The organism is Leucobacter sp. NPDC077196, from assembly GCF_040687075.1.
Taxonomy (GTDB): Bacteria; Actinomycetota; Actinomycetes; order Actinomycetales; family Microbacteriaceae; genus Leucobacter.
Window position 1 is genome coordinate 129,607 of the sequence record NZ_JBFBML010000001.1, and the last position, 57,671, is coordinate 187,277.

The 57,671-nt window shown below is 66.3% G+C and carries 52 protein-coding genes and 1 tRNA gene (1 of these 53 running past the window's edge); 33 read left to right on the forward strand and 20 right to left on the reverse strand.

The window, feature by feature from the left end; translation table 11 throughout:
• From AB0O71_RS00535 to groL, 8 genes are all read left to right on the forward strand, one after another.
• Positions 1-2,004, forward strand: a 2,004-nt coding sequence (locus tag AB0O71_RS00535; RefSeq protein WP_363740688.1) for an Ig-like domain-containing protein, incomplete at its 5' end; no start/stop codon positions are given.
• 80 nt (positions 2,005-2,084) lie between these two features.
• A complete protein-coding gene (locus AB0O71_RS00540; RefSeq protein ID WP_363740690.1) occupies positions 2,085-4,826 on the forward strand; it encodes an HtaA domain-containing protein in 2,742 nt (913 codons plus the stop codon).
• Positions 4,827-4,873: 47 nt separating this feature from the next.
• Positions 4,874-5,815, forward strand: a complete 942-nt coding sequence (locus AB0O71_RS00545; RefSeq protein WP_363740692.1) for an HtaA domain-containing protein — start codon at positions 4,874-4,876, stop codon at positions 5,813-5,815.
• Complete coding sequence (locus tag AB0O71_RS00550; RefSeq protein ID WP_363740694.1) at positions 5,815-6,924, forward strand: ABC transporter substrate-binding protein; 1,110 nt, start codon at positions 5,815-5,817, stop codon at positions 6,922-6,924. Before AB0O71_RS00545 ends, AB0O71_RS00550 begins: the two co-directional genes overlap by 1 nt.
• Positions 6,925-7,023: 99 nt before the next feature.
• Positions 7,024-8,094: an iron ABC transporter permease gene (locus AB0O71_RS00555; RefSeq protein ID WP_363740696.1), complete on the forward strand. Its 1,071-nt coding sequence runs from the start codon at positions 7,024-7,026 to the stop codon at positions 8,092-8,094.
• Positions 8,091-8,927 (forward strand): heme ABC transporter ATP-binding protein, encoded by an 837-nt coding sequence (locus AB0O71_RS00560; protein ID WP_363740698.1) that lies wholly within the window; start codon positions 8,091-8,093, stop codon positions 8,925-8,927. Before AB0O71_RS00555 ends, AB0O71_RS00560 begins: the two co-directional genes overlap by 4 nt.
• Before the next feature lie 97 nt (positions 8,928-9,024).
• The gene (locus AB0O71_RS00565) at positions 9,025-9,876 is read left to right on the forward strand and encodes a LytR C-terminal domain-containing protein (protein WP_363740700.1); all 852 of its coding nucleotides are present in this window, start codon (positions 9,025-9,027) and stop codon (positions 9,874-9,876) included.
• Positions 9,877-10,148: 272 nt separating this feature from the next.
• The gene (groL, locus tag AB0O71_RS00570; RefSeq protein ID WP_363740702.1) at positions 10,149-11,771 is read left to right on the forward strand and encodes a chaperonin GroEL; all 1,623 of its coding nucleotides are present in this window, start codon (positions 10,149-10,151) and stop codon (positions 11,769-11,771) included.
• 264 nt (positions 11,772-12,035) lie between these two features.
• Here the strand turns inward: groL and AB0O71_RS00575 are convergent, their stop codons facing one another.
• The 5 genes from AB0O71_RS00575 to AB0O71_RS00595 are packed head-to-tail and all read right to left on the reverse strand — an operon-like array spanning position 12,036 to position 16,913.
• Positions 12,036-13,532 (reverse strand): HAMP domain-containing sensor histidine kinase, encoded by a 1,497-nt coding sequence (locus tag AB0O71_RS00575; protein WP_363740704.1) that lies wholly within the window; start codon positions 13,530-13,532, stop codon positions 12,036-12,038.
• A 1-nt stretch (position 13,533) separates the two neighbouring features.
• On the reverse strand, positions 13,534-14,235 hold the full coding sequence (locus tag AB0O71_RS00580) for a response regulator transcription factor (protein ID WP_010156155.1): 702 nt from the start codon (positions 14,233-14,235) through the stop codon (positions 13,534-13,536).
• A gap of 52 nt (positions 14,236-14,287) precedes the next feature.
• A complete protein-coding gene (locus tag AB0O71_RS00585; RefSeq protein ID WP_363740707.1) occupies positions 14,288-15,190 on the reverse strand; it encodes a carbohydrate kinase in 903 nt (300 codons plus the stop codon).
• Positions 15,187-15,957, reverse strand: coding sequence for an SDR family oxidoreductase (locus AB0O71_RS00590; protein ID WP_363740710.1), 771 nt, complete (start codon positions 15,955-15,957; stop codon positions 15,187-15,189). Before AB0O71_RS00590 ends, AB0O71_RS00585 begins: the two co-directional genes overlap by 4 nt.
• Entirely contained in the window at positions 15,954-16,913 is a 960-nt protein-coding gene (locus AB0O71_RS00595; RefSeq protein WP_363740712.1) for a sugar-binding domain-containing protein, read from the reverse strand. The genes AB0O71_RS00590 and AB0O71_RS00595 overlap by 4 nt, the downstream gene beginning before the upstream one ends.
• A 179-nt stretch (positions 16,914-17,092) precedes the next feature.
• On the opposite strand from AB0O71_RS00595, the gene AB0O71_RS00600 reads away from it, so the two are divergent.
• From AB0O71_RS00600 to AB0O71_RS00610, 3 genes are all read left to right on the forward strand, one after another.
• Entirely contained in the window at positions 17,093-18,697 is a 1,605-nt protein-coding gene (locus AB0O71_RS00600; RefSeq protein ID WP_363740714.1) for a sugar ABC transporter ATP-binding protein, read from the forward strand.
• A 1-nt stretch (position 18,698) separates the two neighbouring features.
• On the forward strand, positions 18,699-19,712 hold the full coding sequence (locus AB0O71_RS00605) for an ABC transporter permease (RefSeq protein WP_363740717.1): 1,014 nt from the start codon (positions 18,699-18,701) through the stop codon (positions 19,710-19,712).
• Positions 19,713-19,794: 82 nt separating this feature from the next.
• Positions 19,795-20,868, forward strand: coding sequence for a substrate-binding domain-containing protein (locus AB0O71_RS00610; RefSeq protein WP_363740719.1), 1,074 nt, complete (start codon positions 19,795-19,797; stop codon positions 20,866-20,868).
• 55 nt (positions 20,869-20,923) lie between these two features.
• On the opposite strand, the gene AB0O71_RS00615 is transcribed toward AB0O71_RS00610, so the two are convergent.
• Positions 20,924-21,871 (reverse strand): sugar-binding domain-containing protein, encoded by a 948-nt coding sequence (locus AB0O71_RS00615; RefSeq protein ID WP_363740721.1) that lies wholly within the window; start codon positions 21,869-21,871, stop codon positions 20,924-20,926.
• Between the two features lie 133 nt (positions 21,872-22,004).
• Between AB0O71_RS00615 and AB0O71_RS00620 the strand changes: the two genes are divergently transcribed.
• From AB0O71_RS00620 to AB0O71_RS00645, 6 genes are all read left to right on the forward strand, one after another.
• On the forward strand, positions 22,005-22,649 hold the full coding sequence (locus AB0O71_RS00620; protein WP_363740723.1) for an SIS domain-containing protein: 645 nt from the start codon (positions 22,005-22,007) through the stop codon (positions 22,647-22,649).
• Positions 22,646-24,103 carry a xylulokinase gene (gene xylB, locus AB0O71_RS00625; RefSeq protein ID WP_363740725.1) on the forward strand — a complete coding sequence of 486 codons (1,458 nt, stop codon included), beginning with the start codon at positions 22,646-22,648 and terminating at the stop codon, positions 24,101-24,103. The genes AB0O71_RS00620 and xylB overlap by 4 nt, the downstream gene beginning before the upstream one ends.
• The gene (locus AB0O71_RS00630) at positions 24,100-24,846 is read left to right on the forward strand and encodes a hypothetical protein (protein ID WP_363740727.1); all 747 of its coding nucleotides are present in this window, start codon (positions 24,100-24,102) and stop codon (positions 24,844-24,846) included. Before xylB ends, AB0O71_RS00630 begins: the two co-directional genes overlap by 4 nt.
• On the forward strand, positions 24,843-25,880 hold the full coding sequence (locus AB0O71_RS00635; protein WP_363740729.1) for an NAD(P)-dependent alcohol dehydrogenase: 1,038 nt from the start codon (positions 24,843-24,845) through the stop codon (positions 25,878-25,880). The genes AB0O71_RS00630 and AB0O71_RS00635 overlap by 4 nt, the downstream gene beginning before the upstream one ends.
• Positions 25,881-25,957: 77 nt before the next feature.
• Complete coding sequence (locus tag AB0O71_RS00640) at positions 25,958-26,716, forward strand: glucose 1-dehydrogenase (RefSeq protein WP_363740731.1); 759 nt, start codon at positions 25,958-25,960, stop codon at positions 26,714-26,716.
• Positions 26,716-27,747: an alcohol dehydrogenase catalytic domain-containing protein gene (locus tag AB0O71_RS00645; RefSeq protein WP_363740733.1), complete on the forward strand. Its 1,032-nt coding sequence runs from the start codon at positions 26,716-26,718 to the stop codon at positions 27,745-27,747. Before AB0O71_RS00640 ends, AB0O71_RS00645 begins: the two co-directional genes overlap by 1 nt.
• Positions 27,748-27,820: 73 nt before the next feature.
• On the opposite strand, the gene AB0O71_RS00650 is transcribed toward AB0O71_RS00645, so the two are convergent.
• The 8 genes from AB0O71_RS00650 to AB0O71_RS00685 form a co-directional block, all read right to left on the reverse strand.
• Entirely contained in the window at positions 27,821-29,068 is a 1,248-nt protein-coding gene (locus AB0O71_RS00650) for an AGE family epimerase/isomerase (protein ID WP_363740735.1), read from the reverse strand.
• Between the two features lie 89 nt (positions 29,069-29,157).
• Complete coding sequence (locus tag AB0O71_RS00655) at positions 29,158-30,288, reverse strand: sugar-binding protein (protein ID WP_363740737.1); 1,131 nt, start codon at positions 30,286-30,288, stop codon at positions 29,158-29,160.
• A 35-nt stretch (positions 30,289-30,323) separates the two neighbouring features.
• Complete coding sequence (gene mmsB / locus AB0O71_RS00660; protein WP_363740739.1) at positions 30,324-31,745, reverse strand: multiple monosaccharide ABC transporter permease; 1,422 nt, start codon at positions 31,743-31,745, stop codon at positions 30,324-30,326.
• Positions 31,742-33,331 (reverse strand): multiple monosaccharide ABC transporter ATP-binding protein, encoded by a 1,590-nt coding sequence (gene mmsA / locus AB0O71_RS00665; RefSeq protein WP_363742109.1) that lies wholly within the window; start codon positions 33,329-33,331, stop codon positions 31,742-31,744. Before mmsA ends, mmsB begins: the two co-directional genes overlap by 4 nt.
• A 79-nt stretch (positions 33,332-33,410) precedes the next feature.
• The gene (locus AB0O71_RS00670) at positions 33,411-34,439 is read right to left on the reverse strand and encodes a LacI family DNA-binding transcriptional regulator (protein ID WP_363740741.1); all 1,029 of its coding nucleotides are present in this window, start codon (positions 34,437-34,439) and stop codon (positions 33,411-33,413) included.
• A gap of 93 nt (positions 34,440-34,532) precedes the next feature.
• Complete coding sequence (locus AB0O71_RS00675; protein ID WP_363740743.1) at positions 34,533-36,233, reverse strand: DNA repair helicase XPB; 1,701 nt, start codon at positions 36,231-36,233, stop codon at positions 34,533-34,535.
• A 69-nt stretch (positions 36,234-36,302) separates the two neighbouring features.
• Positions 36,303-38,099 (reverse strand): helicase-associated domain-containing protein, encoded by a 1,797-nt coding sequence (locus tag AB0O71_RS00680; protein ID WP_363740745.1) that lies wholly within the window; start codon positions 38,097-38,099, stop codon positions 36,303-36,305.
• Positions 38,100-38,112: 13 nt separating this feature from the next.
• Positions 38,113-38,379 (reverse strand): hypothetical protein, encoded by a 267-nt coding sequence (locus tag AB0O71_RS00685; RefSeq protein ID WP_363740747.1) that lies wholly within the window; start codon positions 38,377-38,379, stop codon positions 38,113-38,115.
• Positions 38,380-38,519: 140 nt separating this feature from the next.
• On the opposite strand from AB0O71_RS00685, the gene AB0O71_RS00690 reads away from it, so the two are divergent.
• The 5 genes from AB0O71_RS00690 to AB0O71_RS00710 all read left to right on the forward strand — a co-directional run bounded on the left by AB0O71_RS00690 (position 38,520) and on the right by AB0O71_RS00710 (position 45,159).
• Positions 38,520-38,897, forward strand: a complete 378-nt coding sequence (locus AB0O71_RS00690; RefSeq protein WP_363740749.1) for a cold shock domain-containing protein — start codon at positions 38,520-38,522, stop codon at positions 38,895-38,897.
• The gene (locus AB0O71_RS00695) at positions 38,890-39,486 is read left to right on the forward strand and encodes a DUF3027 domain-containing protein (RefSeq protein ID WP_363740752.1); all 597 of its coding nucleotides are present in this window, start codon (positions 38,890-38,892) and stop codon (positions 39,484-39,486) included. Before AB0O71_RS00690 ends, AB0O71_RS00695 begins: the two co-directional genes overlap by 8 nt.
• Positions 39,487-39,723: 237 nt before the next feature.
• Positions 39,724-42,621 carry a SpaA isopeptide-forming pilin-related protein gene (locus tag AB0O71_RS00700; RefSeq protein WP_363740755.1) on the forward strand — a complete coding sequence of 966 codons (2,898 nt, stop codon included), beginning with the start codon at positions 39,724-39,726 and terminating at the stop codon, positions 42,619-42,621.
• Between the two features lie 41 nt (positions 42,622-42,662).
• Positions 42,663-44,144 carry a SpaH/EbpB family LPXTG-anchored major pilin gene (locus AB0O71_RS00705; RefSeq protein ID WP_363740758.1) on the forward strand — a complete coding sequence of 494 codons (1,482 nt, stop codon included), beginning with the start codon at positions 42,663-42,665 and terminating at the stop codon, positions 44,142-44,144.
• Positions 44,145-44,217: 73 nt separating this feature from the next.
• Positions 44,218-45,159 carry a class C sortase gene (locus AB0O71_RS00710; RefSeq protein WP_363740761.1) on the forward strand — a complete coding sequence of 314 codons (942 nt, stop codon included), beginning with the start codon at positions 44,218-44,220 and terminating at the stop codon, positions 45,157-45,159.
• A gap of 166 nt (positions 45,160-45,325) precedes the next feature.
• Here the strand turns inward: AB0O71_RS00710 and serC are convergent, their stop codons facing one another.
• Entirely contained in the window at positions 45,326-46,444 is a 1,119-nt protein-coding gene (gene serC, locus AB0O71_RS00715) for a phosphoserine transaminase (RefSeq protein ID WP_363740764.1), read from the reverse strand.
• An 88-nt stretch (positions 46,445-46,532) separates the two neighbouring features.
• Between serC and AB0O71_RS00720 the strand changes: the two genes are divergently transcribed.
• From AB0O71_RS00720 to AB0O71_RS00735, 4 genes are all read left to right on the forward strand, one after another.
• A complete protein-coding gene (locus AB0O71_RS00720; protein WP_363740767.1) occupies positions 46,533-47,225 on the forward strand; it encodes a metal-dependent transcriptional regulator in 693 nt (230 codons plus the stop codon).
• 112 nt (positions 47,226-47,337) lie between these two features.
• Positions 47,338-48,690, forward strand: a complete 1,353-nt coding sequence (gene gdhA, locus AB0O71_RS00725; RefSeq protein WP_363740770.1) for an NADP-specific glutamate dehydrogenase — start codon at positions 47,338-47,340, stop codon at positions 48,688-48,690.
• A 203-nt stretch (positions 48,691-48,893) separates the two neighbouring features.
• Positions 48,894-49,655, forward strand: a complete 762-nt coding sequence (locus AB0O71_RS00730; protein ID WP_363740772.1) for an NlpC/P60 family protein — start codon at positions 48,894-48,896, stop codon at positions 49,653-49,655.
• Between the two features lie 245 nt (positions 49,656-49,900).
• Positions 49,901-49,973, forward strand: a tRNA-Arg gene (locus AB0O71_RS00735).
• A gap of 24 nt (positions 49,974-49,997) precedes the next feature.
• Here the strand turns inward: AB0O71_RS00735 and AB0O71_RS00740 are convergent.
• From AB0O71_RS00740 to AB0O71_RS00755, 4 genes are all read right to left on the reverse strand, one after another.
• On the reverse strand, positions 49,998-50,339 hold the full coding sequence (locus tag AB0O71_RS00740) for a hypothetical protein (protein WP_363740776.1): 342 nt from the start codon (positions 50,337-50,339) through the stop codon (positions 49,998-50,000).
• 161 nt (positions 50,340-50,500) lie between these two features.
• Entirely contained in the window at positions 50,501-50,971 is a 471-nt protein-coding gene (locus AB0O71_RS00745; protein ID WP_363740779.1) for a BLUF domain-containing protein, read from the reverse strand.
• 10 nt (positions 50,972-50,981) lie between these two features.
• Positions 50,982-51,218, reverse strand: coding sequence for a hypothetical protein (locus AB0O71_RS00750; RefSeq protein ID WP_363740782.1), 237 nt, complete (start codon positions 51,216-51,218; stop codon positions 50,982-50,984).
• A 178-nt stretch (positions 51,219-51,396) separates the two neighbouring features.
• Entirely contained in the window at positions 51,397-51,972 is a 576-nt protein-coding gene (locus AB0O71_RS00755; protein WP_363740785.1) for a TetR/AcrR family transcriptional regulator, read from the reverse strand.
• Between the two features lie 91 nt (positions 51,973-52,063).
• Here AB0O71_RS00755 and AB0O71_RS00760 point away from each other — a divergent pair, with 91 nt between their 5' ends.
• Positions 52,064-52,906 carry an alpha/beta hydrolase gene (locus AB0O71_RS00760; RefSeq protein WP_363740788.1) on the forward strand — a complete coding sequence of 281 codons (843 nt, stop codon included), beginning with the start codon at positions 52,064-52,066 and terminating at the stop codon, positions 52,904-52,906.
• 34 nt (positions 52,907-52,940) lie between these two features.
• On the opposite strand, the gene AB0O71_RS00765 is transcribed toward AB0O71_RS00760, so the two are convergent.
• Positions 52,941-53,513 carry a hypothetical protein gene (locus AB0O71_RS00765; RefSeq protein ID WP_363740791.1) on the reverse strand — a complete coding sequence of 191 codons (573 nt, stop codon included), beginning with the start codon at positions 53,511-53,513 and terminating at the stop codon, positions 52,941-52,943.
• A gap of 40 nt (positions 53,514-53,553) precedes the next feature.
• Between AB0O71_RS00765 and AB0O71_RS00770 the strand changes: the two genes are divergently transcribed.
• From AB0O71_RS00770 to AB0O71_RS00795, 6 genes are all read left to right on the forward strand, one after another.
• On the forward strand, positions 53,554-54,462 hold the full coding sequence (locus AB0O71_RS00770) for an EamA family transporter (protein ID WP_363740794.1): 909 nt from the start codon (positions 53,554-53,556) through the stop codon (positions 54,460-54,462).
• A gap of 32 nt (positions 54,463-54,494) precedes the next feature.
• Entirely contained in the window at positions 54,495-55,229 is a 735-nt protein-coding gene (locus AB0O71_RS00775; protein ID WP_363740797.1) for a CYTH domain-containing protein, read from the forward strand.
• Positions 55,226-55,444 (forward strand): HPP family protein, encoded by a 219-nt coding sequence (locus AB0O71_RS00780; RefSeq protein WP_363740800.1) that lies wholly within the window; start codon positions 55,226-55,228, stop codon positions 55,442-55,444. Before AB0O71_RS00775 ends, AB0O71_RS00780 begins: the two co-directional genes overlap by 4 nt.
• 197 nt (positions 55,445-55,641) lie before the next feature.
• Complete coding sequence (locus tag AB0O71_RS00785; protein WP_363740802.1) at positions 55,642-57,066, forward strand: FAD-dependent oxidoreductase; 1,425 nt, start codon at positions 55,642-55,644, stop codon at positions 57,064-57,066.
• Positions 57,063-57,443: a cupin domain-containing protein gene (locus tag AB0O71_RS00790; RefSeq protein ID WP_363740804.1), complete on the forward strand. Its 381-nt coding sequence runs from the start codon at positions 57,063-57,065 to the stop codon at positions 57,441-57,443. Before AB0O71_RS00785 ends, AB0O71_RS00790 begins: the two co-directional genes overlap by 4 nt.
• A gap of 128 nt (positions 57,444-57,571) precedes the next feature.
• Positions 57,572-57,671, forward strand: the beginning of a protein-coding gene (locus AB0O71_RS00795; protein WP_363740806.1) for a solute carrier family 23 protein. 1,241 nt of this gene lie beyond the right edge of the window; only the first 100 of its 1,341 coding nucleotides appear in the window; its start codon is at positions 57,572-57,574; the stop codon falls past the right edge of the window.

Below are 57,671 nucleotides of genomic sequence, written 5' to 3' on the forward strand. Positions count from 1 at the left end.
GTTGCTGGCGTCGGCACGACTTCGTTGACGATTGACGCGAGCGACCTTGATCGTTCGAAGTCTTATGAGGCGGTGGCGTGGCAGCATATGTCGTTCCCATCGAGCGAGACGATTTATGCGGTCACGAAGTTGGAGGTGACTTCGGAGCAGTGGGACGTCGTATTCCCGATCGAGTACACGCCCGAGCTTTCGGTATCACCCTCAGCCGAGCTTGATCCCGCAGGGGCGTCGGTGACAGTAACCGGTAGCGGCTACAACCCGGCGCAGGCGATCTACGTGTTCCTTTGCTCGGACACTGAGCTGCCGACTGATCTGTTCGCGCATGCCATGGGCTGCCGCGATGGCGCGGTTGTCGTATACGAGCACGGCGCAGTGAAGCGGGACGGAACTCCCCAGCCCCTTCAGTTCGATGCAGATGGACACTTTTCCACCGCGTTCAGTGTGAAGGCATTGGATGCCTCGGCAACGGCGGTCTTCACGTCCGCTAATCACACGGCAATGGCCGACCGCGGTCAGGATGCAAAGGCCGTGCTGAGCTTTGCACCCGCGAAAGACACTTCGGTCGCGGTGAATGCGCCCTCCGAAAGCGTCTTTGGCGATGCAGTTCAGCTGTCAGCAACGGTCACTCCGGTGAACGCAGAAGGCACCGTGACCTTCTACGCCGATCAGGTTCAGGTGGGAGATCCTCAGACGCTACTGCTTGGCAGCGCGAGCCTGAGCACCAGTGAACTCCGCTCGGGCACGCACGAGATCACAGCGCGTTTCACGCCGAAGAACAGCAAGGTATTCAAAGTTTCCGGATCGGAGGCCCGCTCTCTGAACGTCGAGAAGGCGCTGACTTCGATCAAATTGAGCGATCCTGCCACGACGGTGTTTGGTGCTGAGGCGAAACTTCAAGCGTCAATCACGCCGGACGCAGAAGGAACGGTTGAGTTTTTTGTAGAGGAACATTCGGTCGGGACCGCCAAGGCTGTCAACGGCAGTGCGTCAATCGCAGTGGCTGAATTGAACGCCGACACGTACGATGTGACCGCAAAGTTCACGCCGGCTGCTGATTCAAACTATGAAGAGTCGGAATCTGACGGTGTCATTCTTATCGTCGAGAAGGCGAAAACTGTCACTGCACTGGTTGCTCCACTAACCCTGGAGCTTGGCACTTCCGCCTCGTTGAAGGCAGAGGTATCACCCAGCGCTTCGGGTTCGGTCGAGTTCTTCGTCGATGATAATCAAATTGGAACTACGGTTCCGGTCATTGATGGAGCAGCGACCTCCGAGAAGACCCCGGCGCTGAATAAAGACACTCATGTTGTTCGTGCGGTGTTCACTTCAAACGACTCCAACTATCTCGGTTCTGAGGGAACTGTTGAGATCCGGACAGTTGATCATGATTCGGCAACAGCCACGATTCTGAATGGCGAGCAGAAGATTGAACCGGGAGCGAACGTTCGCTTCGAGGTCGGCGAGTTCGCAGTGGGCACCGATGTAAACGGGGTAATCGACCCGGTGCGTGCTCCCGAGGAGCCAGGAGAGGGATCGGAGCCAGAAGGGGATGACGCCGACACAATCTCTCTGCAGGCCGCGATGAGCGGAACCTACCTCGGTACGAAGACCGTTGGAGCAAACGGATTTGCGGCGTTCGAGTTCGTGGTGCCTGATGGTTTCGAAGGTGAGCACACGGCAATCTTCACCACAGCCACGGGAACCGAGACCGCTGTGAACTTTGTCGTCGAAGTAGCTGCAGTTGGCACCGCTGGATCAGGAGCCGACGGATCTGGCACAGGAGCAGATGCACCGGTGGCTGATGCGTCGGGTGTAAACGCCAACGGATCCAGCGCAAGCTCACAGAACCCTCAGGGCGTCAGTTCTGCAGGAGCCGCAAACACAGCTGGTGATCAGCTCGCATCCACGGGCGGGGAAGATCTTGCAGGAGTCACCATTGCGGCACTGCTCGCGCTCATCGCGGGTGCTTGCGTTGTCACAATGCGGCGTCGAGTGAACCGCTAAGTGCGGTAAGAAGTGTGATGAGGGTCGGCGGGAGTGTTGCGAGCCCCGTCGACCCGCGTCGTTAATTGTCAGGAGTAGCTGTGCATTCGTCGTTTTACCGTCGACCGTTCGGTGGAGTGATCGCTCTCTTCAGCGCAATCGCGATCGCGGGCTCCTTGGTTTGGGGAGGGAGCCCTGCGTTCGCTGCAGACGCCGTTTCTCAGGGAGTGCTCGAGGCGCCCACGAACGGCGGCTCGGTTTCTCACCCGGTGAACTTGGAGGTCACCGCTGTATCGGCCGACAACCGACTGAACTTCTCGATTACGGGCAGTGGTGCCACAGGGCTGAATAACGAGATGTCTTCTCCGGAACGCATCTCAATTGCGCTTGTTGACCACGGTCAACAGACGATTGATGTGCCGCATCTCGAGGGCTCCGTCACATCGTCGTCAGTTTCAGAAAACGGCGAGTTTGTTGTGCCTGAAGGCCAGCTCTGGCTGGGCAACGATTCGACGCGCTCTGCGAGCGAAACTGACATCGTAGCCTGGCCAGCAGACGAGCCGTTAGGGACCGAGAATCTGCTCGGAAGGGTGTCGCTGCAGACCGAAATCCCCGCTCAGCCACTGGATCCCGAGAACGTCGATACTCAGTTGAGCGGTAATGTTCTCCCGGAACCGATGGACCCGGTTTCTGACCCGCTTCCTTCATCGAAGGCGAACCCGACGGCTACTGCTCCCGCGCTTGTTGTTGAGTCCAGAGAAGTGGCGAATGAAAGCCTCGTTGTCGGGATTACGGGCACTGGATTCGAAAAAGTTCAGAAGCTCCCCGGGCAGGCGAAGCCGCATGTGTACGCGATGCTTTCCGTGGTGGGAGCTGACCTCTCTGACGTCGCACAGGGCGATAACGCAGTTTCTATGGAAGTTGTGGATGGCAAGATTGCCTCAACGTTGACCGTCCCGGTGGCCGAACTCAACCGGGACGAAAACTACGAGGTCATCACTTGGCCTTCTCGCAGCAACCCATCAGATGCGACTATCTATGCGCGAGCTTCCGTGCAGATCGACTGGGATGTTCTTATTCCCGCCTCTACTCCTCGGTTCAACTCGTTGAGCATTGCAGCGAATGCATCAGGAATGGTCGTTTCTGTCGAGGGCGAGAACTTCACGAGCGAGAAGTTTGGAGACGCGATCTCCGTCGCGCTGGTGAAACGCGGCGCTACTACCGGAGCCATCGCTGAAGCCACATCAGGTACTGAAGCCAACGGCAAGATCGCTGTCGATCTCGTAGCACCCAAAGCGAAGCTCGACCGATCGCTGTCATACGACGTGGTGGTGTTCCAAGATAATGAGACCGGTGGTGTTGCTGTGAGACAAGCGCTCTCGGTGAAACCAGAGCACTGGAATAAGATCTTTGGACTTCCGACACCAGGAAAGGTTGTCGTGAAGAATTTGAAGGTGGCGCCTGAAGGGCTCAGCTCGAAAATTCAAGCAACAGGGCTACCCAGTGATCGTGTGTACGTGGCGATCATCGAACGAGGCACTGAAGCCTCGCTGACCCAAGACGGCGGTTATGCTGACTTCCTCTATGAGCCGGAAGTGAAGAACGGGACGGGAGTCTTCACTTTCCTGACGCCGAAAGAAAGCCTGAAGCGATCCAGCAAGTACGAAGTACTCGTCTGGAAATCGCACAGCAACCCGACGAAGGATTCCATCTACGGGCGAGCTGACTTGGACATCAGTAATTCGCAATGGGACGCTTTGCAGGGAACAAAGGCTGTAGCGAAGCCAGGTGCGCCGGCTCCTGCGCCTGCCCCGACGAGAAGTGGTGTCACAGCTGGCTCATTGACGTGGGGGATCTCAAGCTCATTTGCGGATTACACAACGAATCCAAACCGCCCTGGTGGTAAGTCAGGCGGAAAGATTCTGACGAGCGGCGTTGGCAAGTCCGGGGGATCCTTCACTTTCCCGCAGGCCGCTGGTGGAGATTGGAGTCAGGAGACTCAGACTGGGTCCGTACCGTTTTCGGGCATCGTGACGTTCACCGCCCATAAGGGACTGATGAACGAGGTCTTCTCCAATCCATCAATCACAGTGACGAGTGCAAGTGCAGCCACACTGCAGGTGTCAGGGCGCTCGTATGCAGTAAATCTGGGTGCCGCAAGCAAATCGATCGGCGCAAACGGAGAAGTGACTTGGAGCGGCGCGCCGGTGAGCGGCTCGATCAGCGGGGGAAGCGGCGGTGCCGGAGGATCGCTTGGTATTGATCCTGTGACGTTCACGGTTGGCGCAGCGAGTGGCGTGTCCTTCGGAACCACAGTCGCTTCGAGCCCTGACAAGAAGCAGTACACCGCAGCCGACACGGCGCCGACGACTACCGGTGTGACGGTGCTCACCGACCCCGAGAAGATCAAGCCGGGCGGCCGCATCGAGATCGAGGCGTCTGGTTTCGACCCCGACGACGAGGGCGTGCTGGTCGTGCTCTACTCAGACCCGATCGTGCTCGACGACGCGGCCACCGCCGACAAGAACGGCGTCGTGCGCTGGTCGGGAACCCTGCCCAAGGATGTGCGAGGCGAGCACACGATCACCATTCAGGGCAGCACCGATGCGGGCGCCGTCATCGATATCGTCGAGCCGAAGAAGAAGAAATCTGCGCAGTCGGCTGAAGTCGAAACACAGGCCCTCGCCGACGGTATTGCGGAGAGCCGCGTCACGACGGGCGCACTCATTCCCGCTTCGGGCGGCATGGCCCTCTGGGAGTGGTGGGCCAGCGCCGGCGCACTCGCCGTCATCGCGGCCTGCATGACGCTGCTCACAATCCGCCAGCGTCGTAACTCGGCCTAGCGATCCACTCTTCCTCTGTCACCCCACCATCTCTAGGAGGCTCATCCGTGAACGCCCGAATCCGCCGCTCCGGCGCACTGCTCGCAGGCGCCGCGATCATCGGCGGGCTCCTGCTCGCTCCCACCGCCGCGCAGGCGCAACCGGTGCGTGCAGAGGGCGCAGCAGGCACCTGCGAGGTCATGGGTGGCGACCTGTCATGGGGCGTGAAAGAGAGCTTCCGCGCGTACATCAGCGGCAGTATCGCGAACGGATCGTGGGAGACCGCGGATGGGGCGACCTACGAGACACCCCAGTTCACCTGGAGCGGAGCCACGGGAAGTATCGACCCATCGACCGGCATCGGAAGCATTTCGTTCACGGGCAGCGTCAACTTCACCGGGCACGACGGGGTACTCGACCTGACCATCGCGAACCCGACCCTCGAATTCGAGGGCGACGGCAAGGCGGCTCTGCTGCTCGACGCTCGGAGCACGGACATGGAGGGAGAGGTCGCCATCGATACGCAGCAGGAGTGGGTCGGCGACGTGATCGTTCCGGATCAGCTGCCCGTCGCCGACAACGCGCTCGTCGCTGAGGCGCTGCCGGCCACCCTCACAAACACGGGAGCGAAGGCGTTCGCCGGGTTCTACGAGGCCGGCTCGGAACTCGATCCCATCGCTCTCAACCTGGAGTTCGCGAGCTGCGATGGTGCCGGCGCCGCCGGCGCCGCTGCCGAAGAAGCTGATGCCGAGCCGGATGAGATGATTCCTGCACCGGAGACGGCGCAGACCGCGGAGAGCGCGGCTCCGGCGGCAGCCCCCGCGGCGATCCCGTGGATGCCGATCATCATCGGCGGTATCGCGATCCTCGTCATCGGAGTGACCGGTGGCATGCTGCTCGCCGGGCGCAAGGGCAAGCCTGCTGCTGCGCCGATCGCCGAATCGGCGCAGCCCTCGGCGACGTCGTCAGAAACCGCTGCGAACGACCGACTCTTCGGAGAAGACCGCTGATGCGACGCAGGATCGCGGCGGGCCTCACGACCCTGATAGCGGGCTCGTTGCTCCTCGCCGGGTGCGCGACCGCGTCGGACACGACCGGCGGCGATGCTCCTTTGGCGCCGTCGACGAAGCCGCTCGCCGAACTCGCAACGCTTGACGATCCCAAGGCGCACGAGGGGCCGTCAACCGCCGTTCTGAACCACTCCGACATCGAACCCGTCGCAGAGAACCCAACGCAGACACTGCCCGCCACGGTGCCGTCGTATGCCACTGACGGTTCGAGCACCGACGTGACAGTCGAACGGACCGACAAGGTGGTCGCAGCCGATCTCGGCGGCAACATCTCGGTCACCGTCGCCGGGCTCGGGTACGCCGAAAGCCTCGTCGGCGTCGATCAATCCACCACGCTCGAGAGCTTGGCCGACTTGCCTCGCGTAACGAGCGGTGGCCACACCGTGAATGCCGAGGCGATCATCGATCTGCGGCCCGACGTCGTGATCACCGATGGATCTGTAGGCCCGCGAGACGTCATCGAGCAGTTGCAAGACGTGGGCATCCAAGTCGTCTTCGTGAAGAACGACCCGTCGTTCGACGGTGCTGAAGCTCTCGCCCGCCAGGTCGCCGCGATCTACGGAAGCCCTGAAGCCGGAGAGCAGCTCGCGGAACGCATCGCGAGCGACGTCGACGCGAAGATCGCTGAGATTGCCGAGATCGCGCCTGCGGCGGCGGAAGATAAACTGCGCATCGCCTTCGTGTACCTTCGCGGATCGGCCGGCGTCTACTATCTCTTCGGCAAGGAGTCGGGCGCTGACCAGCTCATCGAGGGGGTCGGCGGAATCGACGTGGCGACCGATATGGGCTGGGACGGCATGAAGCCGATGACCGACGAAGCGCTCGTGAAGGCGAACCCCGATCTCATTCTGGTGATGTCGCACGGGATCGAGTCGGTCGGGGGCGTCGACGGTCTGCTCGAGGAGAAGCCGGCGATTGCCGTGACCACCGCAGGTGAGCACCGCCGCTTCGTCGATATGGAGGACGGCACGGTCCTCTCCTTCGGCCCCCGTTCCGCCGACATTCTCGACGCACTCGCGCGCGCCATCTACGCGCCCGAGGCACAGTAGCGGGCGACGCCCGGTGGGGCGAACGCAGATACAATAGGGGCTCGTGTCGACCCCGGTTCCGGGCTGCACCGGCACCTACCAGCGCAGAGAAAGCATCACGTGACGAACGCCACACAGAGTACCCTCGGCCGCCGCAGCGCAGGCCGCGGTGCCATCGTCATCATTGCGGCGGTGATTCTCGTGATCGTGGGAATCGTGCTCTCCGCGGGGCTCGGTCAGCTCTCCATCGGACCGACGGAAGTGGTCGGGTCGGTGCTGCGCAGGCTCGGAATCGCCAATGCGTGGGCGCCGACCGATGAGCTCCTGGACCGAACGCTCTGGCAGATCCGTTTTCCTCGAGTCATCATGTCGCTCCTCGTCGGCGCTGCGCTGGCGGTCGCTGGCGCCGTCATGCAGGCGATCTTCGGCAACCCGCTCGCCGAGCCCGGCGTGGTCGGCGTTTCCTCTGGCGCGGCGCTGGGTGCATCGGCGTCGATCACTCTCGGCATCACGGCCTTCGGCGGCTGGACCATCGCGGTCTTCGCGTTTCTCGGGGGCCTCGCGGCGACCTTCATCGTGTATCTCACGGCGCGTGCGCAGGGACGCACCGAGATCGTGACGCTGCTGCTCACCGGCGTCGCCATCAACGCGTTCGCGGGCGCGGGCCTCGCGCTCTTCACTTTCATCGGAGACACCGCGAGCCGCGAGCAGATCGTCTTCTGGCAACTCGGCTCGCTCAACGGGTCGCGCTGGAACGAAGTCGGTATCGTGGCGGTCGTCGCTGCGGTCGCCGCCTTCGTAGCGATCCTGCTCGCACAGCAATACGATCTCCTGTCGCTCGGAGACCGCACTGCGGCTCACCTCGGGGTGCGCGTCGAGCGGTTGCGCATCGTGTCGATCGTGCTCGTCGCGCTGCTTACTGGGGTCGGCGTCGCGTTCGTCGGCGTGATCTCGTTCGTCGGTCTCGTCGTGCCGCACCTCATGCGCATGATTCTCGGGCCAGCGCACCGGCTGCTGCTCGTCTGCTCCTTGCTGGGAGGCGCCGTGCTGCTGATCTACGCCGATCTGCTCGCGCGGACTCTGGTCGACGGGGCGGATCTGCCCATCGGCATGCTGACTTCGCTCGTCGGCGGGCCCTTCTTCTTCTGGCTGATCAGGCGCAATCGCCGCCGTTCGGGAGGGTGGGCATGAGCCTCGAGAACTCCGCATCTTCCCGCGTGCCGCATCCGTTGCCTTCGCAAAGGAGCGGCGAGATCGCGCAGCAGGTCACCGGCGTCAGTTACCACGTCGGATCGCTCCCCATTCTCACGGACGTCACGCTCGGCGTGCGCTACGGAGAAGTGCTCGCCCTCGTCGGGCCGAACGGAGCCGGTAAATCGACGCTGCTGAGCGTGCTGTCCGGTGACATCGCACCGTCGAGCGGGTCGGTCTCGTTCGAGGGGCGCGAGCTCGCCCAGTGGCCGGCGCGCGAATTGGCTCGTGCGCGTGCGGTACTGCTGCAGGCGAATCAGGTCGCCTTTTCGTTCACGGCGCAGCAGGTCATCGATATGGGGCGCGCGCCTTGGATCGGCACGCCGCAATCGGACGACGATGAGCGCGCGATCCGGGATGCGACTTCCGCGGCGGATGTCGGGCACCTCACTCAGCGCGGCTTCCCGCACCTCTCGGGTGGAGAAAAGGCCCGAGTGTCGCTCGCTCGCGTGCTGGCACAGGAGACGAAGGTCGTGCTGCTTGACGAACCGACCGCGGCCCTCGACCTGAAGCACCAGGAATCGGTGCTGCAGATCGCGCGCGAGCTCGCTCAGCGCGGTCGCGCGGTGATCGTCGTGCTGCACGACCTGTCGCTCGCCGGAGCGTACGCCGACGAGGTCGCGATTCTCGCCAACGGCGCGCTCGTCGCACGCGGAGTGCCGGGAGACGTGCTCACCGAGGAGCGCATCTCCGAGGTCTACGGGGCCCCGGTTCGAGTGCTGTCGGATCCCGATACCGGCAGACCCGTTGTGATTCCTCGACGCGCCCTCTGAGGCTGTCACCGTTCTGGCAGGTCCGCCACGGTAGTGTGGAAATATCTCGCAGTGCGCGAGTTCACCTGCATATCGGCGACATCTGAAGGGGTACCGCGTGGCGCGACCGACCGAGGACGGGATCAGTCATCCCTCTGCCCGTCAGTCGTACCCGGAAGATCGCTTCGATCGCGTTCGTCATACCGGACGCGTCGGAGCCCACCGCGTCACCGCGCGCCCGCGCTACATCTGGCAGTACCTCATCGCCGGCCTGCTCGGGTTCGCTCTGCTCACCACCGTGGGTATTCTCGCGGTGCAGAACTTCGGCGGCAGCGGAAAGCTGCCGCTCACCTCACCAGGAGACTCCTCGTCTTCTGCGGCGCCGACGGTCGAAGCTGAACTCGACCCGGAAGCCACGATCGCGATCCTCAACGGCACGCAGACGGAGAACCTCGCCGCTGCGCTCGATCAGATCGTCACGGCCGAGCAGTGGGGCACCATTCAGTTCTCTGGCAGTGCTGCGACGACGGACGTCGCGATCTCGGCGGTGTTCTACTCCGATCCTGATGATGCAGCGGCCGCCGCCGGACTCGCAGAAAAGCTCGGCGGCGTTTCGACGTACACCTCGGCGGAGTACGAATCGTACGGCGTGCGCCTCGTCGTGCTGCTGGGCGCCGACTACACGGGCCCGGGTCTCGAGGAGGCCGCGCAGATCACCGAGGGCAACGCCGACAACGCGAGCGATGCGGAAGCCGAAACCGACGCCGACGGTGCCGCGGCCGATCCGGAGATCAACCCGGTCACCGGTTTCGAGATCAATCCCACGACCGGACTCGACATCGACCCGGCCACGGGATGGGATATCGATCCGAGCACCGGCTTCCCCATCGACCCTGCGACCGGGCTGCCCACAGACCCGGTGAACATTCCGCCGGTCGATCAGGGTACCGGCGACGCCGCAGTTCAGTAACCTCCGGGATTGCAGCGGGGTATTCGGACGTTCGTCGCGGGTTCCCCGCACGTTTCGCCCTGCGTTTCCCTGTTTCTCCGGCGAACACCCGATGGTGGTCGAGCATTCGCGCAGTGTTCGCTCCGCGCGAGCAGACACGCTTGCACTCGCCGGGTCAGAGTGCCAAAATGAGAGTTAGCAGTCGATCCGACTGAGTGCTAAACATTCGTGCGAGGGCGCCACGCGTCGGCACGATGCTCACCACATCGAACACCTCCGGAGGGGCGAAATACATGGCAAAGATCATTGCGTTTAACGAGGAAGCGCGTCGTGGACTCGAGCGGGGTCTCAACACGCTCGCTGACGCTGTGAAGGTGACGCTCGGCCCGCGTGGCCGCAACGTCGTGCTGGAGAAGAAGTGGGGTGCCCCCACGATCACCAACGACGGCGTCTCCATCGCCAAGGAGATCGAACTCGACGATCCCTACGAGCGCATCGGCGCCGAGCTCGTCAAGGAGGTCGCGAAGAAGACCGACGACGTCGCAGGCGACGGCACCACTACCGCGACCGTGCTCGCTCAGGCGCTCGTGCGCGAGGGCCTCCGCAACGTATCGGCCGGCAGCGACCCGATCGCGATCAAGAAGGGCATCGAGAAGGCTGTTGCAGCTGTCTCCGCCAAGCTTCTCGAGAACGCTCAGGAGATCGAGACCACCGACCAGATCGCGGCGACCGCATCGATCTCGGCAGCCGATGAGCAGATCGGTCAGCTCATCGCCGAGGCGATCGACAAGGTCGGCAAGGAAGGCGTCGTCACGGTCGAGGAGTCGAACACCTTCGGCACCGAGCTGGAGCTCACCGAGGGCATGCGCTTCGACAAGGGCTACCTGTCGGCGTACTTCGTCACCGACACGGATCGCCAGGAAGCAGTCTTCGAGGATCCCTACATCCTCATCGTCAACAGCAAGGTCTCGAACATCAAGGACCTCCTTCCCGTCGTCGATCCGGTGATCCAGTCGGGCAAGCAGCTCCTGATCCTCGCGGAAGACGTCGAGGGCGAGGCTCTCGCTACGCTCGTGCTCAACAAGATCCGCGGCATCTTCAAGTCGGCAGCCGTCAAGGCTCCGGGCTTCGGCGATCGCCGCAAGGCAATGCTGCAGGACATCGCGATCCTCACCGGCGGTCAGGTCATCTCGGAAGAGGTCGGTCTGAAGCTCGAGAACGCGACGCTCGACATGCTGGGCACCGCCCGCAAGGTCATCATCACCAAGGACGAGACCACCATCGTTCAGGGTGGCGGCGACGACGAGGCGATCCAGGGCCGCGTCACGCAGATCCGTCGCGAGATCGAGAACACCGACAGCGACTACGACCGTGAGAAGCTGCAGGAGCGCCTCGCGAAGCTCGCAGGCGGCGTCGCCGTCATCAAGGCGGGTGCTGCGACCGAGGTCGAGCTGAAGGAGCGCAAGCACCGCATCGAAGACGCAGTGCGCAACGCGAAGGCTGCAGTCGACGAGGGCGTGCTGCCCGGCGGTGGCGTCGCGCTCATCCAGGCCGGCAAGGACGTCTTCGACGGCCTCGAGCTGCTCGGAGACGAGGCAGTCGGCGCCAAGATCGTGCAGACCGCCATCGAGGCTCCGCTGCGCCAGATCGCGCTCAACGCTGGCCTTGAGCCGGGCGTTGTGGCCGATCGCGTCGCGAACCTCCCGATCGGTCACGGCCTGAATGCCGCGACCGGTGAGTACGGCGATCTCGTGGCCCAGGGCATCCTGGATCCGGCGAAGGTCACCCGCTCGGCGCTGCAGAACGCCGCGTCGATCGCAGGGCTGTTCCTCACGACCGAGGCTGTCGTCGCCGACAAGCCGGAGCCGGCTTCCGCCGCTCCCGCCGGCGATCCGACCGGTGGCATGGACTTCTAAGTCCTCAGCCTCCAACAGAGATACCCGAACAGGGGTCGCGTCTTCGGACGCGGCCCCTGTTCGCGTGTGTAGGGAGCCAGGCAATGCGGGGCGGGTTCTGTGGGTGCCTCGCTTTCGCGCCAGCTGCCGTGCGCACCCTGCTGCGCCCGCCCTGCCGCGCCCACTCCATGCAGGGGATTCGGCTTCGCGCGGGTCGAATCGCGAGTCGGAGCACTGCGTGACGATGAATCCCCTGTACGGAGGGGACCGGGCAGGGCGCGGCGCCTACGAGATGCGGGGGACCGGTACCGTGTCGTCGCTGATCGCGGCGCTCGGCAGATCGACCCGGAACGTCGCCCCGCCGCCGGGGGTCTCGTGCACGCTCACCCTGCCGCCATGCGCATCGACGATGGACTTGACGATGGCCAAGCCGAGCCCCGAGCCGCCCGTCTCGCGATTGCGTGAGGTGTCGGCGCGCCAGAAGCGCCCGAAGATCTTGTCCCTGATCTGCTCGGGTACGCCTTCGCCGTGGTCGACGATCTCGAATCGTGCGAACGACTTCGCGCCGGGCGCGGGAGCCGGAGTCGACACGACGAGTTCGATCGGACCGCCGTCGGGCGTGTGCCGCATCGCGTTTCCGAGCAGGTTCGTCATGAGCTGGCGCACTTTGTGCTCGTCGCCGATCACGGTCGGTTCTGCCGGGTCGGCAATCACGCTGACCTCGCGGTCCGGGGCCTGGGCTCGGGCATCGAGCGCTGCGTCGGTCGCCAGCTGATTCAGCGGGAGCGCGGCGAGCGCGAGCGGCCGTCGTTCGTCGAGGCGGGCGAGCGCCAGCAGATCCTCGACGAGCGAGGTCATGCGGATCGCCTCCTTCTCGATGCGCTCCATGGCCTGGGCGACGTTCTCGTCCTCCTGCAACGCGCCCATGCGGTAGAGCTCTGCGTAGCCCCGGACGGAGACGAGTGGAGTACGGAGCTCGTGGCTCGCATCTCCGATGAATCTGCGCATGCGTTCGATGGTGCGCGACTGGTCTTCGAGTGACCCGTCGAGACGATCGAGCATGATGTTGAGCGATTGCCCGAGATGACCGACCTCGGTGTGCGGGCTCGAGATCATGATGCGCTTCGAATAATCGCCGCGTGCGATCTCGAGCGCCGTGCGCTCGACCTCCGCAAGCGGGAGGAACGTCGCGGTGACGAGGAGCCTGGTGAGTGCGGCGCCGAGCAAGATGACGGCGATGCCGAAGCCGGTGAAGATGATGATGTACTGCGCCACCGTCTGGGTGACCGGCGCGGTGGATGACGCGATGAGCAGCGTTCCCGCCGCCTGCCCCTCCTGGTAGATCGGCTTTACGATCGCGTTCCACTTGACGCCGTCGGCGGCGCGCAGACCGACGAATGAGTTCTGGTACTGCGACATCACCTCGTCGAGCGTGACGCCCTCGACCTCGGGCAGGGTATTCGGATCCTGATCGCGTGTGTTGTCGCGGGTCACCGTGCCATCCGCGTCGAGCAACGCGACGTAGTACCCGCTCGGCGCCTGCGTGACGTCTTCAGGAGTGAGCCCGTTGAAGTTCGCATATGGGCGAAGCGCCGGGGCCGGGTTGTCGCGCAGGCGCTCAAGAGCCTGCGTCTGATTCGCGGTGAGCATGGGCTGCAGCACGGCGAGCGTACCGACGCCCGCCACTATGAGCCCAAGGAAGAGGATGAAGACCGTGACACCGGTGATCTTCGCCCGCAGCGAGACGTCGGCCCAACGCTCCGACCAGTTGGGCCGAGCCACGCTACTTGACTTCGGTCTTCAGCATGTAGCCGAAGCCGCGCTTCGTCTGGATCAGTGACTCTTCGGTCAACGGATCGAGCTTGCGCCGCAGGTACGAGATGTACGATTCGACGATGCCGGCATCGCCGTTGAAGTCGTACTCCCAGACGTGATCGAGAATCTGCGCCTTCGAGAGCACGCGATTCGCGTTCTGCATCAGGTAGCGCAGCAGCTTGAACTCGGTGGGCGAGAGCTCGACCGAGGCGCCCTGCACGGTCACCTCGTGCGTATCCTGATCCATGGTGATGGGGCCGACGCTGAGCACCGAGTCCTCGTCCTCCTGGATCGTACGCCGCAGCACGGCTTTGATGCGAGCGATGATCTCGTCGAGGCTGAATGGCTTCGTGACGTAGTCGTCGCCGCCGACCGTGAGACCCTCGACCTTGTCTTCGGTGTCGTCCTTCGCCGTGAGAAAAATGATCGGCGCCGTGTAGCCCGCCGAGCGCAGACGCTTGGTCACGCTGAAACCATTCATGTCGGGAAGCATCACGTCGAGCACGATGAGGTCGGGTTCTTCTTCGAGCACCGCTGAGATCGTCTGCGCGCCGTTGCCGACCGCCCGAACGCCGAACCCGGCGAAGCGGAGACTCGTGCTGAGCAGCTCGCGGATGCTGGGCTCGTCGTCGACGATGAGAATCCGGGGTCCTTTTGGCTGAGTGTTCATGATTCCAGTCTCTGATCGTTTGCTATGAAGTGGCTGGAAATGTGTCGGTCGCTCAGGCCGCGAGTTCCCGGGTCCACGGCGGGTTGGCCCCGGCGCGTGACGACGTGACGCCCGCCGCGCGAGCCGCGAATTTCAGCGCGTGCTCGACGTCGCCAGCAACGGGCGGCCGGTCGGCGAGCAGGGCGGGCGCAAGTGGTCCATCGAGCACTGCGGCGAGGAGGGCCGCCATGAAGGAGTCGCCAGCGCCGACGGTATCGACGACGGTGATCCGCTCCGCCGGCACCGAGAGGTCGTCTTCGGCAAATCGCGCGACGCAGCCTGCAGCACCGCGCGTCAGCACCGCGAGTGACGCACCCAGGGAGAGGAACCGTGCGAGCACGCGGTCAGGCTCATACCCGGGATACAGCCAGGCGGCGTCCTCGTCGCTCAGCTTCACGATGTGGCTTCGTGCGGCGAGGCGCTCGACCTGTCCGAGCGTTGCGTCGTGATCCTTCATGAGATCGGGCCGAATATTCGGGTCGTAGCTGCGCAATCGGGCGCCGGGCTCCTCGAATGCGCGAGCAACCGTGTCGGAGCCGGGCGCGAGCACCGCGCCGAGCGATCCGGTGTGCACCAGGTCGACACCCTCGAGGGGCACCGCCGGCAATTCCGAGTCGAGCACGAAACGATACTGCGCCTGCCCGGAAGCATCGAGGCTCACCTCGGCGCGCGAGGTTTCTGCCCCCGCCACGGGCTGTGCGAACACGACCGCGGATGCGCGCAGATGCTCCGCGATCTGAGCCCCGTGCGCGTCTTCGCCGAGGCGGGCGGCGAGCGTGGTGGCGACACCGAGCCGGCTGAGGCCGACCGCCACGTTCAACGGCGAGCCGCCGGGAAACGCGGTGCCGTCGATCACGTCGACGAGTGCTTCGCCGAAGACGAGCGCACGCGGCGCCCCGCCCGATGCGTGCTTCACAGCGCGGTGTATCCGCCGTCGATGACGATCGACTGAGCGGTGATGTAGGAGGAGGCGTCGGATGCGAGGAAGGCCACGAGACCGTGCAGGTCGCTGGGGTCGCCCATGCGTCCGATCGGAATCCGCGACGTCCACTCTGCAGCGAGCTCGGGGTTGCTCTCGGTGAACTGCTTCGTCATATCGGAGAGGAAATAGCCGGGTGCGATCGCGTTGACGCGGATACCTGAGCCGGCCCACTCCACGGCGAGCGACTTCGTCAGGTGATCGACCGCCGCCTTCGACGTGTTGTAGGCCGTCTGCTGCTGCGGCACGTTGACGATCTTCGCCGACATCGACGAGACGAGGATCGCGGAGCCCTCGAGGCGGGCGGCCAGCAAGCGCCGTGCGAACACCTGCGCCACGAAGAAGGTGCCGTCGACGTTGATCGCCTGCAGTCGTCGCCACGCCACCGGGTCGATGTCGACGGCGGCTTCGAGCAGGGTGATGCCGGCTGCGGTGAGCAGCACCTGCGGCGTGCCCAGCGCGTCTGCGATGCGGTCGAACGCTGCTTCGATCTGCTCAGGGTCTGTCACGTCGGTGCGGATGCCGATCGCGCGCACGCCGAACCGCTGTGCAAGGCTGTCGGCCGTATCGCTCACGTCGGGAAGCACGTCGAGCAGTGCGACGTTCACGCCCTGGCTCGCGAGGGCCTCGGCGAGCGAATAGCCGAGACCGCGCCCGCCGCCGGTGACGACGGCCGTGCGGCCCTGCAGGTCTTCGAACTTCATGAATCGCTCCTTCGGTGCGTATCGGTGCGCGAGGCGTCTGCGAGCAGTGCTTGGGCCGTGCTTGCGTCGCAGGCCAGCGAGTGGATGAGACCGCTGCGAAGCGCCGCACGCACCGCGACGAACTTCAGCGGCCCACCGGCCACGGCGAGCACGTGCGGAACGTTGCGGAGCCCGGGGGCGTCGATGCCGACGCTCCGTCCCACAGCATTCTCGACCACCGTACCGTCGTTGTCGAGCAGCACGGCGCCGAGATCGGCGCGCACGCCCGCGCTGAGGAGCGATTCTCGGATCCCGAGCTGGCCGGCCAGCATCGAGACCTGGGAATCCTCGGGATTCCAGCTGCCGATCCCGACGACCGCGGTGGTGACTTCTGAGAACCGCGCGAAGGTTTCGCGGGCCGCCGGTTCGTCGCGCAGCAGCTCGGCGGTCTCGTCGCTCCGGGTGAGGAGGGGAGCGAGCAGGGCGTGGGGCGTTCCGCCCGAGACGCGCGCGGCGTGACGCACGAGTTCGACACCGCTCTCTTGCAGGCCCGCAGCGACACCCTCCAGCTGCACGACGTCCACCGGCGGCAGTGACTGGAACGCCATCACCATTTGACGCAGCGTGCGGCCCGCAGCGAGGCCGAGCACCTCGCCCGGCGTCATCACCTCTTCGAGGAGACGGGCGGCAGCCGTGCCGAGGCGTCGCTTGAGGGTGTCTTCCGCCCCGCTCGGGGCGTGTACAACAATTGCGTGTCGAAGTTCGAACGCATCGCGCAACTGAGCGGAGAGCCCCAGGTCGAGATCGTCGGGTGATGCGATCTCGAAACGCACGATTCCTCGGTCGCGCGCCTGCTCGAGCAGGCGGGCTACCGCGAACCTTGAAATACCGATCTCATCTGCGATTTCGATGCGCGATAAGCCGTCGATGTAGTGCCGTGTGGCGACGAGTGCCATGCGGCGTTCGGCTTCGCTCATCGGGCTCCTTCATCGGATTGGCACACTGCAACACACAGACTGTAGCATCGCTCATATGTGCGGCCGTGTTTCTCAGATGTTACAAGTCGTGGTAAAAACCTATACGGGCCTCGAACGAAGCGCCCACAAGCCGGGACGACGAGGAACCTCCGCTCGCCGTGGAGAGGGGTGAATGCAACATGAGTAACCAGCAGGCACAGGTGCGCGATCCAGCTCCGCACGTGCCGGCCACCGGAACACTGCTCGAATGCACGAATATCGTCAAAGGTTTTGGAGGGATCCCTGTGCTCCGGGGAATCTCGCTGAGCCTCGAAGCGGGAACCGTGACTGCGCTCGCGGGCGAGAACGGCGCGGGCAAATCCACGCTGATGAAGATCGCGTCGGGCCAGTACCGCCCTGACGGCGGCACCGTCGAGGTGCAGGGCACTCCGCTGCCGGCCGGCAACGCGCAGGCGGCGCATCGACTCGGCGTCGCCATCGTGCCGCAGGAGCTCGCATCGATCCTCGAACTCACGGTGTACGAGAACCTCTTCATCGGGCGCGAGCTGCGCGGACCGCTCGGGCTTCGCCGCGGCGCGATGATCGAGCAGGCTCGCGAACAGCTCGCCGTCTTCGGGCTCACGACCGATCCGCGCAAGCGCATGGGCGACCTTCCGGTTGGCATTCGCCAGATCATCGAGATCGTGAAGGCAACGAACACTGGTGCCAACGTGATCCTGCTCGACGAGCCCTCGAGTGCGATCTCCGAGCGCGAGGTGGGTCGTCTCCTCGAGGTCATGGGGCTGCTGCGCGACCGCGGCGTCGCGCTGCTGTTCACGACGCACAAGATGGAGGAGATTCGCGCCATCGCCGACCGCGTCATCGTGCTCCGAGACGGCGAGCTCGTCGAAGATCAGGCGCTCTCGAATCTGACGGATGACGACATCGTGACCGCGATGATCGGACGAGAGCTCGAAGACCTCTTCCCAGAGCGAGGTGTGCCGGGCGCGGAAGTCGTGCTCGAGCTCGACGAGCTCCAGGTTGCCGGAGCGAGTGAGGCCATCTCGCTGCAGGTGCGTCGCGGTGAGATCGTCGGCCTGGCCGGCCTGGTCGGTGCGGGTCGTACTGAACTCATGGAGACCGTGTTCGGCGTGCGCAGGTCGGAGAGCGGCGAGGTGCGCGTGCGCGGATCGCGTGTGAAGCCGGGAGAACCCGCTGCGGCGATCACGGCGAAAATGGCGCTGGTACCCGAGGATCGCAAGGGTTCCGGGGCCGTGCTGCCCATGTCGGTGCTCGACAACGGCACGCTGCCCGGCCTCGCGCAGTTCTCCATCGCCGGTTTCCTGCGGCAGCGCGCGCGCCGTGAGCAGGTCGGCAAGGTGATGGATTCGGTGCGTCTGCGCAGCCGAGACCTCGACCAGTCGCTCGAAACCCTCTCGGGCGGCAATCAGCAGAAGGTCGTACTGGCCCGCTGGCTCACCGACGATGTCGACGTGCTGCTGCTCGACGAGCCCACCCGCGGCGTAGATGTCGGCGCCCGCAGCGAGATCTACCGCATCATCGTCGAACTGGCCGCCAGCGGTATGGCAGTGCTCATGGCCTCGAGCGACATGCCGGAGATCCTCAGCCTCTCCCACCGTGCGCTCGTGCTCCGAGAGGGCGCGGTCGCAGGTGAACTCACCGCAGCCGACCTCTCTCGCGCCGAGGTGCAGGACCGAATCTTCCGCCTTGCCAGCGGACTCGAAGCCACAGAAGCTGACACGGCAGCAGCTGACGCCGCAGACGCTCCTCGAAAGGACGCATGACATGTCGAATCCGACACAGACCGAAGTGATGCGGACGGTGTCCGAGAGCGGCGACCTCCGCCGATTCTCGGGCCCCTGGTTCCGCGAGCTGGCCATCCGCTACGCGATGGTCATCGTGATGCTGCTGATCATCGCCTTCTTCCTCTACCGGAGCGCACGCTTCGGCACGGTGGACAATGTGACGACCATCCTGGTCGCAGCCGCGCCCTTCGCGCTGATCGCGCTGGGGCAAACCCTTGTGATTCTCACCGGCGGGATTGACCTGTCGGTCGGAAGCGTCATCGCGTTGAGTGCAATGGCCGCGGCCGTCGCGGCCAAGCAGATGCCCGACCAGATCTGGCTCGCGGTGGTCGTCGCGGTGGTCGTCGGCTTCGCCGCCGGCTCGGTGAACGGCTTCGTCGTCTCGGTGATGAAGGTGCCGCCGTTCATCGCGACGCTCGGCATGCTCACGCTCGCCAGCGGCCTCGCGTTCGTGCTCGGCGATGGTGCACCGATCAACGGGCTCCCCACCGAATACGGTCAGTTCGCCAATACGCGCGTCTTCGGGCTCACGATTCCCGTGATCCTCATGATCATCATGATCGTCGGTTTCGGTCTCATGATGCGACGCACCAGCTACGGCCTGCGTGTCTACGCTGTGGGCGGCAATCCCCTCGCAGCGCAGATCGCCGGCGTGAAGACGGGACGGGTGCTCTACAGCGTCTACGCCATCAGCGGCGCGCTCGCGGGTCTCTCGGGCATCATGCTCTCCTCCCGCGTGATCAGCGGATCGCCGAACCTCGGCCAGGGATACGAGCTCGATGCCATTGCGGCGGTCGTGATCGGCGGAGCGAGCCTCATGGGCGGTCGTGGGACCGTCTGGGGCACGGCGCTCGGCCTGCTGCTCATTCAGACGCTCAACAACGGTCTCGACATCTTGACCGTGCCCGCCTACTGGCAGGACGTGATCAAGGGCGTGCTGATCGTCGCCGCCGTCGCGGTCGACGTGTGGGCCAGTAAACGTCGACGATCTTGACCGCGATGGCGCCTGCGGGCGCAGGGCGATCTCTCACCGCACCACTTTCCAGTTACCCCTCACCATCGAAATGGAGTACCCCATGAAGTTCACCTCTCGAATGAACCGCGGATTCGCGGTCGCCGTGGCCGGCGCGGCAGTGCTGTCGCTCGCGGCTTGCGGTGCCGGCGATCCTGCAGCGCAGCAGAGCGCCGATGACAGCGGCAAGGAACGCGTCACCGTGGGCGTGAGCGTCTACGACATGTCCTCCTTCATCACCGAAGGCAAGGAAGGCATCGACCGCTACGCGGAAGACAACAACATCGAGATCCTGTGGAACGTCGCGAAGATGGACGTCTCGACGCAGGCGACGCAGGTCGACCAGTTCATCCAGGCCGGCGTCGATGCGATCATGGTCGTTCCCGTGCAGGCCGATACGCTGCAGCCGCAGGTGACGGCAGCGAGCGAGGCGGGGATCCCCTTCCTCGACGTGAACGCGACGCTGAACAACGATGAGGTCGCGGGCAGCGTGCAGCCCGATGACGTCGCGGCCGGTGCGCAGGAAGCGCAGATGATGGTCGACGAGCTCGGTGGCACCGGCAACGTCGTGATTCTGCAGGGCCCCCTCGGCGGGTCGGGCGAAATCAACCGCGGTGCCGGCATCGACCAGGTGCTCGAAGAGAACCCCGATATGAAGGTGCTCGCGAAGGACACGGCGAACTGGAGCCGCGATGAGGCCGTCAACAAGATGAAGAACTGGATCTCGGCGTTCGGCGACGACATCGACGGTGTCATCTCGCAGAACGACGACATGGGTCTGGGCGCCAAGCAGGCTCTCCGCGAGGCAGGCATGGAAGATATTCCGGTCGTCGGCATCGACGGCATCGAGGACGGCCTGAACGCCGTGAAGAACGGTGACTTCATCGGCACCTCGCTGCAGAACGGCACCGTGCAGCTCGCGACTGGCGTTGCAGTCGCCGCAGCGATCGCGCGTGACGAAGAGGTCGACAACAACCTCATCTACACGATGCCCCCCATCACGCAGGACAACGTCGAGGACGCACTCGACCACGTCGTCAACGATCGCCCGGCCTTCCTCGACGGGCTGAGCGCATTGATCGCCGAGAACCTCGAGACCGGCGACATCGCCTACGAGGGCCTCCCCGGCCAGGAGTAGTCAGCACTCGAACGGCGGCGGTTTCCTCCCGGGCAGGGGAGGGGGCCGCCGCCGTTCAGGCTTTGCGGGAGCCCGAGAGCAGGGCGAGAGCCGACACCCGGTCGGTGATGAGCGTGGTGACGAACCCGGCCATCAGCACAGCACGGAGCGCGGCGTGCTTCTCGGCCCCACCCGCAACCACCATGATCTCGGGAACAGCGCGCAACTGATCGAAGGGGATCGCGATGGTGCGAGCATCGAGGGCGGAGACGCGGCCCCCTGTGGCGTCGAAGAGTGCGGCGGCGACGTCGGCGCGCACGCCGCTCGCGATGAGCCCGCCTGCGGCATCGTCGGAGATCGACTCTGCGAGCTGCGAGACGACCGGGCTCCAACTTCCCACCGCGAGCACTGCCCGGGTGACCTCTTCCATCCGAGCGAGGGTGTGCGCGACACCGGGCTGGCGGCGCAGCATGGAAGCGGCTTCAGCGTCAGAGGCCACGAGCGGAACGTACAGCGAGGCGGGTTCGCCGCCCGAGATCGCGCTGACCGTGCGCACGAGATCGCCCGCGGTTTCTCCTGGCGGGCCGGCGAGCCCGGTCAGTTGCACCACATCGCACTGGGGCAGCTCTCGCAAGTGCTCGGGAATCGCCGCAAGGGTGCGACCGCTCGCGAACCCGAGGACCTCGCCGGGGCGCACGTGGGCTTGCAAGTATGTTGCGGCCTCCCTGCCGAGGGCGCTTCGCAGAGCCTGGGGGTCTGCGTCTCCCTCGGGCAGCGTGACGCAGTGGATGTCGCGGAGACCGTATCGCAGGCGCAGTTCTGCGACGTCGTCGCGGCCCAGGGCCTGCGGCGCGCCGACGCTGATGCGCAGCACGCCGAGCTCCCGAGCTTCGGCGATGAGTCGCGCGACGCGAAACCGCGACATGCCCGTGCGCGCGGCGAGCTCCACCATGGGCACGTCATTGATGAAGTGCTCTCGGGCGACGTGCGCCATCTCGACCAGCCTGTTGGGACCGGGTTCCACGGGCGTCTCCTCTCGATGCGTCATCTTCTCACACCGGCCGGTTCCGGCTCGACGAATGCTCGGAGCCGGAAGTCGCTTCCCGCCGCGCTAGGCACTAGAATAAATGCAACAAATGAGAGATCAGGTCAATCATATGAGCGCAACCGCCGCAGACCTCGTGCAGCACGCCCGGGAGTCCATACTTCGCGAGTCTCAGGCACTCGCGAATCTCGCCGACCAGATCGACGAGACGTTCGCCGAAGTGGTTGCAGCCGTGCAGCGCTGCGCGGGCAAAGTCGTGACGACGGGCGCCGGCACCTCGGGCATCATGGCCGATCGCCTCGCGCACCTGCTCTCCGTCTCGGGTACGCCCGCGTTCTTCCTTCCGTCTCAGGATGCGCTGCACGGCGGTATGGGTGCCGTGACCGGTGACGATCTCGTCATCGCGTTCTCGAAGGGTGGCCAGTCGGCCGAGCTCACGCAGCTCGTCGAGCGACTCGTCGAGCGGGGCTCTGAGGTCGTGGCGGTGACCGAGCGCCCCGATTCACCGTTCGCTGCTGCGGCGACCCGCATCGTGCACATCGCCACCGACCCCATCGAAGCCGACGCGGGCGGTCTCATCGCACTCGGCAGCACGCTTGTGGCCGGAGCATGGGGCGACGCACTCACCGTCACGCTCATGGGCCTCCGCGGTTTCAGCTGGGAAGAGGTCGTGCAGATTCACCCAGCCGGCATTGTGGGGCAGCAGCGCGACCTGCCAGAATCGATCGCCGCCCCCCAGCGGGGAGGCGTGGCATGATCGCCGTCGTATGCGGCGTCGACACCTCGACGCAGTCGTGCAAGGTCGAGTTCTTCGCGCTCGAAGACGGACGCAGGATCGCGGGGGCGACGGCTGCGCACCCGCCGGTCGCGCCGCCGCGCAGCGAGCAGAATCCGCACGCCTGGTGGAACGCGTTCGTCGGCGCCTTCCGCGCCGCGCTCGCGCAGGCGGGCGACGTGAGCGTCCGAGCGATTTCCGTCGCCGGCCAGTGCCACGGCATGGTGCCGCTCGACGCGACCGGAGAAGTGATCCGCGATGCGAAGCTCTGGAACGATACGACGACCGACACCGAACTGCGCCATCTCGCCGAGCGCATCGGCCCCGAGCAGCTGATCGCCTCGACCGGGTCACTGCCCACCGCGGCCTTCACGCTGAGCAAGGTCGCGTGGTTCGCCGGTCATGAGCCCGAGAACTTCGCGAGGCTGGCCACGATTCTCCTGCCGCACGACTATCTCACCTACCGGCTCACCGGGGTCTTCGCGACCGACCGCTCGGAGGCCTCGGGAACCGGGTACTTCGATCCGGCGACCAACCGCTATCTGGTTGACCACCTCGAGCTCATCGACGATTCGCGCGACTGGGCGCCGATGCTTCCGGAGGTGCTCGAGCCCGAGGGCGTCGCAGGCACCACGACCGCGGCGGCGATGACCGAGCTCGGTATCAGCGAACCCGCGCTCGTTTCCGCCGGCGGCGGCGACCAGCACGCCTCCGCGTTGGGGCTCGGGATCACCGAAGGCGACGCTGTCTTCGCCTTCGGCACGTCAGGGGTGGTGTTCTCGACGACCCCTGATCCGGTGCGAGATCCGCGCGGCTTCGTGAACGGCGTCGCGAACCTCACCGGCGGCTTCTTGCCGCTGGTGTGCACGCTCAACGGCGCGAAGGTGATCGATACTTTCGCGAGGCTCATGGGAACGGATCACGACGAACTCTCGGCTCTCGCGCTGCAGGCGGGGAACGACGGCCCGGTGCTCGCCGCCTTCCTGGACGGGGAACGCACCCCGAACCGACCGCTCGCCTCTGGGCTGCTCGCCGATCTCACGACGGAGACGACCCGCGAGCAGTTGGCCCGGGCCGCTTACGAGGGGGTCGTCTTCGGCCTCGTCGCGGGCCTCTCCCACTTCGAGCGGTGCGGCGTGCGCACCGACGGCGAGGTGATCGCCATCGGCGGTGCGGCCCGATCTGCCGCGACGCGGCAGATTCTCGCCGACGCGCTCGGCAAGCCCGTACACCTCGTCGACGCCCCCGAGGCCGTCGCTCGCGGCGCCGCGGTACAGGCGGCCGCGGTGCTGAGCGGGACGCCGATCATGGAGCTCGCAGAGCGATGGAAGCCGGCACGTCGCGTCTCCGCCGAACCCGGTCGTGTCTCGGCCGATCGCTTCGACCGCTACACAGAGGTCGCAGCGGTCGACGCGCTCGACCGGAGCCGCGGATGACCGGGATTCAGGTTGTGTCCCGCTCCTCGTCAGAGGCCCTGCCGCACGCGGAGTGGCTCGACGACCTGCCGGAGGGCACCGTGTACGGAAGCCTCTACGCTGCACCTGCGGGGGAACGTGCGGCGGTGGCCGATAGCTTCGCGGCGGCGGGACTGCCCATGCACCTCGACGTGATCCTCGACCGCGATGCGAGCGGTGCGCTGGTGCACCGGGGCATCGTCGCGGCAGAACTGCACGAGCTCGGCGAACGGCACCCCGACTCCCTGCTTGAAGTGCACGTGATCGTGCTGGCGGGAGCGAAGCGGGCGGCCGAGGGCGGGAGCGAGGCGGAACTGCACGCGGAGGTCTCAGCGGTGCTGAGCATCGCTGCCGCCGTCGGCGCTCAACGTGCGGCCCTGCCGGCGGACATGTCGACCGATGCGCTGCTGACCCGCGAGTTTCGCGAGGCGGGTGGCGAGGTGTGGACGGTGCTCGAACCCGGCGACGCACCCGCGATCCTGCCGGCCAGTGGGGTCGACGGCGCCCTCGTCATGCTGATCGAGCCCGGAACGCGCGAATCCGCGCGACCCGAACTGCTCGACCGGATTCCGAACCTCGCTCCCAGCGTGCAGGTGAGCGTCGACGGGGGCGTCAACGCCTCCATCGCGCGCCATGCCATCGCGCTCGGAGCTCACCATGTCATCGTCGGTCGGGCGCTGCTCGGCCCCGAGCAACCCGAAGCAGTACGAGGAGAACAGCCATGACCCAGCCAGAGATCCCGGAGCGGATGCGCGCCAGCGTGCTCCTCGGCACGCGAGAGCTCGCGATCGAAGAGCGCCCGGTGCCGGCGCCCGCCGCCGACGAGGTGCTCGTTCGCGTCGGCGCCGTCGGCGTGTGCGGTTCAGATGTGCACTACTTCCGTGAAGGGCGTATCGGCGACTTCGTGGTCGAAGCGCCGCTCGTGCTCGGGCACGAAGTCGGCGGCGTCATCGTCGCCGTCGGCGAGAACGTCGACGCAGCCCGCATCGGCCAGCGAGTCGCCATCGAACCGCAGCGGCCGTGCGGGCGATGCCGCGAATGCCGCATCGGCACCTACAACCTGTGCCCCGAGATGGAGTTCTACGCAACGCCCCCGATCGACGGTGCGTTCGCAGAGTTCGTGACCATCCAGGCGGCCTTCGCGCACGACGTGCCCGACAACGTCACCGACGAGGCGGCCGCCCTGCTCGAGCCGCTCTCGGTCGCGATCACCTCGGTGCGCAAAGCCGGCATCGTTCCCGGCTCAACGGTGCTCATCGCCGGCGCCGGCCCGATCGGCATCATCACGGCACAAACCGCACGCGCGTTCGGTGCTGGCGAGGTGATCGTCTCCGACCTCGTCGAGACGCGCCGCGACCGGGCGCTGCAGTACGGCGCGACGCGAGTGATCGACCCGCGCACGCAGAACCCGGCTGATCTCGATGTGCCGATCGACGCGTTCATCGACGCCAGCGGTGCGGCTCCCGCGGTGCAGTCGGGCATCCGCGCCGTGCGCCCGGCCGGAACCGCCGTGCTCGTCGGGCTCGGCAATCCCGAGATGACGCTGCCGGTTGAAGACATTCAGAACCGCGAGATCACCGTCACGGGAATCTTCCGCTACACCGAGACCTGGCCGGTCGCGATCCAGCTTGTCTCCAACGGCCAGGTCGACCTCGACTCGCTCGTCACCGGGCGCTTCGGCCTCGACGAGGTCGAGCAGGCGCTCGAGAGCGACACCGACCCCGACAGCCTGAAGTCGGTCGTCTACCCGGGTCGCTGAACCGCATTCGCATCACACGACGCGCGCAACTCGCTGCGCGCGTCGCACCACGCATCTACACGAAAAGGACACGAAACATGACTTCGTTCAGCCTCGAGGGCAAGACCGCTCTCGTCACCGGCGGTAACCAGGGCCTTGGGAAGGCGTTCGCCTACGGGCTCGCCGAGGCCGGCGCCCGCGTCGCGATCGTCGGCCGCAGCGCCGAGCGCAACGCGCAGGTCGTCACGGAAGCCGCTGAGCGCGGCCACGAGTTCGTCGCCATCACCGCCGACATCACCGATGACGCGCAGATCACGCGCATGGTCGACGAGGCCAAGGGCGGTCTCGGGCAGATTGACATCCTCGTCAACAACGCGGGCACCTGCTTCCACGGCGAATCGTGGAGCGTCACGGATGAGCAGTGGGATGCCGTGTGGGATCTCAACGTCCGCGCGCTCTGGAAGACGAGCATCGCCGTCGGCGAGCACATGCGCGAGATCGGTGGCGGTTCGCAGGTGAACATCGGCTCGATGTCGGGTCTGATCGTCAACCGCCCCCAGTGGCAGCCGGCCTACAACGCATCGAAGGCCGCGGTGCACCACCTCACCAAGTCGCTCGCGGTCGAGTGGGCTCCGCTGAACATTCGCGTGAATGCCGTGGCCCCCGGCTATGTCAAGACGGAGATGGCGCCGGTCGACAACCCCGAGTTCCAGCGCTACTGGATCGAGGATGCACCGCAGCAGCGCTTCGCCCTGCCCGAGGAGATCGCGCCCAGCGTCGTCTTCCTCGCGAGCGAGGCTTCGTCGTTCATCACCGGATCGGTTCTCGTGGCCGACGGCGGATACACGGCAGTCTGATGAGCGACGTGCAAGACGCTGTGCGTCGTATCGTCGTCAACAGGGCCGATGACATCCGCGTCGAGCAGATTTCGGCGCCCGTCGCGGGTGCTGGCGAGGTGCTCGTGCGCTCGACCATCGTCGGCATCTGCGGATCGGACGTGCACGCTGCGCACGGCCGCCACCCGTTCATGTCCCTGCCGTTCTGGCCGGGGCACGAGGTGATCGGCGTCGTCGAGGCTGTCGGCCCCGACGCGCCGGCCGATCTCGTGGGCCGGCGAGTCGTCATCGAGCCCAACCTCGCGTGCGGGGAGTGCACGCCGTGCCAGCGGGGCCGGTACAACATCTGCGCGACCCTCGATGTGTTCGGCTGCCAGACGCCGGGCGGCATGACGGATCGCTTCGCCATCGCCGCCGACCGCGTCATCCCGCTGCCCGACGACCTGAGCGACCGCGAAGCGGCGCTCATCGAGCCCCTCGCGACTCCCGTGCACGCCGTGCGCCGCGCGGGGGATCTCACGGGTGCGCGCGTCGTGGTGCTCGGCGCGGGCCCCATCGGCCTGTTCGTGACGATCGCGGCGCTGCACGCGGGGGCCGAGAAGGTCGTGGTCGCCGATCTGCTCGAGTCGAAGCGCGCCCGAGCGGAGCGCCTCGGCGCCTCTGGCAGCTTCGATTCGAGCGCCCCCGATGCCGCTGCGGCCGCGATGCGCGAGCTCGGCGGCAAGGCGGACGTGGTGTTCGACTGCGTCTCGCGCGAATCGACGGTGCACCTCGCCATCGAGATGCTCGAGAAGGGTGGCACGGTCATGACCGTGGGCGTGCCTGCGGGGCCGACGACCATCGACCTCGAGCTGATCCAGGATCGCGAGATCGCGCTGCTGGGCAACCTCATGTATGTGCGCGAAGACGTGGAGGCGGCGATCGAACTGCTGCGTGAGCGTCGTCTGCCGCTCGACGAGCTCATTACGGGGGTCTTCCCCCTCGATCAGGCCCAGCAGGCGTTCGACGCATCGAACGACCCCGAGCAGGTCAAGGTGCTGGTAGAGGTGTAACCCTCCTCCTCCCCGCCCCACTCGCCGTTTTTTGGGGCGGAGTGGGGCAGGGCTGCGCTGAGGGGCCGGCGGGTCAGCTCGCTTCGCGGGCGCCGGATCGCAGCCCGTGCGTCAGGCTGTGCGTCATGGGCAGGCGCGCGAAGAGCGTCGCCTGGAGCGCGTGGTAGAGGTCGGGCTTGCCGCTCCAGGTGCCGCTCGCTGGCGCCCCATCGGCGTCGAGCTCGTGGATCCAGCTGCCATCCGCCTCGATGTGATGCGTCGCCGCGTACTCCCAGAAGCGGGCGTACCACTCGGCGTACGACGCATCTCCGGTTGCGCGGAAGAGCGCCGCCGACGTGCCGATAGCCTCGGCGATCACCCAGTGGAAGCGGTGGTCGTTCAGCACGGTGCCCGCCCAGTCGGTGCTGAAGGCGAAGCCACCGCGATCCTCGTCCCAAGCGTCTTCCACCGCGCGGGCGAACAGGCTGCGCGACGCATCGGTCAACCAGGTGTCGGCCGATCCGGTCGCCTCGCGCTGCGCTGTCTCGAGTGCGATGAGCAGGCGCGCCCACTCGAGCCAGTGACCGACGGTCGCCCCGTACGGCCGGAAGTGGCTGTCAGGGGAGTCGGCGCCGTACTCGGGATCGGGCGTCCAATCCTCGAGATAGTGCTCGGGCAATCGCCAGTCGTTCTTCGCGGTCACGTCGCCGATGAGGCGTCGCACGATGGCCGTCGAGCGCTCGACGTGACGGGGATCGCCATCGGCCTCGTACGCGAGCAGGCCCGCCTCGACCAGGTGCATGTTGGGATTGGCGCCGCGATACGGGTCGAGCGCGGTGAACTCGCGGTTCCACGTGTCGGCGTACATGCGCGCTTCCGGTTCCCACCAGCGCTCGAGTTCGTCGAGCACGTCGGTGTACAGATCGTCGGCCTCGAACCCCGCGAGCTTCGCCGATGCTGCGGCCAGCAGCACGAACGCGTGCCCGTAGCTCTCTTTCGCGTCGGAATTCGTCGCAGGGTCCGCCGCGCCCACGGTGACGAACCAGCCCCCGTGCTCGGCGTCGCGCAATGCTCCGGAGCGGAGGAATGCGAGCCCGTGCTCCACGCGCTCGGCCTGCCCGGGAACGCCGAGCAAGTGCCCGAGCACCGCGCAGTAGGTGTAGCGGCCGGCGAGCCAGAGCTGCGCGCCCTGGGAGGTGGCAGGGGCGCCCGAGTCGTCGAGCCAGGAGAAGCCGCCGCTCGGGTCGAGCGCCGGTTCGGCGAACGCGAGCAGCCGAGCGGTCTGATCGCCGAGCCACGCGCGGTGGGCGTCGGTGTCGATGGAGAAGCGGTGGTCGGTCATGCGAAGCCTTTCGAAACGGCACTGCGCCGGGGTGCGGAGGATGATCCTGCCGTGCCCCGGCGCAGCTGAGTGCGGGAATGTCGCGAGTGCTACTTGTACTCTTCGACGATCTCGAGCAGGTTCGGCACGTTCTGGTACGAGTCGGCCGCGTTCTCCTGCGTGACGATCACCGGATCGAGCAGGTAGGCGGGTACGACCTTCGAGCCGTTGTCGTACTGGTCGGTGTCGTTCACATCGACCTCTTCGCCCTGCTGCAGCTGGCCGATCATCTTGATGGTCTGCTCGACGAGCAGAGCAGTGTCTTTGTTGATGGTCGAGTACTGCTTGCCCTCCATGATCGAGCGCACCGACTCGACCTCGGAATCCTGGCCGGTGACGACGGGAAGCGGCTTTCCGGCCTGCTCCACCGAGGTGAGCACGGCACGCGCGAGCGTGTCGTTGGGGGAGAGCACGCCGTCGACATCGGTGTCGCTGTAGGCGGAGGTCAGGATCGTGTCCATGCGGCTCTGGGCGTTCTCGGCCTTCCACCCGGCGGTCGCCGTCTGCTGGATGTCGGTCTGGCCCGATCCGACGACGAGGGTGCCGTCGTCGATCTTCGGCTGCAGCACGTCCATGGCCCCGTTGAAGAAGACCGCCGAGTTCGCGTCATCGGTCGAACCCGAGAACAGCTCGACGTTGTACGGTGCGTCGTGGTCGGTGCGCTCCTCGAGCCCGTCGAGCAGCGCCTGGCCCTGCAGCTGGCCGACCTTGAAGTTGTCGAAGGCGACGTAGTAGTCGAGCGCGTCGGTGTTCTCGATGAGGCGGTCGTAAGCGATGACGGTTGCGCCCGCGTCCTTCGCTGCCTGCACCTGGGTGGCGAGCTGCTTGCCGTCCTTCGCGCCGACGACGATGACCTTCGCGCCACCGGTCACCATCGCCTGGATCTGGTTCTGCTGCTCGGCGACCGTGTTCGACGCCGGGGCGTACTGCACGTCGGCTTTGTACCCTGCTTCTTCGAGACCGTCGGTGAACAGCTTGCCGGCGAGCACCCAGTTCTCGCTCGTCTTATCGGGGAGCGCGACGCCGATGGTCGAGCCCGCTTCGAACCCGGTCGACGTCGCAGCCCCATCGGTGTCGCCGGAGCCGCCTGTGTCTCCAGCGCGCTCCGAGGAGCAGCCGGTGAGTGCCAGGGCTGCAGCGGCGAGCAGCGCGCCCGCGGAGAGGAGGATTCTCTGTTTCATGATTCCATTCGCTTTCTGTAATCGTCGAACTCTCGTCAGCGAGAGCCGGGTTCCTTCGTCGCGCTGTCGTCTGCGGCGGGAGGAGTCTGTGAGGAGGTGCTGCGTGAGCCCGGGGCGGGCGGCGCAGCTGGGGGAGCCTCCATGGCGCGGGCGCCGATGGGAGTGGTGTCGATGCCGCCGAATTCACCGGCGGGCTTGCGCCGCTTCGTGAGGAAGCCGAGCACGGACGGGCGGCCCTGCTGCTTGTTGTAGGCGTCGATGCCGACGGCGACGAGCAGCACAGCGCCCTTCACCATCTGCACGGTGTCGGCGCCGAAGCTGAGCAGCTGCATGCCGTTGTTCAGGAACGCCATCACGAGACCGCCGATGATCGATCCGATGACCGTACCGATGCCGCCGGAGACCGCTGCGCCGCCGATGAACACGGCCGCGATCGCGTCGAGTTCCCAGCCGTTGCCGTCCTGCGGGCCGGAGGCCTGCGATCGGGCGACGAAGATCATGCCCGCGACGGCGGCGAGCACCGACATGTTCATCATGACGAAGAAGTCGACGCGGCGATCCTTCACTCCTGACAGCTTCGCGGCCTGGCGGTTGCCGCCGACCGCGTAGATGTGGCGACCGAACACCGTGTGGTTCGTCACGAAGGAGTAGAGGATGACGAGCGCCAGCAGGATGATGCCCGATACTGGGAAGCTCGTACCCGGGCGTCCGCTGCCGAAGAGCAGCGCGGCACCGAGAATCACCGCGCACAGCAGCACGACCTTGACGACGCTCACCCAGAGCGGAGCGCGCTCCGAGCCCATCTTCTTCTGCTGGCGGCGCGTGCGCCACTCGAAGAACACGAGCCAGGCGGCGGCGAGCACGCCGAGGATGAGGGTCGGCACGTTGTAGGGGATCGGGATCCCCGCGATTTCGGGAAGGTAGCCGGCGCCGATGGTCACGAACTCCTTGGGAACGGGAACCGAGATGGAGTCGCCGATCCACTGATTCGCGCCGCGGAAGAAGAGCATCCCGGCGAGGGTCACGATGAACGCCGGAACTCCGACGTATGCGACCCAGAGACCCTGCCATGCTCCGACGAGCGCTCCGAGGCCGATGCCGAGAATGATGGCGGCCCACCAGGGGAAGTTCCACTCGGCCATCGATTTCGCGACGACGATGCCGACGAAGGCGGCGACCGAGCCGACCGACAGATCGATGTGGCCCATGATGATGACCATCACCATGCCGATCGCGAGGATCAGGATGTAGGAGTACTGCTGCATCACGTTGATGACGTTGCCGGGCGAGAGCGTCAGGCCGTCGGAGAAGATCTGGAAGATCAGGATGATCGCGATGAGGCTGCCGAGGATGCCGAACTGGCGGAGCGTCGACTGCCCGCCGCCGCCGAACATCGCGCGTATGTCTGAGAACCGGAAGCTGTGCTTCTCCGTGGTCTTCGTGTCGGTCGAGGTCATGCGTGCGCCTTCTCGTTCAGCGACGTCATGCTGCGCATGAGCGTCTCGGGTGTTGCCTGGTCGGCCGGGATGCAGTCGGTGATACGGCCCTCGAACACGGTGTAGATGCGGTCGCAGATGCCGAGCAGCTCGGGGAGCTCGCTCGAGATCACGATGACGCCTTTGCCGGCGTTGGCGAGCTCGTTGATGATCGAGTAGATCTCATACTTGGCTCCGACGTCGATGCCGCGGGTGGGCTCGTCGAGGATCAGCAGGTCGGGGTCGGTGAACATCCACTTCGCCAGCACCACTTTCTGCTGGTTGCCGCCCGAGAGGCTGGAGACGCCGTTGTTGACGTCGGGCGTCTTGATGCGCAGCGACTTGCGATACTTCTCCGCGACGATGCGCTCCTCGCGCGCGTCGACCATGCCGCGATGCGTGATCTTCGAGAGTTTGGCCGACACCACGGATCGCTTGATGGAATCCAGGAGGTTGAGCCCGAGAGACTTGCGATCCTCGCTCACATAGGCGATTCCGTGTCGGATCGCCGCTGGCACGTCGGGCACCACGATCTCCGCGCCGTCTTTCACGAGCGTGCCCGAGATGAAGCGCCCGTAGGAACGACCGAAGACGCTCATGGCGAGCTCGGTGCGGCCGGCGCCCATGAGGCCCGCGATCCCGACCACTTCTCCACGGCGTACATCGAGGCTCGAGCCCTTCACCACGTAGCGCTCGGGCACCGTCGGGTGCTGCACGACCCAGTCGCGCACCTCGAAGAAGACCTCGCCGGGGTTCGGCGTGCGGTCGGGGTAGCGGTGCTCGAGGGAGCGGCCGACCATGCCGTGGATGATGCGATCCTCATTGATCGTGCCGTGCTGCACATCAAGGGTCTCGACGACTCGGCCGTCGCGAATGATGGTGATGTCGTCGGCAATCTGCTCGATCTCGTTGAGCTTGTGGCTGATAATGATCGACGCGATGCCGCGATCTCTGAGATCGCGGATGAGGCCGAGCAGGTGCTCCGAGTCGGTGTCGTTGAGGGCCGCGGTCGGCTCGTCGAGAATCAGCAGTCGTACATTCTTGTTGAGGGCTTTCGCGATCTCGATGAGCTGCTGCTTGCCCACGCCGAGCGCCTTGATCGGCGTATCGGGATCCTCGCGCAGGCCCACCCGCTCGAGCAGCTCGACGGTGCGCGTGCGTGCCGTGCGCCAGTCGATGCCGACGCCGTGCCGCAGTTCGTTGCCGAGGAAGATGTTCTCCGTGATGGAGAGCTCGGGGATCAGGGCGAGTTCCTGATGGATGATCACGATGCCCGCTTCCTCGCTCGCCCGGATATCGCGGAAGCGCATCTCACGGCCTTCGACGACGATGTCGCCGGTATATGTGCCGTGCGGGTAGACGCCCGAGAGCACCTTCATGAGCGTCGACTTGCCCGCGCCGTTCTCCCCGCAGATGGCGTGGATCGTCGCGGGCCGCACCGTGAGCGACACCTCGGAGAGTGCCTTCACGCCCGGGAAGATCTTGGTGATGTCGTGCATCTGCAGCACGGGAGCCTGGTCGGCCCGCTGCGTCGCTGGTTCCACTTGATTGACCTCGCTGTCATCCATGTCGTCACTCGTGTGACCGTTCACATCGTGGATCATGTTACGCCGAGTGTCAAGACGTTGTCGGGTGGTTACAGAATTGTTACCGGCGCGTTGCGGGCGCGCTTGTCGATTGCCGCACGATCAGCTCGGGGCTCAGCAGATCGAACTGTGGAGCGGGCTGCTGCTGAATGGCCGCGAGGAGATGCGCGACCGCCCGGCGGCCGAGCTCCGCGAAGTCCACGCGCACCGTCGACAGCGTGGGCCACATGTGGGCCGCGACCGGTATGTCGTCGAAGCCGATCACGCAGATGTCTTCGGGCACGCGAACGCCGGCATCGCGGAAGCCGTGCATGAGGCCGATCGCCATCAGGTCGTTCGCCGCGAAGATGGCGGTGAAGTCGCGTCTCCCTGCGAGCTCACGCCCGGCGAAGTGCCCGAAATCCGCCGTCCAATCACCACGGATCGGCGGCAGCGTCGAGAGATCGGCCTCGAACATCGCATCCAAGTACCCGTGCATTCGCGATTCCGCCTCGATCCAATCCTGCGGGCCGGCGATGTGCAGGATGTCCTGGTGCCCCAGCGTGACAAGGTGCTGCACCGCAAGGCCCGCGCCGAGGCGCTGGTCGGAGGCGATGGTCTCAGCAGTCCCCCCTGCCCCGGTGTGCAGGGTGGCGACGGGAACTCTGACCCCCAGCCCGCCGATGACGTTGAAGACGCGCACCTGTGGCGCGAGCACGATGATGCCGGCGACCTGCTCGTGCTCGAACTGGCGCACCGCCTCTCCGATCGCCTCGGGGGAGGCGTCGGGCAGATTGAGCGTGCTGATGGAGAAGCCGCGTTCTCTCGCCACCTGCTCGATCGCGACGATCGATGACGTGGTGCCGTACTCGCCGACCGTTGCCGAGAGGATGCCCAGCACGTTGGGGCGCGACGAGGCCAAGGCCCTCGCGGCCTGATTCGGTCGATAATCGAGGGTCTGGATCGCGGCGAGCACCCGCTGGCGCGTGTCATCACGAATGCTCGGGTGATCGTTGAGCACGCGCGAGACGGTCTGGTAGGAGACGGACGCGAGGCGCGCGACGTCGCGAATGCTCGCCGGTTTGGCCCGCGCCTCTCCGTCTCCGGACATCAGGGCCTCCGCGCTGAAACTCGAATGTGTACGTTCACATCAGTGTACGCACGCGATCAGCAGCGCGTCGTGAATCGCGGCCGATTCTCACCCTCACAACTGGTCGGCGTCGAGAATCGTGTACGCATACCCCTGCTCGGCGAGGAAGCGCTGCCGGTTCTGCGCGAAGTCCTGGTCGACCGTATCGCGGGTGATGAGCGTGTAGAAGGACGCAGTGGCTCCGTTCGACTTCGGCCGCAGCAGACGGCCGAGACGCTGTGCCTCTTCCTGTCGCGAGCCGAACGATCCCGAGATCTGGATCGCCACCGAGGCATCCGGGAGATCCACCGAGAAGTTTGCGACCTTCGAGACGACGAGGATCTTCTCCTCCCCGTCACGGAACGCCTGGAACAGTCGAGCTCGCTCGTCGACCGGGGTCTGCCCCGTGATCAGGGGTGCGCCGAGCGCCTCCGACATCGACTCGAGCTGATCGATGTACTGCCCGATCACGAGTATGCTCTCGCCGGGGTGGCGGTCGATGATGCGTCGTGCCACCGGCTGCTTGATCAGCGCGCTCGACGCGATGCGGTAGCGATCCTGATCCTCCGCCACCGCGTAGTCCATGCGCTCCGCCTCGCCGAAATCGACGCGCACCTCGAAGCACTCAGCGGGTGCGATGAACCCCTGCGCCTCGATGTCCTTCCACGCGGCGTCGTAGCGCTTCGGGCCGATGAGGCTGAACACGTCACCCTCCCGGCCGTCCTCGCGCACGAGTGTGGCGGTCAGGCCGAGGCGGCGGCGGGCCTGCAAGTCGGCGGTGAGCTTGAAGACCGGGGCCGGCAACAGATGCACTTCGTCGTAGACGATCACGCCCCAGTCTTCGGCATCGAGCAACGAGAGGTGCGCGTACTCGCCCTTTCGCCGACTCGTGAGAATCTGGTACGTCGCGATGGTGACGGGCTTCACCTCTTTCACCTGCCCCGAGTACTCGCCGATCTCGTCTTCGGTGAGGCTCGTGCGTCGCAGCAGCTCGTCGCGCCACTGGCGAGCGGAGACCGCGTTCGTGACGAGGATCAGGGTCTTCGCGCCGACCGCAGCCATCGACGCCGCGCCCACGATCGTCTTGCCCGCTCCACAAGGCAGCACCACGACTCCCGAGCCGCCGCGCTGGAAGGCCTCGACGGCCTTCGCCTGATAATCGCGCAGCTGCCAGCCGTCTTGGATGAGCGAGATGTCGTACGGGTCGCCCGCACGATAGCCGGCGAGATCTTCGGCGGGCCAGCCGCGTGCGACCAATTGCTGTTTCAGTTCACCGCGAGCCCACGCCTCCACCGGGAACGTGTGCTCGTCGATGCGATTGCCGAGCAGCGGGGCGATCTTCTTGGCACTGGCCACCTCGCGCAGCACCATCGGATCCTCGGAGCGGAGCACGAGCTGCGTCGGCGCAGGTTCACCCGAAGCGGCGTCGTCCGCGTCACCGGCGAGGGCAGCCGCGGCGTCGCCGGGCACCTCGGCGCGCTCGATCGTGAGCCGACCGTAGCGGCGCATCGTATCCGCGATCTCGCTCGCGACGCCGCTCGGCACCGGGAACTTGGCGTACTGATTCAGCGTCTCGAGAATCTCTTCCGAGGTGTGGCCCGCAGCGCGCGCATTCCACAGCCCGAGCCGAGTGACGCGATACGTGTGGATGTGCTCGGGAGCGCGTTCCAGCTCGGCGAAGACGGCGAGCGCGTGCCGCGCGTCCTCGGCATCGGGATGGGCGACTTCGAGAAGCACGGTGTGGTCGCTCTGCACGATGAGGGGGCCGAGAGTCATAACCAGCGAGTCTACCGCGCGTCGCTGAACTACCGGGGTCGTCGGCGGTCGGCTCGGCCGTTCGCCGGGTCAGGCGGGTTCGACGGAGGTGATCATATTGACGGGCAGCGTGCGCTCGACGCCGGCCGCCTGATCGGCCGCGCGCAACCGGCCGGCGTTCACCGAAACCGGCAGGAGGGTGAAGGTGCGCACCTCGCCGCGCGCCTCGGCGGTCACCAGCACGGGGCTGCGGTCGCGAATCGCGAGTTCGAGTCGCCGCGTGAAATCACCCGTCCCGGGTTCGGAGCGGGCCGCGGTGAAGACGCGGTCGACGAGCGCCTCGAGCGGATCCGGCGCCTCGGCTGCGGCCGCCGCGACGCCCGGTACGGAGCGAGCTGTCGGTACCTCCACCTGCGCGTCGACGTGCGTGCCGCGGGCCTCCCGCAGTGCCGCGACCCGTGAAGAGGCGTGGTAACGCGCGTCGGCGAGTGCGGCGAGCACGTGGTCGGGGCTGAGTCGTGAATAGAGCACGGTGTCCGACGATCGCGATCGCTGCAGTTGGAGGTGCTGCAGGGCGCGGTCGACCGAGAGCGTGGAGGCGAGTTCCGGCCGTGCGAATGACAGGCGGGTGCGCCCCTCATCGCCCACGTATTCACCGACGACGATGCCCCCGACGCGTTCGCCCAGCGAGTCGAGCAGGTACTCGAGCGGCTGCGGAATGCCGGTGAGCGAGATGCGCGTGAACGCTTCGCGTGCGGAGTGCGGCGTGAGCCCCCGCTCGTAGGCCTCTGCGATCGACGCCTCGCTGATGCGGCGCGTCGACGCGACGCCGATGTGCTCGGGCCTCGCGAGTGCGGCCAGTACCGCTTCGTCGTGCGGCGGCAGCGGGCCGGGCACGACGACGCTCAGGTCGGGCTGCACGTAGACGCCAGTCGCAGTTTCGGGCATGGCATCGGCGATGTCGGTCGTGGCGTCGTTCCCGACGAGGAGCGCGTCGGCGACCGCGGTGAATCGGCCGTCGAGCGTGAGACCGAGGTATTCGGCGCCGCGCACGAAATCGCCGACCGCGGTCAGCTCGGCAGCGGGCAGCAGGGGGTACTGGTTCGGGATCGCGGCGGCGAGCGCTCGCAGGCCGGTTTCGGCATGCGCTGCCGCGATCCACTCGGTGCGCAGCGGCGCGGGCATCTGGCGGGCCGCGGCCTCGGCGAGAGCGAGCCACCGTTCGGTGTGGGTGCTCGCCAACCATGCGCTCGACGGCGCGGCGGTGATGAGGAGCTGATCGTCGACGAGCGCGGTGATGAGGCCGGCTCGCATGAGCGCGGCGAGCGCCAGTGCGACCTCGTCGGGCTCGACGCCCGTCGATTCTGCCAACTGCTTCACGGTCGCGACGGCGATGCTTCCCGACCGGTTCAACTTGCCCGGTCGATCGCGCAGGGTGCGCAGGCACTCCGCCGACTGCCCGACCGCGGTCAGGGCCGACGTGAACCATGCGCTGGTGTCCACCTCTACAGCATCGCCGAGTGCTGCGGATCCGAGCGCGAGTGCATCGGGTTCGACGCGTGCGACGGCCACTGCGTCGTCGAGCGCGGCTCTCACCTCGGGCAAACTGGTGGCTGATCCCCCGTCTCGGCCGAGCAGCCCGATGCCGACCAGCTCGGCGATGAGCCCGGCGTCAGCGTTCTCGGGTTCGCGCACTGCTGCGAGCCGAGCGCGATCGAGCGGAGCGAGAGCGCGGGCGATCGACTCGGTCTTCAACAGGTCGGAGGCGAGGCCGATCGGGTCGGAGATGCCTGCGGGGGCATGCGGGCGACGGCTGCGCACGAGCGCATCGAGGGTGTCGCGATCCATCTCTGCGATTGCAGAGGCGAGCGCGAGGGTTCCGCTCATGAGCGATTCCGACCTAGCGGCCGGAGATCCTTCGCGTTTCCAACCGGCGGCGGCGCTGGCTGAGGATCAGCAGGGCGATCAACAGGACGAAGCCGACGGGCAGCCCGATCATCGAGATGCCGTAGACAACGGGCCACAACCCCTCGGCGAGTGCGAAGCGGTTGTTCAAGCCGACGATGAGGGTCGCGAAGAAGGACAGGAGCGCCAACGCGATGATGGAGAGGGACGCGTAGGCGAGGATCCGCTCGAGGATCGACGGCGTGCTGGGTTCAGTGGACATCCGCTCCATTTTATCGGAATTCGGCCTCCGCGCGAGGGCAAGATGCACCGCTAGAATTGGCTGGATATGCGGGAACCCGCGCTCGCGAACCGGCGTGAGCGGAACGCGGGGCATCGCGACGAGACGGAGAGGAACGAGGCATGCCGAACGGCAAGGTCAGGTTCTATGACGAAGACAAGGGCTTCGGGTTCATCCAGGGCGATGATGGCGCTCAGGTGTACCTGCATGCATCGGTGGTGCCGGCGGACGCCGAGATTCAGGCGGGCACTCGTCTGGAGTACAGCGTGGCAGACGGGCGCCGCGGTCCGCAGGCGCTGTCGGTGCATGTGCTCGACACTCCGCGTCTCGCCAAGCGCAGCCGCAAGTCGGCCGATGAGATGGCCGTGATCATCGAAGATCTCGTGAAGCTGCTCGACGGGCTCGGTGAGCGGCTGAAGCACGGTCAGTACCCCGAACGCCCGCAGGCGCGAAAGGTCGCGACGATGCTGCGGCGCGTGGCGGACGATTTCGATGTCTGAGACCGAGATCGCTCCCGACCCGGTGCTGCTGGCTGCTCGTGAGCAGGGGCGCGCCGCTCTCGCCGAGATCACGGATCCATCGACGATCGGCGCCGAGGCGGGGTACGAGGTCGACGAAGCGCACGTGCTCACCTTGCTGTTCGAATGCCGACTCGCCGGCTATCCGGGATGGCGCTGGGCAGCGACCCTGGCACGGACGAGCGCTGATGCGCCGGTGACCGTGCTCGAGGTCGAACTGCTCCCCGGACCGGATTCCGTGGTCGCTCCTGACTGGGTGCCGTGGTCGGAGCGTCTCGCGCAGTATCGGGAAGGTCATGCGAAGCAGGCGGCTCCCGGCGCCGACGACGCTGAAGAACTCGATGATGCTGACGAGCTCGATGATGCCGACGAGCTCGAAAGCGACTTCGAAGACGATCTCGACGGAGCTGAGATCGACGGTGATGACGAACTCGATGCCGATGACGATGCTGACGACGATTCCGATGAAGATATCGACGACGACGCCGACGACACCGAGCTCTTCGACGAAGACTCCGACGACGTGGACGACGACGAAGACTCTGAAGACGAAGACTCTGAAGACGAGTAGCCTTGCGCGCTGACCTGCGCCCTCGACCCGATCCGGGTCGGGGGCGCGGTGCGTTGTGGCGGATGCGCGCTGCGCGTTCGGCGCGTACCCGAAATACGTAATTCTCCCGGATCCAGAATTCCGCGCCGCTCCCTAACGTGACTGGCACGGGGGTTGGAGATCACGTCAAAGATGACGGAATCGCCCCTGTGAACGGGGCGAAACGGGGACGTCATGCACCATCGGCACACATCGCGGTTGGCAACTCGCACGACACGACGGTCGCTTGCGGGGGCGCCGCAGGCACGGGCGGCCGGTCTCCGCCTCGGCGGGAGGTCAGCCGCCGCCGTACTGGTGGTGAGTGCCGTTCTCCTGCTCGGTGCCGGGCCGGCACTCGCTGCAGACGAGGTCGCGCCCGCGCCCGAAACCGCGGTGGCCGAAGTTCAACCGGGCCCGACACCGGGGGTGCTGCGCTGGATCGCCGTCGATGCGTCCGGCGCCCCCGTGCCCGGGGCGGTGTTCGAGGTGCAGGGTCCGCGAAATGACGCGGTCGCTGACGACGGTGCCGAATCTCAGTGGAACGGGGCGATCTCGGGAACCATTGCAGATGGCGACGCACATGATCTCGATGCGGAGATCGCGGCGTTCATGCTGGAGCGGGTCAGCAGCGCGGTAGACCCGGGAACAGCGGTCGAAGTGCACGCGGGGGCCTCCTATCGCGTGCGCGTCGCCGGAGCACTCGAGTGGCAGCAGGTCACCGCCGGTGAACCGCACACCGCGGCGACGCCCGTAGTGATCGCCGCGCCGCAGGAGGAGGCAGCGCCCGAGCAGGCCCCCGCGACGCCCGAGCCGGCGGAACCCGCCGTCACAGAACCACTGGCCCCAGAGCCTGCAGCGCCCGATCCGGCACAGCTCGAGCCCGCAGCGCCCCAGACGCCTCCGCTGCAGCCGCGCGCCGCAGCTCGCGCGGAGGGTACGACGACGGTGCGAGTCACGAAGATCGGTGATCGCACCGGTCCCGGGCTCGCAGCAGGCGCGCCAGTGCCGGGCGCGACCTACGAAGCCTTCGCGTCGACCGGCGGCACCGGAGCGCAGCCGACCGGCGCGTCGTTGGGATCGTGCGTCACGGATTCCCAGGGCGTCTGCACCATCGTCGTAGCGAACACGCACCCCAACGGTGTCTGGATCAAGGAGACCGCGACCCCGCCGGGGTGGCGCGCGATCGGTGCCCTGGGTACCGGCGCGTACGACCAGGGGAAAACGGTGACGCCCTATCAGTTCCGCGTCGCCGTCGGCACCGGAACCCAGAACGCGACGCGCAACGTTACGGCCGATCGCACGCTGCCGAACACGGCAGTGAGCGACGCGTGGGTCGACGTGCGAGAGAATCCCAGGTTCCCGGAGGTGTGCGGCATCTCGATCGCGATGGTCTTCGATACTTCGACTTCGATCAACGCCAACGAGATGACGCAGTTCAAGAACGCGGCGAAGAACTTCGTCGGAACCTCGGGGCTCGGGGGCACCCCGTCTCGGGCGACGATGTTCAGTTTCAGCACGACCTCGGGAGTGCTGAACGGGGGAAACGCCTACAACCTCTCCGTGCCGGGTTCGGCCGCCGGCAATACCGGCTACCTCGGAGCAGCGCAGCGCATCCAATCGGGCCTGCCGTCACAGGGCGATGGCTTCACCAACTGGGACTCAGCGCTCAGGCTCGTGCAGGCCACCGGCTCCTACGACATGGTGCTGATGCTCACAGACGGAGACCCGACCACCTACGGCGCCGGCACGACGACTGACACGAACGTGCAGTTTCGCATGGTGGAGCAGGCGGCGATGTCGGCGAACGCCATCAAGGCGACGACCGGTCCCAGCGGGTCCGCGACCAAGATGCTCGGTGTCGGGGTGGGGCTGAGCGCCAACTCGCATCTCAACCTGCAGGCGATCACCGGACCGAGCGAGGGGAACGACTACTTCCTCTCGACCGGCTTCTCGTCTCTGCAGCAGACGCTGCAGCAGATCGCGACGAAGAACTGCGCCAGCAGCGTCACCGTGATCAAGGAGACGCGTGCTGCAGACGGAACGCTCATCGACGACAACGCTCCGGGATGGTTGTTCACCGGGCAGCTCGATGTCCCGGGACGCTCACCCGTCGCGCAGACCACTACCGACACGGGCACCAACTTCTCGCTCGTCTTCCCCGACACCGCGAATCGCACGTTCACGGTAACGGAGACGCAGCAACCCGGCTTCACGTTTGTGAGCGCGAGCTGCACGAACGCTGCAGGAGCTGTGACCCCGATGACGAACGGGTTCTCCGTGCCGGTGAACGGCAAGCTCATCACGAGCTGCACCATCGTCAACAGACAGGATCCCCCGACAGCCAAGCTCACGCTCGTGAAACAGGTGGAGAACACCCACGGGGGCACAAGCGTCGTCGGAGACTGGACTCTCACGGCCACCGGCCCCACCACGATCACCGGGAAGACGACGCAATCGGCGGTGACGAACGCGACCGTCACCCCCGGGAGCTACCTGCTCAGCGAGTCCACGGGATCCGGCTACACGGCGAGTGCATGGAGTTGCACGAATGGGAGAACGGCGCTCACAGTGTCGCAGGCCAGCGCCGTCACGGTGCCGAACGGCGGCTCGGTGACCTGCACGATCACGAACCGCGACCTCGCCGGAGAGGTCGCCTGGACGAAGACCGCGGAGGTCGGCGGCGCACTGCTCGCGGGATCGGCCTGGCGGATCGACGGTCCCGGTCTGCCTCCCGAGGGTCTCGCGATCGCCGACTGCACGAGTGACCCGTGCACGGGCCCCGACACCGACCCCGACACGGGTGGGTTTGCGCTCGAAGATCTCGACTGGGGCGAGTACACGGTGACCGAGATCCAGGCGCCGCCCGGGTACACCGGCGGCGCGGAGTTCACCTTCACGGTCACCGCTGAGAACGCCGGCACGGTCATCGACCGCGGTGCGATCACGAACGCGCAGCAACCCGGCGTCGCGCTGCCGTTGACTGGCGGACTCGGTTCGCAGCTCTTCACGATCGGCGGCCTCGGCATCGCGGCCCTCGCGATCCTCACTGCATACGTCGCGCACCGCGCGCGCAGACTGCGCACCCGAATCATCGCTTCAATCACCCCAGCACTGTGACCAGGGAACGCGACGACGCGTCCCGCAGAGAGGAACACATCATGAAACGTGCAGAACGTCGACCGTACACGCGGCGCGCGCTCGCCGCAGTCGGAGCCGCCGCCATGGCATTGCTCGGCACGGTGAGCCTGGGATCGGCGGCGCAGGCCGTCGAGGCTCCCGATATCTCGAATATCGTCGGCACCACGGGCAGCGTGACCATACACAAGCACGCGGGCGACCCGGGGTCGGCGGGAGACGGCACGGTCATCACTTCGCCGACGAGCGTGGAGGCGCTCGGCGCGGGGCTCGACGGAGTGCAGTTCAGCCTGCAGCGAGTCACCTATGATGGCACGCCGATCGACCTGACGACGGCAGCCGGGTGGGACCATGCGCAGGGCGCGACACCCGCGAGCGCGTCGGCCGCCCCCTACGGCCTGGTCGCCGCCTCCACACCATCGGTGACGACGGCTGGCGGAGGCATCGCGACGGCGGATGACCTTCCGTTCGGCCTCTACCTCGTGGTGGAGACGAACCCGGGCCCGAATCCCATCGTCTCGCCGGTGCAACCCTTCCTCGTATCGGTGCCCTACCCCGAGACGTCAGACAGCTCGTGGCTCTACGACGTGCACGTCTACGCGAAGAACAAGCTCAACACGACGGATCCCACGAAGACGGTTGCCGACCCCGAGGGGCTGGTGCTCGGTTCGACGGTCAACTGGACGGTCACCGCGCCCATTCCCGAGCTCGGAGCCGGCGATACCTACCGCAAGTTCGTCGTGACTGATCAGCTCGATCCGCGACTCACACTTTCGGCGGTCGAGGTCGCCCTCGACGGTGAGGGCCTGACGCTCGGCACCGATTACACGCTGCAGCCTGCCGCACTACCTGCGGCGGACGGTCCCAACACCGTCGTGACGCTCACACCAGCCGGGCTCGAGCAGCTCGCAGGGAAGACGGCGGTCACCGTCGAGCTCTCAACGCAGGTGACCTCGCTCGGCAGCGGCGAGACCGGCGGCAAGATCTCGAACCAGGCCCTCGTCAACGTCAACGATTCGCTACGTGAGACCGATCGCCCGCAGACGAACTGGGGTCCGCTGCAGATCGTGAAGACCGCTGCTCAGCAGCCGAACCGCACGCTGACCGGAGCGGAGTTCACGCTGCACGAGACGAAAGGCGGGCCCGAGGTCGCCGGGGTCGGCACACTCACGAGCGATGCGAACGGCGTGGTCTCGGTCGCAGGTCTGTGGGTGGGCAACGGCGCGACGCTCTCCAAGACCTACTGGGTGCGGGAGACGCAGGCGCCCACCGGGTACGTGCTGCCCACGGGTGATGGCGCGTGGACGCAGGTGACGGTGACCGCTGGCGACGCAGCGAGCGTCGTCTCCGTCACGATTCAGAACACGCAGCAGCGCGGGCCGAACCTGCCGCTCACCGGGTCGACCGGCACCACGGTGTTCATGGCCGGGGGATCCGCACTCGTGCTGATCGCCGTCGGTTCGGCGCTCGCGGCAGCGAGGCGCAAGCGCAATTCACTGCAGTAGCCGTCGCAGGCGGGGTCGGGCGCGTCGCGGCCGACCCCGTTCATCGCAGCAGAGACGAGAGAAGGGGGAGGCCATGAGCATCACGGTTCAGGATCGCCGGGCGCGGCACGCCGCGCCGACGCCGACGCCGACGCCGCGTCGCCGCATTCCACCCCTCACCGCTGCCGCAGCTCTGCTCGCCCTCATCGGAATGCTCGTGTTCCTCTATCCCTCCGCTGCGGCCTGGTTCTCGCAGCTCGAGCAGTCGCGCGTGATCAGCGGCGTCGGCTCCGAGGTGGGCGACGAGCCCGTCGGCAGCCTTGCCACCGAGATCGCGCGTGCGCAGTCGTACAACGATGCGCTGGTCGGAGGCGCTCTGCTGGCTGAGCACCAGAATGTTCCCGAGGGCACCGGAGTGACGGCGGGTGCGCAGAGCGATGCATACGATCAGTTGCTGAGGGCTGACGCCGAGGGGGCGATGGGGCGCCTGCGTGTTCCGTCGATCGACCTCGATCTGCCGATCTACCACGGCACCGAGGACGCGACGCTGTCGCGGGGAGTGGGGCACCTCGAGGGCACCTCGCTTCCCGTCGGCGGGCAGTCGCAGCACTCCGTGCTCACTGCTCACCGCGGGCTCGCCACGTCAGAACTGTTCAATCACCTCGATCAGGTGCGGGTCGGAGACACCTTCGCCGTCGAGGTATTCGGAGAGGTGCTCGCGTATCGGGTCGTCGAGAGCCGGGTTGTACGCCCCGACCAGACGGAATCTCTGTTTCCCCGCCACGGCGCCGATCTCATGACGCTGGTCACCTGCACTCCGCTGGGTATCAACAGTCACCGCATTCTGGTCACGGGCGAGCGCATCACGCCGACGCCGCAGGCCGACATTGACCGCGCGGGCGAGCGCCCCGATATTCCTGGCTTCCCGTGGTGGGGAGTAGCCGCGCTCTGCACCGTGTGCGTTGTGGGCGTCACTCTCGTGCGCGCTGGCCGGCAGCGAGCGGGGTACGCAGAAGGAGACCCCGCCATCACATGACTCTCAGACCGGGGCGTCTGCGGCCTTCCTCCGCATCGGCGCCCCGCATCAGAAGCGGATCCGCGGCCGCGACTTCCGCACCGGCCGAGCCGGGGCGATCGCAGCTCCCGCTTCCCGTCGGACCCGGAGATACCCCCTATGTTCCGGGTCCGACGGCTTGCGGAGATCAGCCCAGGTGCTCGAGCACGTAATCGATTGAGGCCACGAGCGCGCGAACATCGTCGGGGTCGATGGCCGTGAATGTTGCGACGCGCAGCTGGTTGCGGCCCAGCTTGCGATAGGGCTCCGTGTCGACCACACCATTGGCGCGCAGCGCACTCGAAATCGCAGCGGCGTCCACGGTGTCGTCGAAGTCGATCGTCACGACCACCTGGGAGCGATGATCCGGATCGGAGACGAAGGGCGTGGCCACCGAGGTGCGCGCGGCCCACTCGTACAGCACGCCTGATGACTCGGCAGTGCGGGCGGCGGCCCACTCGAGCCCGCCGTTGGCAGTGATCCAGCGCACCTGCTCGTCCATCATGCCGAGCGTTGCGAGTGCTGGTGTGTTGAGCGTCTGGTTCTTCCGCGAATTCTCAACGGCGCCCGCAAGGTTGAGCGTCTCGGGAATGTAGCGGCCCGAGGCTGTGACGCGCTCGATGCGCTCGATTGCGGCGGGGGAGACGAGCGCGAACCAGATGCCGCCGTCTGAAGCGAAGTTCTTCTGCGGTGAGAAGTAATAGACGTCGACCTCGTTCGCGTCGAAGTCGATGCCGCCGGCACCGCTGGTCGCGTCGACCACGGTGAGCGCGCCGGCGTCACCCGCGACGCGTCGCACCGGAGCCATGACGCCCGTCGATGTCTCGTTGTGCGGATACGCGTACACGTCGACGCCCGCGACCGCTTCGGCTGCCGAGCGCGAACCGGCATCGGCCGCGCGCACATCCGGATCCGCGAGGAAGGGTGCGGCGCTCGCCGCCTTCGCGAACTTCGCGCCGAATTCTCCGAAGGTCAGATGCTGGCTGCGATGCTCGATGAGGGAGTGCACGGCCGAATCCCAGAACGTCGTGGCTCCGCCGTTCGCGAGCAGGATCTCGTACCCGTCGGGCGCGCGGAACAGATCGGCGAGGCCCGAGCGGACGCTTCCCACGAGATCTTTCACAGGAGCCTGGCGGTGCGAGGTGCCGAGGACGCGAGGCTGCAGCGAACCGAGGAAGGCGAGCTGTTCGTCGCGCACCTTCGAGGGGCCGCAGCCGAATCGTCCGTCGGCGGGCAGAAGCTCAGTGGGAATCGTGATGTCAGCCATGAGCGCAATTCTATCGAGCCAGGTGCTCGCAGCCCGCGTCTCCAGGTCAGGATGCCCTAAGCTGGACGACGGACCCGAAAGGACGGCGATGACGGACCTGATCGATACGACCGAGATGTATCTCCGCACGATTCTGGAGTTGGAAGAAGAAGGGATCGTCCCCCTGCGCGCCCGTATCTCCGAGCGCCTCGGTCACTCGGGCCCGACCGTGTCGCAGACCGTCGGGCGCATGGAGCGCGATGGCCTCGTCGTCGTCACCGACGATCGGCGCCTCGAGCTCACCATCGTGGGTCGCAGCAAGGCCGTGCACGTGATGCGCAAGCATCGGCTCGCCGAACGGCTCCTCGCCGACGTCATCGGACTCGAGTGGGCGTATGTGCACGAGGAGGCGTGCCGCTGGGAGCACGTGATGAGCGAGCAGGTGGAGCGCAAGCTGCTCGGCATTCTCGGCAATCCCACCGAGTCGCCCTACGGCAATCCCATCCCGGGCCTCGAAGAGCTCGGCGCCGTTCGCGCAGGGTCCTTTCAGACCGGTGTCACGGGTCTCACCGAATTGCTCATCGACCCCGATGTTCCGGTAACCGCCCGCATCAAGCGGCTGGCCGAGCCGCTGCAGGTCGACCCCGAACTGCTCGAGCAGCTCGCCGCGGCCGGAGTGCTGCCCGGAAACCGAGCCTCCTTCAGCCGCAGCGGGCACACGGTGCATGTCGAGGTCGAAGGGTCGAGCGAAGCGATCGATCTGCCCACCGAGGTCGCCGCGCACATTTTCGTCTCGCAGTAGAGACGCCGTCATTCCCTCGCCGCTTCGACGCGGTTCGCTTGGAGTGCGGGCGCAATCTGATCCGCTCGAGCCGGGCGGTTCCTTATATATATGCGAGACCGAGGAGACGACATTGACGTTGCTTACCCCTGAAGCCCACCTGAAGGCTGTCGCCGAGACGGTCGCTCGGCGGAACACCGCCGAGCCCGAGTTCCTGCAGGCCGTGCAGGAAGTGCTCGAGACGCTCGAGCCCGTGCTGGCCGAGCATCCCGAATACATCGAGGCCGGGATCCTGGAGCGGCTCGTGGAGCCCGAACGGCAGCTCATCTTCCGGGTGCCCTGGACGGATGATGCGGGGCGGGTACAGGTCAACCGCGGTTACCGCGTGCAATTCAACTCGGCGCTCGGCCCGTACAAGGGGGGGCTCCGCTTCCACCCGAGCGTGAACCTGTCAGTGGTGAAGTTTTTGGGCTTCGAACAGATCTTCAAGAACGCGCTCACTTCGCAGCGCATCGGCGGCGGCAAGGGCGGCGCCGACTTCGACCCGAGTGATAAGAGCGACGCTGAGGTCATGCGGTTCTGCCAGAGCTTCATGACCGAACTCGTGCACCACATCGGCGAGCACACCGATATACCCGCAGGCGATATCGGTGTCGGAGGCCGCGAGATCGGATACCTCTTCGGGCAGTACCGACGCATCACGCAGCGCTACGAGGCAGGAGTGCTCACGGGCAAGGGCCTGGGCTGGGGTGGCGCGGAAGTGCGCACCGAAGCCACAGGGTACGGGGCAGTGTTCTTCGCCGAGGAGATGCTGCTGCGTGCCGGCGACGGGATCGAAGGGCGTCGTGCCGTCGTCTCCGGCTCGGGCAACGTTGCGACCTACGCGATCGAGAAGATCCAGCAGCTCGGCGGCACGGCGGTTACCGCGTCCGATTCGAGTGGGTACGTCGTGGATGAGGCCGGCATCGATGTCGACCTGTTGAAGCAGGTCAAAGAAGTGGAGCGGTCTCGCATCTCGGCGTATGCCGATCGCCGACCCGGTGCTCATTTCGTATCGGGCGGTTCGGTGTGGGACGTGACGGGGCAGCTCGCGTTCCCGTGCGCGACGCAGAACGAACTCGATGCTGCGCATGCGCGCACGCTCATCGCGGGCGGGCTCCGAGCTGTCGCCGAGGGGGCGAACATGCCCGCGACGCCTGAAGCCGTGGCACTGTTCCGCGAGGCCGGGGTGCTCTTCGCTCCGGGCAAGGCGGCGAATGCCGGGGGTGTGGCCACGTCAGCGCTCGAGATGCGTCAGAACGCTGCGCGTTCGCGCTGGGATCGCGATACGAGCGAGTCGCGGCTCCGTGACATCATGCGCGATGTGCACGCTTCCGCCTACGAGGCCTCGGCGCGGTACGGTCGCCCCGGCGATTACGTGCTCGGCGCGAATTCTGCGGCGTTCGAGACGGTGGCCCACGCGATGCTCGCTCAGGGTGTGATCTGAGTCGGAGTTGCTCGGCGTCGAGATATCGAGCTTCGCGGCGCACTCCGGGGAGGCGCGGAATTCCGCAGGTTTGAGCGGTACTTGAAGGTTTCGTGACCTGAGCGTGACATATTCGTGATGTTCGGTTACCCTTGAACGGTCGCGGCCCGTACGGGCTGCACCTGACGCAGACACCAGTTGGCAACAGTAAGGCAGATATACACGTGACTCAGCACTCCAGCACGGACGTCGTGCTTCCGAGCGAGCTCATCCGACGCACCCCGTCGCGAGCGAAGCGGATCGTACAGATGGCCGGCGCAGCTGCACTGAGCCTGGGCATGGTCGGCACCTTCTCGCTTCCGGCATATGCGACGAGCCCGGCACCCGAGGGGCTGCCCGACGGCTTCCTCGCCGCGCAGACCCTGCAGACCAGCAACGCCGAAACGGTTGTCGCCGTGGGCGAGACGCCCGCGGGCAGCGATGATGTCGCCGTAGCCGAAGAAGCTGAGGCCCAGAAGAAGGCGGACGAAGCCGCGAAGGCGGAGCAGGAAGCTGCGGACCTCGCGGCTGCAGCCGCCAGCGCACCCACTGGCGCAGCGGGTGCGGGAGCATCGGCCGAGGCTCCCGGAGCACCGCAGGGCGGCGACGTTCCTGCAGGCACCGGCGCCCAGGGTATCGTCGACGCCGCTCTCGCTCAGCTTGGTGTGAACCAGGATTGCACCGCGCTCGTCGAGAAGTCGCTGCGCGCAGTCGGCATTCCCGCCGGCGATCTCGGCACCCAGGTGCACGAGTACACCGCGCTGGGCGGCACGATCGTGGGCAGCGGCAACTACGCTCCCGGCGACATCCTCGTGTTCCCGGGCCAGCACGTCGGCGTCTACATCGGCAACGGCCAGGCCGTGCACGGTGGATGGGGCGGAACGACCCGCATCGGACCGATCGCTCCCGGCGGCGAGTCAGGCCTGACGGTGGTTCGCTTCGGCTAGTCCGAAACAGTTGTGCGCAAGCGGGCGGGGTTACGACCCCGCCCGCTTTCGCGTTCCACCGCCGCGGCTCTTCTCCGACGTCACGTCCTCCTCCTCCACGTCGCCCCTCCCTCCCACAAATCTGCGAGCGGGGTCACTCTTCGTGCGTGTCGGCCATGCGACACGCACAGAAAGTGACCCCGCTCGCAGAAGGGGTGCGCGGCGGCGATGCGCTAGACTCGCATGGGCCGATTACATGGCCCAGCGCCCCGGTAGCTCAGTGGATAGAGCACTTCTCTCCTAAAGAAGGTGTCGTAGGTTCGATTCCTATCCGGGGCACCCAGCGACACGAGTCGAAGCGCTTCAGAGTAGTTCTGCGGCCTCGGCGTCGGTGAGCTCGAGCTCCTGGCCGTTGTCGCCGAGCCAGTAGTGGCTGCGCTGGTGCGATGAGGGGTGTGTGCGTGCGGAGAGCGTGTACGTCGCGCCGTCGAGCGTTTTCACTCGACGAGCGGCCGTGCGCTTCTTGCGACTCGCGTCGTACAGCGTTCCTGCCGCGAGGCCGATGACCATACCGACACTTAACCAGAGGGCCAGGTTGTCGAGCGTGATGCCGAGTACGACGCCGAAGCTCAGTCCGAGCGCGACCCCGATTCCCAGGCCGGGGTGTTCGTTCGACGCCGCAGGCTTCGAATGTTCCTCATTCATGTCAAGGCCTCCATTCGGTGTGCTGACGAATCTACGGGGAGCGGGCAACGGGCACATCCCCCGCCAGGGGGAGATGCGCGAAGGTTCAGGTGACGGGTACGAGAACAGCCCCTCCGGCCGCGAAGCATGGAGGGGCTGACGGCGCACGACCGGGCGTTCGTCTACGCGGCCCGGGCTGGCTTCCCCGCGCGCACGCGGAACCACAGTGCGAGCTCTTTCGCTGCGCGTCCGGTTGTGAGGGCATCAGGAGCATCCGCAATGTCTGCGAAGGAGTCCCTGAATCCGGGAAGCACCGTCGAAGACTGATGCTTCAGCGGCTGGTACCCCATCGTCCAATCGTCGAACTGCCGCTCGAGCGTGAACTCGTCGATGAGGATGCGCACGTTGGTGTGGCGGGCGTCTCGGCGAATCCTCTCCGTGAGCTCACCGACGGCGTCAGGGGGGCCTTCGAGGAACTGGATGAACTGGTCGTTCTTGTACAGCAGAATTCCGGTAATACCGACAGACTCGTTATGCGCTCGGGCCTGCAACAGGAGTCGGTCGAGGTCGTCTTGGTAGAAGCGGGTGATCGCCTCGCTCGAATAGACGAGGGAGCGCAGCGTGCCGTCGGGCAGGGGCACGCTGCCGGTCATGGATTGGAGCTCAGGCAACGTCGGGTGCCCCTTCCTCTGATCGGTTCATGGCTTCAAGGGCATGCATTGCTTCGGCAAGCGAGGTGAATTCGCCGACGTGCTGCGAGTACATGTTGCAGACGACGTGGCGTGTTTCGGTCTCTACGTCGACGTAGCCGAGGAATTCCCCGCGTCGGCTCCCCACGTAGAAGCCGTCTTCGACCTGAGCCCAGACAACGTCGGTGTTCGGGGGGCTGATGGTGCTCATGCTCTGAGCCTTTCCGCGGCCGTACTCACCGACATCGAGTTGACGTCGACCGGCGCGCTGGATGCGCCGCGATCGCCGAACCAGTGTATCCGGGATCGCGTATATTCCACGAGTGTTGCGAGGCCGTATTGCCGGTTGGCATCGAGCACCTCGAGCGCTCCGGTCACGCGGTCGGGCGTCAGCTGGGGCCCAGGTCACCGATGGCGTGCGCGATCAGTACTTCCGCGGCTGAGCGGGCCTGCAGCGCTGGCGCCGGATCATTGCCGATCGCCGCAGTGCTCTGGGCGCCTTCCGCCAGGATCGAAAGCTGCGCGGCGAGCAGTTCGGAGCCCCCGGCTGCGCGCACCAGCCCGGTCATGTAGCGCTGAAACGACGCCTTGTGATCCTGCACGATCTCAGCCACGTGCGATTGCGTGCCGCCGAGTTCGCCGAAGGCATTGATGAATGCGCATCCGCGGAACGCAGGATCGCGGAACCATCCGTCGAGGTAGTCGAAGACTGCGAGGAGGCGGCTCCGCGCGTCGTCATCGGCTGCCGACACGCGTTCGGAGAGGCCGCTCTCCCACGCGGCGTGCCTGCGTGAGAGCACCTCCGTGATGACCGCGTCCTTCGAAGCGAACAGCGTGTAGAGGCGTCGGAGCGACACGCCCGCGTGCGATCGGATCTCGTCCATACCGACGGCCGCGTACCCCTTGCGGTAATAGAGCTCCTCCGCCGCACTCGCAATGCGTTCGCGTGCCTCGTCGTCATTCATCTCACCAGTGTACTTGACAGAGAACGATCGTTCTCGTACAGTGAACTCCACAGCGAGAACGATCGTTCTCGCTCTAGAGAAGTAGTACATCATGGGTTACATCAGCGTTGGATGCGAGAACAGCGCCCCCGTTGAGCTGTACTACGAAGACCAGGGCGCCGGGCAGCCCGTCGTGCTCATTCACGGTTACCCGTTGAACGGGCACAGCTGGGAGCGGCAGACCCGCGAACTTCTCGCCTCGGGCTACCGAGTGATCACCTACGATCGCCGAGGCTTCGGCAACTCCTCGAAGGTGAACGAGGGCTACGATTACGACACCTTCGCGGCCGACCTCAATACCGTGCTCGAAACGCTCGACCTGCGCGATGTCGTGCTCGTGGGGTTCTCCATGGGCACCGGAGAGCTCGCGCGCTACGTCGGCACCTACGGTCATGAGCGCATCGCCAAGCTCGCCTTCCTCGCCTCGCTCGAGCCGTTCCTCGTGCAGACTGATGACAATGCCGAAGGCGTGCCTCAGAGCGTCTTCGACGGGATCGCCGCGGCTGCGAAGAGCGACCGCTATGCCTGGTACACGCAGTTCTTCTCGGATTTCTACAACCTCAACGACACACTCGGCGAGCGCATCAGCCAGGAGGCCGTCACCGGGAGCTGGAACGTCGCGACCTCGAGCGCACCGGTCGCAGCCTACGCCGTCGTGCCGACCTGGATCGAAGACTTCCGAGGCGATGTTGATGCCGTTCGTGAGAGCGGCAAGCCGACGCTGATCTTGCACGGCACGGCCGACAACATTCTGCCCATCGACGCGACTGCCCGGCGGTTCGCCAAGCTCGTGCCGAACGCCGACTACATCGAAGTCGAGGGTGCGCCCCACGGCTTGCTCTGGACTCACGCGGACGAGGTGAACGCCGCGCTCGCAGACTTCCTCGCGAAGTAGGCGCAGCACGCGAAGTCCGCGCAGCGCCTGCGGATCAGCCTCCGCTGAACGGCGGGGTGATCAGCAGTCCTGCGCGTTCGGCGAGAAACGCATCGAGGGTCGGCGCACCGGTGAGCGGAGCGCCGACCCTCCAGCGCACCCGAATCTCACCGGAATGAAAGCCGACCGGCCCGTCGCCCGAAAGAGCGGCGCGGGCCGTGGGCGAAGCGGCGTCGAGCAGGATCGGCGCGGCGTCGTAGTTCACGGCGTCGCCGATCGTGTAGCCGCCGCGCAGCGCAGCGGCCGCGATTTCCCTGCGCTCCTCGCGGGAGACCGACTGGTACCCCGGTCTCCCGCGCTCCGCGGCGCGCGTTGCATGACCCAGCTCGTAGAGGTCTCCGGATTCGGCGAGCAGCAGCGCGCCGATGCGCCAGACCTCGTCGAGCGGATGCATGGTGGCCGGCTTGAGACGCAAGAACCCGCGGCGCGGTGGGACGTACTCCGCTAAGAACTCACGCGGCACGGAGGAGGCCGCGAGGCGCTGCGCGGTCGCGATGCACGCGGCTCGAGCCCGTTCGACGGCGGCGCCCAGGTCGGGTGATTCGGGTGATGCGAGCGACTCGGTCACCCGCACAGTGTAACGCTGCAGAGACGCTACTATCGGTCTGATGAGCACTCATCCGGCCGTTCGGCGTTTCAGCCGCGGTGCCATCATCCGTGCGATGCTCCTGGTGCTCGTGGGCGCGACGGGGGTGCAGCTCTCGGCCGTGTTCGCGATCGGCCTCTTCGAGCCGCTCGGTGTTCTCGGCACGAGCTCGATGCGCCTTGCGATCGCCGCGGTGATTCTGCTCATCATCTTCCGGCCGAAGCTGAACGGCCGTACGCGTGCTGAATGGCTCGGGATCGTGCTCTACGGTGTCGCGATGGCAGCGATGAATGTGATGCTCTATCTCGCGGTCGACCGGCTCCCGCTCGGAATCGCGACAACGCTCGACTTCCTCGGCCCCTGTGCGGTGGCCCTGCTCGCGTCGCGCAAAGTTCGCGAGGGGCTGCTCGCGATCGTCGCGCTACTCGGGGTGGCGCTGATCGCGGGATTCGGAGGCCCGCTCGACCCGCTGGGAATCGTCTTCGGATTGCTCGCAGGCGTGTCTTTCGGGTTGTACACCTTGTTGGCAGCTCGAGTCGGGCAATCGAACGGTGGCCTGCAGAGCGTGGCGCTGTCGGTCGTCGTCGCCGCGATCCTCACCCTGCCCTTCTCGATTCCCACCGTCCCACTCCTCGAGCCGCCGCACCTGCTGCCGCTGCTCGCATCGGCGCTGCTCGGCACGGCTCTCGCATTCACGGTGGATACCCTTGCGGGGCGGCTCACCTCGGCGCGCGTGCTCGGCGTCTTCTTCGCATTCGATCCGGTCGTGGGAACGATCGTCGGTGCGGTGTTCTTGCATCAGGTGCTGTCGCCCGTGGCGCTGACCGGTGTGGCCCTTGTGGTGCTCGCGGGCGCGGGCATCGTCTGGCTGGCCGGGGGAGGGGCGCCGCAGCGAACCGAGCCTGCTGCGCCGACCGAGCGAGCGCCCTGATGCGAACGCGACGGCCGACGTAGACTGTACGGGTGAGTCAGAACGCCGGTCAGCAATCGCTCGAGATCGAGCGCAAATACGATGTGGCGGCGGATCTCCTGCTCCCGCAGGCGGGCGCCTTCGAAACGGGGGGACTCCGGGCCGCCTCTCCGATCACCTACGAGCTCTCGGCGATCTACTTCGACACGAGCGACGGAGACCTCGCTCGGCGCGGCCTCGCCCTCCGGGTGCGGCACGGCGGCTCCGATGCCGGCTGGCACGTGAAGCAGCGCGGCGAAGACGGCGTGCGCGAGCTGTTCTGGCCGTTGAGCGACGCCATGCCCGAGGGGCTGCGCGCTGAGTTGCGCGAGCGGATCGGCGGAGCGGCCGACGCGGTCGCGCCGATCGCCGAGCTCAGCACCGAGCGCACCGTCGTGGTGCTCAGTGATGCCGCGGGAGCCGAGCTCGTCGAGCTCGCCGACGACCGAGTCGAAGCGTTCGACCGCGTCACGGGAATTGCTCGAGCCTGGCGCGAGTGGGAGGCGGAGTTGCTTCCCGGAGCACCGGCCACGGCCCTCGATCTCGTCGAACCGGTGCTGCTCGACGCGGGGGCTGCACCATCGCTGAGCCTCGCGAAGATCGCACGTGCGACGGGGCGACTCGTCGAAGCGGCGCAGCGCTCCGGTGCCAGCGCCGAGCGGATCGCCGCCCTGGAAGCGCTCGACCGAGCAGACCGCGACGCGGGTTCCGCGCGTACCGAGAATCGAACCGAAGGATCCCCAGAGTGAGCCGAGAGTCGAATCCGGGCGGCCGGAATGACGCGCCGTCAGAGCCGCCATCGCCCCGCGCGCGGCGCAAGCAGATCATCGTCGGCCTCGTCATGGGGGCGATCATGGGCGTGGTGCTCGGCGCGCTCACGCAGTTCTGGCTGTGGGTGCCGGCGGGCCTCGCCATGGGGCTCGCGACGGGCGCCATCATGAAGCCGCCGAGCGACGAGAAGTGAATCGATACGTGCGTCGGTCACGACAGCACGCAACGCCGGAGATGTGCTGATTTCGCGACGAAAAGCGGCTTCCGCTTGTGGATTCCGCGAGAACGCTGAAATTTTCGCTTGAACGAGTAGTTTTTCGCGGCATTCGATGGTGTACACGACGGCCCGAGTGTGCAAGGATCGACTCGGACATCGAGGACGAGGAATCCATGCACCCCACCATTTTTGAAACCCACACGCCCGACGAGAGAGTGATCGACGATTCGCTCGCCGATACGAAGTTCTCCTGCTTCTGGACGGACGACGTCGAGGCTCAGGCTCCGAAGCACCCGGAGCTCAGCGGTGATCAGCAGGTCGATGACGCCGTGGTCGGCGGCGGCTTCTCCGGGCTCTGGACGGCGATCAAGCTCAAGACCGAGCACCCCGATCGGCGGGTGGTACTCGTCGAGGCCGTGCGTATCGGCTGGGCGGCCTCCGGACGCAACGGCGGGTTCTGCGAGGCGAGCATCACGCACGGCGAACCGAACGCCGAGGCGCGGTGGCCGAATGAGACGGGCACGCTGCGACGTCTCGGCTACGAGAATCTCGATGCGATCGAGCGCTTCGTCACCGAGCACGGTCTCGATGTCGACTTCGAGCGCAACGGCGCCCTGTCGGTCGCGAACGAGGAGTATCAGCTCGACTGGCTCGGCGAGAGTGAAGACGAGCACGTCGTCACGCTCGACCAGGATGCGGTGCGGCGCCGCATCGCATCGCCGACCTTCCTCGGTGGTGAGTTCTCGCCGAGCGAGAACGCGAACATCCACCCGGCCAAGCTCGCGCTCGAATTGGCGCGGCACGCCGCATCGATCGGTGTGGAGATCTATGAGGGCTCCCCGGTGCAGAAGCTGGACGGATCGGCCGAAGAGCCGATCCGGCTGACGATCAAGAACGGCAGCACCGTCGTCGCAGAGCGCGTCGCGCTGTGCACGAACGTGTTCCCGTCACTGCTCAAGCGCTACCGCTTCCACACGATTCCGGTCTACGACTATGTGCTGATGACCGAGCCGCTGACCGACGAGCAGCTCACGTCGATCGGGTGGGAAGGCCGTGAAGGGCTCTCCGACCTCGCGAACCAGTTCCACTACTCCCGACTCACGAAGGACAACCGCATTCTGTGGGGCGGCTACGACGCGGTGTACCACGCCGGCGGCCGCATCAGGCACGAGTACGAGGATCGCATGGAGAGCCATCGCAAGCTCGCGAGCCACTTCTTCACCACGTTCCCGCAGCTCGCAGGCGTCAAGTTCTCGCATCGCTGGGCCGGTGCGATCGACTCGAGCACCCGCTTCTGCGCATTCTTCGGGCAAGCGCACGGCGGCCGCGTGCAGTACGTCTCGGGCTTCACCGGCCTTGGCGTCGGAGCGACGCACTTCGCGGCCGACGTGATGGTCGATCGCTTCGAGGGCCGCGTCACCGAGCGCACCGAGCTTGAGATGGTGAAGCAGATCCCGCTTCCCTTCCCCCCGGAGCCCGCCGCCTCGATCGGGGTGAACCTCTTCCGCTGGTCCTTCGATCAGGCCGATCACAACGGCGGCAAGCGCAACCTGTTCCTCAAGACGATGGACGCCGTCGGGTTCGGATTCGACTCGTGAGCGAGCTGTTGCCCGCCGGTCGCAACGCGTCGGTGCGCGGTGGGCGAGTGGACGTGGCGCTCGAACCGGTGAACGCCGAAGACATCGTGACCGGCCACCCCCTGCAGGGAACCGCGGAGCTCGGAACGATCGGCGATGCCGAGCTCGGGATCTGGGAGCTGCGTGGCGGAACCGTCACCGACACCGAGGTCGACGAGCTCTTCATCGTGCTGAGCGGCGGAGCGTCGATCGAACTGCTCGAGGTGCCGGGAGCGCCGGAGGAAGCGGGTCGCATCGTCGACGTCACGGCGGGAGACGTCATGCGACTGGTCGCGGGAACGCGCACGCGGTGGACGGTTGACGACCACATTCGCAAGGTCTACGTCGCCGGGGCTTAGGGCGAGCGCGCCGTTCGCGCGGCCGCGACAGTCTGTGCACGGGCTGAGCACTAGGATATGAGCTTGGCTGTGCGCTCGAAGGGGTGGCCGCGCGGCTCCTCGCGATCCAGAACCCCCTAGGAGCCCCGATGGCATTGACCTGGAAGCAGCATGGAGACGGCGCGCACGTCGCCCCGGAGGCGATTGTTCTTCCCGAGGAGCGGCTGAGCTGGCTGCGCACCATCGGGT

Excerpts from the sequence above, each read along its gene's own strand:
- AB0O71_RS00550 (WP_363740694.1), top strand. The coding sequence starts at position 5,815 with ATGCGACGCAGGATCGCGGCGGGCCTCACGACCCTGATAGCGGGCTCG.
- AB0O71_RS00760 (WP_363740788.1), top strand. The coding sequence starts at position 52,064 with ATGGGTTACATCAGCGTTGGATGCGAGAACAGCGCCCCCGTTGAGCTG.
- serC (WP_363740764.1), bottom strand. The coding sequence starts at position 46,444 with ATGGCTGACATCACGATTCCCACTGAGCTTCTGCCCGCCGACGGACGA.
- AB0O71_RS00640 (WP_363740731.1), top strand. The coding sequence starts at position 25,958 with ATGACTTCGTTCAGCCTCGAGGGCAAGACCGCTCTCGTCACCGGCGGT.
- AB0O71_RS00785 (WP_363740802.1), top strand. The coding sequence starts at position 55,642 with ATGCACCCCACCATTTTTGAAACCCACACGCCCGACGAGAGAGTGATC.
- AB0O71_RS00755 (WP_363740785.1), bottom strand. The coding sequence starts at position 51,972 with ATGAATGACGACGAGGCACGCGAACGCATTGCGAGTGCGGCGGAGGAG.
- AB0O71_RS00705 (WP_363740758.1), top strand. The coding sequence starts at position 42,663 with ATGAAACGTGCAGAACGTCGACCGTACACGCGGCGCGCGCTCGCCGCA.
- AB0O71_RS00560 (WP_363740698.1), top strand. The coding sequence starts at position 8,091 with ATGAGCCTCGAGAACTCCGCATCTTCCCGCGTGCCGCATCCGTTGCCT.
- AB0O71_RS00690 (WP_363740749.1), top strand. The coding sequence starts at position 38,520 with ATGCCGAACGGCAAGGTCAGGTTCTATGACGAAGACAAGGGCTTCGGG.
- AB0O71_RS00655 (WP_363740737.1), bottom strand. The coding sequence starts at position 30,288 with ATGAAACAGAGAATCCTCCTCTCCGCGGGCGCGCTGCTCGCCGCTGCA.
- AB0O71_RS00650 (WP_363740735.1), bottom strand. The coding sequence starts at position 29,068 with ATGACCGACCACCGCTTCTCCATCGACACCGACGCCCACCGCGCGTGG.
- AB0O71_RS00745 (WP_363740779.1), bottom strand. The coding sequence starts at position 50,971 with ATGACCGGCAGCGTGCCCCTGCCCGACGGCACGCTGCGCTCCCTCGTC.
- AB0O71_RS00710 (WP_363740761.1), top strand. The coding sequence starts at position 44,218 with ATGAGCATCACGGTTCAGGATCGCCGGGCGCGGCACGCCGCGCCGACG.
- AB0O71_RS00750 (WP_363740782.1), bottom strand. The coding sequence starts at position 51,218 with ATGAGCACCATCAGCCCCCCGAACACCGACGTTGTCTGGGCTCAGGTC.
- AB0O71_RS00605 (WP_363740717.1), top strand. The coding sequence starts at position 18,699 with ATGTCGAATCCGACACAGACCGAAGTGATGCGGACGGTGTCCGAGAGC.
- AB0O71_RS00685 (WP_363740747.1), bottom strand. The coding sequence starts at position 38,379 with ATGTCCACTGAACCCAGCACGCCGTCGATCCTCGAGCGGATCCTCGCC.
- AB0O71_RS00595 (WP_363740712.1), bottom strand. The coding sequence starts at position 16,913 with ATGAGCGAAGCCGAACGCCGCATGGCACTCGTCGCCACACGGCACTAC.
- AB0O71_RS00630 (WP_363740727.1), top strand. The coding sequence starts at position 24,100 with ATGACCGGGATTCAGGTTGTGTCCCGCTCCTCGTCAGAGGCCCTGCCG.
- mmsB (WP_363740739.1), bottom strand. The coding sequence starts at position 31,745 with ATGACCTCGACCGACACGAAGACCACGGAGAAGCACAGCTTCCGGTTC.
- groL (WP_363740702.1), top strand. The coding sequence starts at position 10,149 with ATGGCAAAGATCATTGCGTTTAACGAGGAAGCGCGTCGTGGACTCGAG.
- xylB (WP_363740725.1), top strand. The coding sequence starts at position 22,646 with ATGATCGCCGTCGTATGCGGCGTCGACACCTCGACGCAGTCGTGCAAG.
- AB0O71_RS00620 (WP_363740723.1), top strand. The coding sequence starts at position 22,005 with ATGAGCGCAACCGCCGCAGACCTCGTGCAGCACGCCCGGGAGTCCATA.
- AB0O71_RS00675 (WP_363740743.1), bottom strand. The coding sequence starts at position 36,233 with ATGACTCTCGGCCCCCTCATCGTGCAGAGCGACCACACCGTGCTTCTC.
- AB0O71_RS00670 (WP_363740741.1), bottom strand. The coding sequence starts at position 34,439 with ATGTCCGGAGACGGAGAGGCGCGGGCCAAACCGGCGAGCATTCGCGAC.
- AB0O71_RS00590 (WP_363740710.1), bottom strand. The coding sequence starts at position 15,957 with ATGAAGTTCGAAGACCTGCAGGGCCGCACGGCCGTCGTCACCGGCGGC.
- AB0O71_RS00600 (WP_363740714.1), top strand. The coding sequence starts at position 17,093 with ATGAGTAACCAGCAGGCACAGGTGCGCGATCCAGCTCCGCACGTGCCG.
- AB0O71_RS00610 (WP_363740719.1), top strand. The coding sequence starts at position 19,795 with ATGAAGTTCACCTCTCGAATGAACCGCGGATTCGCGGTCGCCGTGGCC.
- AB0O71_RS00720 (WP_363740767.1), top strand. The coding sequence starts at position 46,533 with ATGACGGACCTGATCGATACGACCGAGATGTATCTCCGCACGATTCTG.
- mmsA (WP_363742109.1), bottom strand. The coding sequence starts at position 33,331 with ATGGATGACAGCGAGGTCAATCAAGTGGAACCAGCGACGCAGCGGGCC.
- AB0O71_RS00580 (WP_010156155.1), bottom strand. The coding sequence starts at position 14,235 with ATGAACACTCAGCCAAAAGGACCCCGGATTCTCATCGTCGACGACGAG.
- AB0O71_RS00695 (WP_363740752.1), top strand. The coding sequence starts at position 38,890 with ATGTCTGAGACCGAGATCGCTCCCGACCCGGTGCTGCTGGCTGCTCGT.
- AB0O71_RS00740 (WP_363740776.1), bottom strand. The coding sequence starts at position 50,339 with ATGAATGAGGAACATTCGAAGCCTGCGGCGTCGAACGAACACCCCGGC.
- AB0O71_RS00770 (WP_363740794.1), top strand. The coding sequence starts at position 53,554 with ATGAGCACTCATCCGGCCGTTCGGCGTTTCAGCCGCGGTGCCATCATC.
- AB0O71_RS00645 (WP_363740733.1), top strand. The coding sequence starts at position 26,716 with ATGAGCGACGTGCAAGACGCTGTGCGTCGTATCGTCGTCAACAGGGCC.
- AB0O71_RS00680 (WP_363740745.1), bottom strand. The coding sequence starts at position 38,099 with ATGAGCGGAACCCTCGCGCTCGCCTCTGCAATCGCAGAGATGGATCGC.
- AB0O71_RS00635 (WP_363740729.1), top strand. The coding sequence starts at position 24,843 with ATGACCCAGCCAGAGATCCCGGAGCGGATGCGCGCCAGCGTGCTCCTC.